Origin of the sequence: Rhodococcus sp. C-2 (assembly GCF_027854095.1) — a bacterium.
Classification (GTDB): Bacteria; Actinomycetota; Actinomycetes; order Mycobacteriales; family Mycobacteriaceae; genus Rhodococcus_F; species Rhodococcus_F qingshengii.
Map to the genome: position 1 here is coordinate 455,916 of NZ_JAQGFI010000004.1, position 57,671 is coordinate 513,586.

Genomic DNA, 57,671 nt, shown 5'->3' on the forward strand with positions numbered 1-57,671 from the left:
CACCGTGATCTGCCTGCGCGCACCCGGTATGACCATGTTCCGCATGCCGATCTTCACCTGGAACATCTTCATCACCAGCATCCTGATCCTGCTGGCGTTCCCGCTGCTGACCGCTGCATTCATGGGCTTGTTCGTCGACCGCCATCTCGGTGGGCACATCTTCGACCCGGCAACGGGCGGTGTGCTCCTGTGGCAGCACCTGTTCTGGTTCTTCGGTCACCCCGAGGTGTACATCATCGCGCTGCCGTTCTTCGGCATCGTCTCGGAGATCTTCCCGGTCTTCAGCCGTAAGCCGATCTTCGGCTACAGCGGCCTGGTGTACGCAACGTTGGCCATCGCCGCTCTGTCGATCGCAGTGTGGGCCCACCACATGTACGCAACCGGCGCTGTTCTCCTGCCGTACTTCTCGTTCATGACGTTCCTGATCGCCGTGCCGACAGGTGTGAAGATCTTCAACTGGATCGGCACGATGTGGAAGGGGCAGTTGACCTTCGAATCGCCGATGCTGTTCTCGATCGGCTTCCTGATCACCTTCCTCTTCGGTGGTCTGTCGGGTGTCATCCTCGCGAGCCCGCCGCTCGACTTCCACGTCACGGACAGCTACTTCGTCGTCGCCCACTTCCACTACGTGGTCTTCGGCACGGTCGTGTTCGCCACGTACGCCGGTATCTACTTCTGGTTCCCGAAGATGACCGGTCGCATGATGGACGAGCGTCTCGGCAAGTGGCACTTCTGGACCACGTTCGTCGGTTTCCACGGCACGTTCCTCGTTCAGCACTGGCTCGGTGCCGAAGGTATGCCGCGTCGTTACGCCGACTACCTACCCTCGGACGGGTTCACGGTTCTGAACTCGGTGTCCACGATCTTTGCCTTCGTACTCGGTGCCTCGACGCTTCCGTTCATCTGGAACGTCTTCAAGAGCTACCGCTACGGCGAAGTTGTCACCGTCGACGATCCGTGGGGTTACGGAAACTCGCTGGAGTGGGCAACCACCTGCCCGCCGCCGCGTCACAACTTCACCGAGTTGCCGCGCATCCGTAGCGAGCGTCCGGCGTTCGAGCTGCACTACCCGCACATGGTGGAGCGGATGCGCGCGGAAGCGCACGTCGGCCCCGGCCACGGTGGGAAGAACGCCAGCACCGTGCTCGAAGATGCTCGTCACGAGCCGCTCACGGTCGGGGACGAAGGCGACCCCGGAACCGACAGCCGCTCCTGAGCGAAGTAACACACTGAAGTAATCAGCGAAGGCCCCGCCCGAGTAACGGGTGGGGCCTTTCGCTTGGCACAATAGTGACGATCAAGACGCGAACGAAGAAACGATCGGAGTTTTCGGTGGGTGCCTCTGACACCACTGTTCTGGTGACTGTGACCGGGCCGGACCGCCCTGGCGTCACCTCGGTACTGTTCGCGGCGCTGTCGCGGCACGATGTGCGTCTACTCGACGTGGAGCAGGTGGTGATTCGAGGTCGACTGACACTCGGTGTCATGGTTGCCTGCCCGAACGATCCCGAGGCGCTTCAGGAAGAACTCGAACAGGCGATGGCGACGGTCGGAATGAACGTCGACATCGAAATCGGTGCCGATCCCGGACGGCCCGCGGTGTCCACCCACGCGGTCGTTGTTCTCGGTAGCCCGGTCAATGCTCGCGCAATGCGATCGGTTGCACGCGAACTCGCGAAGCAGGGCGCAAACATCGATTCCATCCGTGGTGTCGCCGACTATCCGGTCACCGGTCTGGAACTCAGCGTCAGCGCGGCCGATACGGCCGACGGCGACGCGAAGCTGCGCACCGGACTCGCCGAGGTCGCCGCACTCGAAAACGTCGACATCGCGGTCGAGCGCGCAGGTCTCGCTCGCCGGGCCAAGCGTCTGATCGTGTTCGACGTGGACTCGACGCTCGTCCAGGGCGAGGTCATCGAGATGCTCGCCGCGAAGGCCGGCGTCGAGGACGAGGTCCGCGCCGTCACTGAAGCTGCGATGCGCGGCGAGATCGACTTCACCGAATCACTGCACCAGCGTGTGGCGACACTCGCCGGTCTCGACGCCTCCGTCATCGACGAGGTGGCAGAGAGCATCGAACTGACGCCGGGTGCGCGAACCACGATTCGCACCCTGCGCCGTCTCGGATTCCACTGCGGCGTAGTGTCGGGTGGCTTCCGGCAGGTCATCGAAGGTCTCGCACACGAACTCGAACTGGACTTCGTGCACGCCAACACCCTCGAAATCGTCGACGGCAAGCTGACCGGACGTGTGATCGGTGAAATCGTCGACCGCGCCGCGAAGGCCGTTGCGCTGCGCAAGTTCGCCGATCAGGTCGGTGTGCCGATGGAACAGACCGTCGCCGTCGGCGACGGTGCCAACGACATCGACATGCTCAACGCCGCGGGCCTGGGCGTGGCGTTCAACGCCAAGCCTGCGTTGCGGGAGGTCGCAGATGCTGCGTTGTCGCATCCCTTCCTCGACGCTGTGCTGTTCATTCTCGGTGTGACCCGCGACGAGGTCGAGGCTGCGGACGCCGTCGACGGTGGCGTGCGACGCGTACCGATTCCATGAGTTCCGATCCAGCATTCAGTTCCGATCCAGCTGTGATGTCCGGCCCCGATTCGCGCTGGCGCGAGCGCCACGCGGTGCTGGCTGCTGGGTACGGAGGGCGAGACGATCCCGCGGATCCGGCGCTGGTGTTGGCGATGCCGATCGTTCTGCACATTCCGAAGGCAGACCCGCCCAAGCGCACCGCACTGCTCGAGGCTGCGGCAACGGCGGCTGTGGCGCTGTGTCTGGACGAACGCGTCGGGTTCACCGAAGACGGGGAACCCGGCCCCTGGCACGAGGACTATTCGGCGTGGGTGGGTGCCCGGATTCGGAAGGTGTCTCGTCGAGCGCGAGGAGCGCAGTGGCTCGCCGCGCAGGAGGTACCGGGAATCACCGTCGATGTGGATGGCGCGCAGGCGCGGGCTCTGGTTCCCGGGCCGGTCGGAGAACTGGACCCGCGAATCAAGAAGTTGCAGATCGGTGGGACCGATCTCGAGCACGACGAGCCTGGCCCGCCGGAGCCTGGTCTTCCGGTGCTGTGGATCGACTCGGCGCTCGAGATGACGGTTGGCAAGGCTTCGGCACAGGTCGGGCATGCCTCGATGTTGTTGGCGGCGGCCATGTCCGAGAAACAGTGCTGGGCCTGGGCGCAGAACGACTTTCGCTGCTCAGTGCGCGACGCGAGCCCGGAACAGTGGGCCGAAGCAGTAGTTCGGCTGAAGAAGTCGGAGGCCGTCGCGGTTCGTGACGCTGGTTTCACGGAAGTGGCACCAGGCTCCATGACAGTCATCGCGGTTCCGTAGAGACGTAACCGACCAGTCCAGTATCGGTAACTTGGCTATGGATGAACAGTCCAGTGGCCTTCAAGATGGTCGAGTGTTGATACGGAGATTCGCCTCGCTGTTCGTCGGTCTGTGGTTGTACGGCTTCTCGATGGCCATGATGATCACGGCCGGTCTTGGTCTGGATCCCTGGGACGTGTTTCATCAGGGTGTGGCCGAGCACGTTTCGCTCAGTTTCGGCGTGATCACTGCGATTACCGGTGCGGTGGTACTGCTGCTCTGGATTCCGATCCGTCAGCGGCCGGGATTCGGAACGGTCGCCAATGTCGTTGTAATTGCCATCTCGGTGGATACCTCACTGGCCTTCTTGCCGGTCTTTGATTCCATGCCAGTTCGAGCCGTGATCATGGTCGCGGGAATCCTCCTCAACGGACTGGCCAGCGTTCTCTACATCGGCGCGGGCATGGGGCCGGGCCCCCGCGACGGATTGATGACCGGACTGGTCGCTCGCACAGGTCTGTCGGTCAGGCTCGTGCGTACCAGCATCGAGATCGCGGTCCTCGCTACCGGATGGCTCCTCGGTGGAACGGTTGGCATCGGAACCGTGTTGTACGCCTTCGGGATCGGGCCGACCATTCAATTCCTGATCAAGTTGCTGCCGGATTCCATGACAGCAGCGGTTACCGGAGGCCGTGTCACGGAACGTAAGGCCAAGACCGTGGGTCCGGTCAGCGAAATCTCGGTGCCGACGGGAACTTCGGCCGTGGAGGCAGGTTCGCCGGTCGGTGACGCCGAATCGAACGATGCAGTCAAGGTGCCGTCGAACCATTCCGGAGTGCCGACGGTGACCTGAACCGGTCCACCGGAATGCAGGATCAGGAGCCAACTGTCGTCACCGAGTGGGCGCCCGGTTCGAGTGTGAGACCGAACGTCGGCTCCGTCGATCCAGGCCTGCAGCGTTCGGTGACTCTCGTCGTGCCATGCGGTGTCGTCGAACTCGACGCCGGCAGCGTCGAACCAGACGAGGTCCGGGTGCTCCAGTCTTCTTCTGCCTTCGAAGAATTCGGGCTGACGCAACGCCGGTGCTGCTCGGCGTAATCCGAACGCTCGGGAGACGAACTGCACCAACGACTGATCGGCCGCCGTCCAGCCCAGGGCCCACGAATCGGCGGGGGAGGCAAGTGTGGGAACACAATACGCGTTGTTGTTTCCGCCGAGACTGTGGCCGAACTCGTCTCCGGCGGTGAGCATCGGTGTGCCTGTCGACAGCACGAGCGTGGCCAGTAGCGCCCGTACATGACGTGCCCTGGCGTCCTGAATCTCGGGATCGCTGCTCGGGCCTTCGATTCCGTGGTTGAACGAATCGTTGTGATCGGCGCCGTCACGATTGTCTTCACCGTTGGCTTCGTTGTGCTTGTGGTTGTACGCGACCAGATCGGCGGCGGTGAACCCGTCGTGCGCTGTGACGAAGTTGATCGACGCCCAGGGGCGACGGCCGCTGCCGGCAAAGATGTCCTCGGAACCGGCGAGGCGCGACGCGACCTTCCGGACGCTGGATCCTCCGTTCCAGAACTGGCGAATGGTGCTGCGGTACTTGTCGTTCCATTCGGACCACTGGAGTCCGAAGTTTCCGACCTGGTAACCGTCGGCCGTCGCATCCCACGGTTCGGCGATCAGCTTGCACCGAGTCAGTACCGGATCGGAGGAGATGGCGGACAGGATGGACGCCCGCTGGTCGAAGCCTCCGCCGCGCGGCCTACCCAACGCGCTCGCGAGATCGAATCGGAAGCCGTCGACACCCATTTCGGTGGCCCAGTAACGGAGGCTGTCGGTGATCATGCGGACGGCGATGGGGGAGCAGGCGTCGACCGTGTTGCCGCACCCGGTCAGGTCGATGTCGCGGCCGTCGCCGTCGAGAAGGTAATAGCCGGGGCCGTCCAAACCTCGCCAGCTGACACTGATTCCGTCGACACTCTGCTCGCAGGTGTGGTTGTAGACGACGTCGAGGACGACCTCGATGCCTGCCGCGTGTAGTGCGTCGACCATGATCCGGAACTCGGTGACTTCGCCGCCCGGAGTTGCCGCGTATCCGGGATGCGGGGCGAAGTACGACGCCGTCGAGTATCCCCAGTGGTTGCGCATCCCTCGCTCGCGGACGCTCTGTTCGGTCAGAAACGCCTGTACGGGAAGCAGTTCCACGGCAGTGACGCCGAGTGAGACGAGGTGATCGATCACGGCCGGTGCCGTCAGGCCGAGGTACGTTCCGCGGTGGGCGGCGGGTACTCCTGGATGACTGGCGGTGTACGCGCCCACATGCAGTTCGTAGATGACGCTTTCCTCCCACGGCGTCTCGAGGCGGGCTCCGGCGGGCGCGAGGCCGGGAGTCACCACGGACAGCGGCACGTGGCCGAGCGAGTCGACCGTCGACGGGTCGCCGAAGGGATCGTCGGCGTACGACAGGAGGGCACGGTGATCACCGAGATCCCCCTCGATGCGGCGCGCCCACGGATCGACGAGCAGCTTGTGTGGATTAAGTCTCAGCCCGGCGCGCGGATTCCACGGGCCGGACGCCCGAATTCCGTAACGCTGCCCCGCACCGATCCCGGAGATGATTCCGTGCCAGATTCCGTACGTGTGTTGCCGAAGTTCGACGCGATCTTCGTTTCCGTCCTGGTCGATCAGGCAGATGTGGACGCTCGACGCGGCCGGGGCGTGGACCGCGAACTGGGTTCCGGAGTCCACGATGTTGGCGCCGAGTGGGAACGGAGACCCGGGCGTCGGGGGGTGAGTTTCGATGAGAGGCGACACGCAAGATGATCCTGCCGTGAACGGCCGGAGAATGTGCGGGAAGATGTTCGGGTGCCGCTACCTGATCCAGATCTGCTCATCGATTTCGACAACGTACTCATCCGTCGGGGAGGGTCCACTCTCGTGGGGCCCGTCACCTGGAAAGTGGAGCTGGACGAGCGATGGGTGGTGCTCGGACCCAACGGTGCCGGCAAGACCTCGCTGCTGCGCATCGCGGCCGGTGAGACTTTCCCGACCAGTGGTTCTGCCCACCTCCTTGGCGAAGTGCTCGGCAAGGTCGACGTCAACGAGTTGCGCCCGCGAATCGGTTTGTCCTCGTCGTCGTTGGCGAACCGCGTGCCCGGCGACGAGAAGGTCAGCGACCTCGTCGTGTCGGCGGGCTACGCCGTTCTCGGTCGGTGGCGCGAGGAGTACGAATCCATGGACACCTCGCGCGCTGTGGAGATGCTCGAAAGCCTCGGCGCCGAGCACCTGGCGGATCGGACGTACGGGACGCTTTCCGAAGGCGAGCGCAAGCGCGTCCTCATCGCGCGAGCCTTGATGACCGATCCCGAACTTCTTCTCCTGGACGAGCCCGCCGCCGGGCTCGATCTCGGTGGACGTGAGGAACTTGTGGCCAGACTCGCCGAACTGGCTGCCGATCCGGACGCCCCGGCTACCGTTCTGATCACCCATCACGTCGAGGAAATCCCGCCGGGATTCACCCACGCACTCCTTCTCAAGGAAGGGGAGGTCGTCTCTCAGGGCCTTCTGGACGACGTCATCACCGCCGAAAATCTGAGCGCGGCATTCAGCCAGTCCATCAGCCTCGACAAGGCGGACGGCCGATACTTCGCGCGCCGCGCGAGACCGTCCGGAGCTCATCGCGCGTGAGCTTCAGTGGGACCTGAAATGCGGCCCAGATCACAGATCGCGTAGGTTCGCGAAGCATGGCTAACGAGAATGCAAACGCTGTCCCCGAGCCCAAGGATGCGTCGACCGTCATCTTGGTGCGCGATGCCGAATCCGGTATCGAGATCTTCCTGCTTCAACGAGTACAGGGGATGGCGTTTGCCGGGGGCATGACGGTATTCCCCGGCGGCGGCGTCGACAAGTCCGATGCGACGGCCGAGGTCGAGTGGGCCGGACCGTCGGTCGAGTGGTGGGCCGAGCGGTTCAGCACGGATGTTGCTCGGGCGAAGGCTCTCGTCTTGGCTGCGGTGCGGGAAACTTTCGAGGAGTGCGGTGTCCTGCTGGCCGGCCCCACGGCTGACACGGTCGTCGCGGACACGGCCGGCTATGCACAGGACCGAGTAGCTCTCGAAAAGCACGAGCTGTCGTTCAGCGATTTCCTGAAGAAGGAGAACCTGGTCCTGCGCACGGATCTGCTGCGGCCGTGGGCGAACTGGATCACGCCGGTGGGCGAGACCCGCCGCTACGACACGCGCTTCTTCGTCGCAGCGTCACCGACCGGACAGATCGCGGACGGGGTCACCTCCGAGGCCGCCGAGGTGCGTTGGCAGAGCCCGCAGGACGCGCTCGCGCATTGGCGGGAGGGTGGCAGCATCCTGTTGCCGCCGACGTGGAGTCAGCTGACCGAATTGGCCAAGTTCAGTTCGGTGGCGGAGATACTCGCAGCCGAGCCGGAGATTCCCGTCATCCTGCCTACGTTGATCACCGACGAGGAAACGCTGCGCGTCGAGTTCCCGAACCAGGACGGTTACTACGTCGCCGGGCCGCATCCGTGGTCGGTCAAGGCGGCAAAGTAACCTCTCGACCATGGCTGAATTTGTGACTCTCGAGGTTTCCGAAGGCATCGGCACCATCCGTCTGGCGCGTCCGCCCATGAACGCTCTGAACCGTCAGGTTCAGGACGAGTTGGCTGCTGCCGCACACGCTGCGACCGTCGACAAGGCAGTCAAGGCCGTCATCGTCTACGGCGGCGAGAAAGTCTTCGCAGCCGGTGCCGACGTCAAGGAAATGGCCGAGATGGATTACGGCCAGATCCGTGACGCGATCGGCGGCATGCAGGCCGGACTCGGTGCCGTGGCGTCCATCCCGAAGCCGACCGTTGCCGCGATCACCGGATACGCACTCGGCGGTGGACTCGAAGTTGCACTCTCGGCCGATCGCCGGATCGTCGGAGACAATGCCAAGCTCGGAGTTCCGGAGATTCTGCTCGGAATCATTCCCGGTGGCGGCGGAACGCAGCGTCTGGCTCGTCTGATCGGTCCGGCCAAGGCCAAGGATCTGGTCTTCACCGGCCGTTTCGTCGGGGCTGACGAGGCGTTGGCCATCGGTTTGGTCGACGAGGTCGTCGCTCCCGACGACGTGTACACCGCGGCCCGGACATGGGCCTCGCAGTTCGTCGGGGGAGCGTCACGTGCGTTGGCTGCTGCCAAGGCGGCCATCGACGAGGGTCTGAACACCGACCTGGAATCCGGGCTCAAGATCGAGCAGCATCTGTTCGCCGGATTGTTCGCGACCAAGGATCAGGCGATCGGCATGGAGTCGTTCATCGCCAACGGTCCGGGCAAGGCCGAGTTCACGGGCGAGTAGGCTCCCCTAAACTAGAACTTGTTCATCTCTTACCAGCGAGTAGGATAGCCGCCATGACAGCCAGCCCGAATGACGACGCAACCGTCACGCCGCCCGCCGCTACCGACACCTCGGTAGTCGACCCCGCGCCGCGGCCGCACGCCACGGCCGAAGAGGTCGAGGCCGCTCGTAAGGACACCAAGCTCGCCCAGGTGCTCTACCACGACTGGGAAGCCGAAACCTACGACGACAAGTGGTCCATCTCGTACGACGAGCGCTGCATCGACTACGCACGTGGTCGTTTCGACGCCGTCGCGGGCGATCAGCCGCTCCCGTACGAGCGCGCGCTCGAACTCGGTTGTGGCACCGGATTCTTCCTCCTGAACCTGATGCAGGGTGGAGTCGCCAAGACCGGTTCGGTCACCGACCTCTCGCCCGGCATGGTCAAGGTCGCACTGCGCAATGCCGAAAGCCTCGGCCTTCCGGTCGACGGCCGTGTTGCCGATGCCGAGACCATTCCGTACGAGGACAACACCTTCGACCTGGTGGTCGGCCACGCCGTGCTGCACCACATTCCGGACGTCGAGAAGTCGCTGCGTGAGGTCCTTCGTGTCCTCAAGCCCGGCGGACGTTTCGTCTTCGCCGGTGAGCCCACCACTGTCGGCAACTTCTACGCTCGCTGGCTCGGCCGCGCGACGTGGGAAGCAACCACGCGCGTGACCAAGCTGCCGTTCCTCGCAGACTGGCGTCGCCCGCAAGAGGAACTCGACGAGTCTTCTCGTGCAGCAGCTCTCGAGGCTGTCGTCGACATCCACACGTTCGACCCCACCGACCTCGAGAACATGGCGAAGTCTGCGGGCGCCGATCAGGTCCACGCTGCCACCGAGGAATTCGCCGCGGCGCTTCTCGGCTGGCCTGTCCGTACTTTCGAAGCGGCTGTTCCGCCGGAGAAGCTCGGTTGGGGCTGGGGGCGTTTCGCTTTCGGTGGTTGGAAGACACTCAGCTGGGTCGACGAGAAGGTGCTCCGCCACGTCGTTCCTCGCGGATTCTTCTACAACGTCATGATCACCGGCGTGAAGCCCGGCAACTGAATTGGGTTATGACTTCACCCTCGGCGACGTCGACTATCTCGGAAGTGATTCCGGCGTAGCTGCCTTGGCCGAGGTGGATCAGCTCGAACTGTCCACGCGTACGCGTCTGGCCGACATCGGCCGGGCGCGTACGCGTTTCGGTGATCACATGCCTGCGCTCGTGGACACCGTCCTGCTTCGACGAAAGGCCGCTACGAAACTGCCCGGCACTGATCAGTGGTTGTTCACGGACGACGCGATGCAGCAGGCCACTCCCGGTGTTGTGGCGGCGCACCGCGCGCAGCGTCTGATCGGGCGCGACGTCCACGACGTGACGTGCTCCATCGGCGCCGAACTGCATGCCTTGACCGGAGTTGCGCATCGCGTGATCGGCAGCGACATCGATTCCGTTCGCCTGGCGATGGCGCAGCGCAATGTGCCGAGCGCAGCGTTGCTGCGGGCCGACGCGCTCCGCCCGACGACACGCGAGACCGTCGTGCTGGCAGACCCCGCACGGCGATCGGGCGGTCGCCGCACTCACGATCCGGCAGCGTTGATGCCACCGTTGCCGGACCTCATCGAGGCGTACTCCGGCCGTGATCTCGCGGTGAAGTGCGCTCCGGGACTCGATTTCGACAAGCTGGGCTGGGACGGGGAAGTCGAGGTCGTCTCGCTCGACGGCGGCGTCAAGGAAGCCTGCCTGTGGTCGACGGGGCTGGCCGAGTCCGGCGTCACGCGTCGAGCTTCGGTGCTTCGCTCCGACGGGAGCGGGTGGGCGATCACCGACGCCGAGGACGACGTGATTCCGGAGCAAGCGCCGGGGGAGTGGATCATCGACCCGGACGGAGCGGTAGTGCGCGCGGGCCTCGTGCGCCACTACGCGGCCAGACACGGCCTCTGGCAGCTCGATCCACGCATCGCTTATCTGACCGGTGACAGCGTCCCTGAGGGAGTTCGCGGATTCCGGATCCTCGAGCAGATCAAGTACTCCGAGAAACTGCTCAAACAGACACTGTCCAAGCGGGACTGCGGTGTGGCCGAAATCCTGGTGCGAGGAGTCGACGTGGACCCGGCAGTGCTGCGTCCACGGCTCAAGCTCAAGGGCTCGCGTGCTCTGAGCGTCGTGATCGTGCGGATCGGACGATCGGCGTCGGCCTTCATCTGTGAGGCGTCCCGCTAGCTCACTTGAAGACGAACAGCTCACCGATTGCGCTGGGCGTCAACACTTCGCCCTTGGGGCCGATCGAGGTGCCGACGGTGAAGCCGACTGCTCCCGGCAACGTGTCCTGATCCACCGTCTCACCGGTTTCGGTGTCGAAGGTGATCAGGCTCAGTCCGTTCTCACCCTCGCGGACGACGGTGTATCCGGTGTCGCCGGCGGTCTGCGCCGGAACGCCCAGTTGCAGAAGGTCTTTACGTTCCCAGGCCAGTTCGGCGTGATCTCCCTCGTCGCGCACGGCAAGGAGGTGGCCCTTGTCGCCGCCGGCGGGAATGATCAAACCGTCGTCGGACGTCGAGGCACTACCGGCCGAGTTGAAGCCGATGTCGTAACTCCACCTGGTGTCACCGGTTTCGGCGTTCACTGCCCAGAGAGATCCGTTGTTGTCGGTGGCGTAGACGGTCTTGCCGTCCTTCGACAGGTCCGGGCTCGACGCCGTTCCACCGGGAAGCGCGTCGGTGGACCACTCGCGGGTGATGGACGGATTGTCGCCGCCCGTGTACTTCATGGCGACCAGATCGGCTGCCTGAGAACTGGGTCCGTAGAAGGTGAAGTAGAACTTGCCGGTGCCCAGGTCCACTGCCGGGGTATTGGCCACCGGGCAGCCGGACGTGCCGAGGAAGCACTCGTTCAAACCCTTGTTGTCGGGAATGAGTTCTGCATTCGCGCCCTGGTCGATCGACGGCGGCGGGATCAGGTCGAACGACGGAACCACTTTTGCGCCGGTCTGCGGGTTGAGCACGTTGATCTGACCCAATTGGGTGATGAACAACAGGTTTCCGTCGCCGGTGAACTGTGACGAGAGAGGAGTGCCCACAACGAGCGTGCGCCAACGCAATTGACCAGTCTCGGTGAAGGACATCATCGCGCCGCTCTCGCCGACGTAGACATTGGTGGCCGTGTCGACGATGGGTGTGGACGCGACTACTCCGTCGTTGAGTCGAGCGCACCACTTCTTGCGACCCGTATCCATCTGGAACGAGAAGAGATTGCAGCCGTTCTCGGTGCGGGCGGTGACGAAGCTCTGGCCGTTCGCGGCCACCGAGGCGTACGCGGCAACCGGACCGCCGAGAGGGCGTGACCATGCGAACTCGACATCGCGTGATCCGGTGACCGGGCTCGTGTCGCTGTTGCGGGCGTCGGCATGCATGGCCGGCCAACCCGCCGACGCGTACCGGTCCACCCGTCCGTCGTCGCTGCCGCAACCGGCGATCAGGGCCGCAGCGATCGCCGTCGACACCATCACGGACGACCGTAGGACCCGCCGCATCACAATCTCCCTGCCTTCACTTGATCAAGAGCCCTCGGTAACTGCACAAGCCCGGACCAGAGACTATCCCGACCGGGGCAACGTGACGGGGCACACCCCGAGGGTCGGTGAGTCGGCCCCACGTAGGCTGAACACTCATGACGAGCATGTGGGGCGCACCGTTGCGCACTCGATGGCGGGGATCACGCCGAGGCGACAGCGATCAGGCCAAGTTCTTGACGGTCGATTCCCTCAAATGGGTTCTGGCGAACAAGGCGTACACACCCTGGTATCTGGTGCGGTACTACCGTCTCGCCAAGTTCAAGATGGCCAACCCGCACGTGATCCTGCGCGGCATGGTGTTCCTCGGCAAGAACGTCGAAATCCATTCCACCCCCGACCTGTCCCGCCTCGAGATCGGGCGCTGGGTGCACATCGGTGACGGCAACGCGATCCGCTGCCACGAAGGCTCGCTGCGCATCGGCGACAAGGTCGTCTTCGGCAAGGACAACGTCGTCAACACGTACCTCGACATCGAAATCGGTGCGTCGACGCTCGTAGCCGACTGGTGCTACATCTGCGACTTCGACCACCGCATGGACGACATCAACACACCGATCAAGGACCAGGGCATCGTCAAGGGCCCCGTCCGTATCGGCCCGGACACGTGGGTGGCAGCGAAGGTCACCGTGCTGCGAAATACCCGCGTCGGACGCGGTTGTGTCCTCGGTGCGCACGCCGTCGTCAAGGGAGACATCCCGGACTACAGCATCGCGGTCGGCTCGCCCGCGAAGGCGGTCAAGAACCGCAAGTCCGATTGGGAAGCCGGCGCTGCCGATCGCGCGAAGTACATCGCGGCGCTCGAGGACATCGCACGCAAGAAGGCTGCTGCGGACGCTGCCGACGCGTCGTCGACGTCGTAGCTCACTTTTTGGCAGAACCAGCGATTACTTTCGGCGCCGCCACCGGTCTGTATCGGTATCGGCGCCGAAAGTCTGCGCCGGTGAAAGGAGTGCCGACATGAGCGAACAGACACCCGAATGGGTCGTGGCGCAGCGCCGCGAACTGGTGGGATTTCTCGAAGGCCTGAGCACGGAGCAGTGGAACGCGCCGACCCTGTGCGAGGGGTGGCGGGTCCGCGAAGTGATCGCGCACATCACCATGCCCTACCGATACTCGGCGCCGCGATTCGTCGTGGAAATGGTCAAGTCACGCGGAAACTTCAACAAGATGTCGAACCGGCGAGCGCTCGCCGATGCGTCCGAAGTCGGTGAGCGACAACTGCTTGCCTCGCTTCGCGACAACGTTGCACACCCGTGGAAGCCACCAGGCGGCGGCTTCGAGGGTGCGCTCTCGCACGACGTGATCCACGGTCAGGACATTCGCGTGGCACTCGGCGACGATTACGTGGTGCCCGAAGACCGGCTCACTCGTGTGCTCAGCGGACTCTCGCCCAAAACCGTGAAGTATTTCGGAACTGACCTCGACGGCGCTCGGCTGCGCGCCGACGACCGAGACTGGACGTACGGTGCCGGCGCCGAGGTTCACGGGGCGGCGCAGGATCTCCTGCTCGTGCTGTGCGGCCGGATGCTGCCACCAGGCCATCTGCTCGGGGATGCGAGTTCTCGTTTCACCGCGCCCCTCCCGACCCGCTGAGGTCAGCGCGTCAGCGACCAGGGAGCGGCCGCTCGGGAATCTGTGGCCGTGCCAACGGCTGCCGCACCCGACGCTTTGCGCCCGCGTAGACGTGAGCAGTCTCCTCGGCGACCTGATGCCAGTCGAAGTCCGATGTCAGGCGTGCGCGGGCGGCCACTGCCCGTTCCTGCGCCCCGGCGGGATCGTCGAGTACCTCGCGGACAGCCGAGGTGAGCCCGGCGATGTCGCCCGGTTGGAAGGACATCCCCGTCACCCCGTCGACGACGGCTTCGCCCAGTCCGCCTGCGGTGGACGTGATCAGCGGAGTGCCGGCCGCCGCCGCTTCGAGGGCGATGATTCCGAACGGCTCGTAGCGCGACGGCAGGACGATGGCGTCCGCTCCGTGCAGCCAGCTGAGCAGTTCCGTGTGATCGAGGTTGCCGAGAAAGTCCACCGCCCGCGCGACGCGATGCGTGCGTGCCTGTTGGTAGAGCCAGGTGAACTGGGTGCCTTCGCCCGCGATCGCGAGGGTCGTGCCGGGGTGGCTACGACGGATTCGGGGGAGTGCTGCGATGGCGTCCTGCACGCCCTTCTCGTATTCCAGGCGGCCGACGAAGAGGAGTTTCGGTGGTCCGGATCGCGGTCCACGTTCGCGAAAGTTCCACGTGGTCACGTCGATTCCGTTGCGGATGACGGTGATCGGCGGCAGCGTCGGGCCGTAGAGCTCGGTCACTTCTTCCTGCATGGACGCCGAACAAGTTATGAGAGAGTCGGATTCGTTTGCCAGCCACCACTCGACGGAGTGGACCTGGCGGTTGATGCGTCCGGAGATCCAGCCGCTGTGGCGACCCGCCTCGGTGGCGTGAAGTGTGGAAACCAGTGGGACATCATAGAATTCGGCCAGGGCGATCGCCGGATGTGCGACCAGCCAGTCGTGCGCGTGCACGACGTCGGGCTGCCAGCCCTCGCCCACTCCTGGCTTGTGCAGCGCCATCCCGGCACGGACCATCGCGTGACCCATCGCGAGGGTCCACGCGAGCATGTCCTCGCCGAAGACGAAGTGCGCGGGGTCCTCGGCCACTGCGACGACAAGGACGCCCTCGGAAATGTGCGTGATCGTCGGGTGCGTCGACGCATCCGTTCCGGAGGGGCGACGCGAGAGAACCACGACCTCGTGGCCTGCAGCAGCCAACTCGGTGGCGAGATGGTGGACGTGTCGACCGAGCCCGCCGACGACGACCGGTGGGTACTCCCACGAGACGATGAGAATTTTCACGACGGACTCAGTTCTGTGTCAGGTAGACGGCGAGCATCCAGTCCCGGGAACAACCCGTCGGCGCGATTCCAGCCTTCGGCGAGTCGCACGGCGACGGCATCGCGGCCGGAAACGAGCGCTTCGGAGATTTCCCTGGTCGCATGGGCGTGCTTGTGCGCACGTTCGCGGGCGTACCCCGCGGCCGAATCCTTGCTCACCATGAATGCCCAATCGCTCGAAACTGTCATCAGTGTCTCGCGAAGTATCTGATCGTTGACGCGGTTTCGCAGTTCCGGTCGTCCGGGTGCGTTGTCGCGTCCGCGAGACTTGTCCACGGTGCCGAGCGCGGTTTCCACCACTTCGGAGTTCAGTTGCACCAGGTCGGACACCTGATCGCCGGCCCAGACACGCCAGTCCTTACCCGATCCCCAGGACGAATCCTCGAGTTGAACGGGTTCGCCGACGTATCCCGATTCCTTGGCGTCGGCGAGGGTGCCGACGCGAATTCCGGCTTCCGGAAGCGCGCGCAGGAGCTTCTCGAGCCACTGCGGGCCTTCGTGCCACCAGTGCCCGAACAGTTCGGTGTCGAAAGCTGCGACCACCAGGGCGTCGCGGCCGATGCGGGTGGATTCACTGCGCAGACGCGCCCGAACGGTTTCGACGAAGTCGGCAACATGCTTGTCGACGGCGGCCGCAGCGAGTTCGGGGTCGTACGGCAACTTGTCGGCGGAGTCGACGGTCCGTCCGGTGACCCGCGACGGCTTGAGACCCGTCTCGTGGTCGTAGGTGTGGAAGTCGCGGTAGGCGGCGTGACCCGGATATCCGGACTTGGGGGACCAGACGCGGTAGCTGACCTGCAGGTCGCGGCCGAATGCAACCACGTCGGATTCTCGAACCGGGCGGCCGAGGGACGTGTCGCCGCGCAAGGCGGGGCCGTCGACCATGAAGTGGGTGACGCCCGCTTCGGCGTACCCGCGCTCCATGCCCGGGGTGTACCCGCACTCGGGTCCCCAGATCCCGGTCGGAGTGTGACTCCACCGGGCATGCGCGTCGGCGAGACCTTCGCGGAGGGAGAACGCCCGCAATCGAGGATCGAGCAGCGGTTGGAACGGGTGGGCCAGCGGCCCGCCGAGAAGCTCGAAGGCCTCGCGATCGATGAGGTCGCGGAACACCGGTGAGGCGCCGTGCTGCCAGTGAGTCTCGAAATCTGCGAGAGCGGCAGCTGACGCCCGGTGTTCGCGCGCGCCGAGTTCGCGGTGCGCCGCGTCCGGCATGCCGGCAGCCTCGTGGGCGCGGATCTGCCAGTTGCCGAGCCAGTGATGCATCCCGGCGAGGCAGTGGGGATCGTCCAACTGGGCCGCGAGTACGGGCGTGATTCCCAGCGTCAGCAGGTGCGATCGGCCCTCGTCGGCCAGGCGTCGTAGCGCGGCGGCGAGCGGAATGTACGACGCAGCCCAGGACTGGTAGATCCATTCCTCGCCGACTGGCCATCTGCCGTGGTTGGCGAGCCACGGCAGATGGGAGTGCAGAACCAGGGCGAACATCCCCGGTTCGGTGACGGGTGTTGCGTTACTCACTCGCCGGTTTCCTTCACGGCAATAGCGACGAGGTCGAGGCTGTCGTCGATGTCGGGTTCGCTGATGCTGAAGTCGTCGACGGTGATGCCCTCGACGTCGCGGGTGAGATCTTCCGGCCAGGGCTCGCCGGCCAACGCGCGGTCGATCTGCGCATTGATGAACGATCCGCCGTGCTTGGCGTCGAGTTCCTTCAGGCGCGAACCGTGATGGACGCCGGTCATCAACTGAACGCGGAATCCGGCGTCTTCGAGCAATTCGGTCATTTCGGAGGCGTTGAGCTCACGAGTGTGGAAAGGGTTGAGCGGCGTGTCGCGGCCGGGGGAGAAGGTGATCCGGTTGGGGGTGCTGATCAGAAGTTCACCGCCGGGAGCGAGAACTCGGAAGCATTCGCGTAGGAACTGACCCTGATCCCACAGGTGCTCGATCACCTGGAAATTGACGACGACGTCAACCGAGTTGTCCGCCAGTGGAAGCTCGGCGAGGTTGCCGTGGAGCATCTCGACGCGGGGGTAGCGGGCACGGACGTGCTCGACCGCGGAGATGTCGTAGTCGAGGCCGGTAACCTTTGTTGCGACGTCCGCAATCATGTTGGCGCCGTAGCCTTCTCCGGAACCGGCCTCGAGGACTCGGCGGTCCGTGCAGCGCTCCAGAAGTGCGCGGTACACCACTTCGTGGCGTCGGAACCAGTAGTTCTCCTCGGGGATTCCTGGCACGGTTCGTTCGCCCGTCAAGGGCAGGGGTGCGTCCTCGTGGTTGCTGACACTCGTTTCACTCACCCGTGCGAGATTAGTGCCATCCGAGTAGAACGTGTTCGCCGTGGTCCAGATCACTGCTGTCAATTCCTGTTCGTGCCGTTATGGTGGACGAGGTTCCACGTTAAGTTACCCACCGGTAACTTAACGTGGGGTAATCTAACGCACAGCCGACGTGAACCGAGAAATTCGCCCGTAGGGAGACCTGTCGGACTCTCTTTTCGGACGCTCGGACTGCGCGAGCACCACAGACGATTTATCAGGTGAATTACACACAGGAGGTCGACGAAGACCCATGACGAATATCGTTGTTTTGATCAAGCAGGTCCCCGACACATGGTCCGAGCGCAAGCTGACCGACGGCGACTACACGCTTGACCGTGAAGCCGCCGACGCAGTCCTCGACGAGATCAACGAGCGCTCCGTCGAAGAAGCACTCCTCATCAAGGAAGCTCAGGGCGGTGAGGTAACGGTGCTGTCCGCAGGTCCCGACCGCGCCACCGACGCGATCCGCAAGGCTCTCTCGATGGGCGCCGACAAGGCCGTCCACATCAACGACCCGGCACTGCACGGCTCCGACGCGATCCAGACCGCATGGACGCTCGCTGCTGCTCTCGGCCAGATCACCTTCGAGAACGACGAGCCTGCCGACCTGATCATCGCCGGCAACGAGGCCACCGACGGCCGCGTCGGCGCTGTTCCGGCCATCATCGCCGAGTACCTGGGCATCCCGCAGCTCACGCAGCTGCGCAAGGTCGTCGTCGCCGACGGCAAGATCACCGGTGAGCGCGAGACCGACGAGGGCGTCTTCGGCCTCGAGGCTTCGCTGCCCGCGATCGTCTCGGTCACCGAGAAGATCAACGAGCCGCGCTTCCCGTCCTTCAAGGGCATCATGGCCGCGAAGAAGAAGGAAGTTCTCGTCTACACGCTGGCCGACCTCGGAGTCGACCCGGAGACCGTCGGAGTTGCCAACGCCGGCACCACCGTGACGTCCTCCACCCCCAAGCCCCCCCGTACCGCTGGTGAGCGCATCGTCGACGAGGGAGACGGTGGCACCAAGATTGCCGCGTACCTCGTCAGCAACAAGGTCATCTGATCGCGCCCTTCTAGACATCCAGCAGAAGAACTCAGGGAGAGTTAAGTCATGGCAGAAGTACTTGTGCTCGTAGAGCACGCAGAGGGTGCGCTGAAGAAGGTCAGCACCGAACTCATCACCGCTGCACGCGCACTCGGTGAGCCGTCGGCAGTTGTCGCCGGCCCCGCGGGCACCGCAGCAAAGCTCGCCGACGCTCTGGCAGCAGCCGGCGCCGAGAAGATCTACGTCGCCGAGTCCGACGACATCGACGGCTACCTCGTCACCCCCAAGGTCGACGTTCTCGCCGCTCTGGTCGAGTCCACCAGCCCGGCAGCAGTCATCACCGCAGCCGGCACCGAGGGCAAAGAGGTTGCCGGTCGTCTGGCCGCACGTCTGGGCTCCGGATTGCTGACCGACGTCATCGAGATCAAGGCTGACGGCACCGGCGTCCACTCCATCTTCGGTGGCGCGTTCACTGTCGAGGCCAAGGCCAACGGCGACGTTCCGGTCTACTCGGTTCGTCCGGGCGCAGTCGAGGCTGCTCCGCAGGCCGGCGCAGGCGAGCAGATCACCGTCGAGGTTCCGGCCCAGGACGAGAGTGCCGTCAAGGTCACCTCGCGTGAGCCCATCGTCGGCGGCGACCGCCCGGAGCTCACCGAGGCGTCGGTTGTCGTCTCCGGTGGACGTGGTGTCGGCAGCGCGGACAAGTTCTCCGTCGTCGAAGAGCTGGCCGACTCCCTCGGCGCTGCAGTCGGTGCTTCGCGTGCCGCTGTGGACTCGGGTTACTACCCCGGACAGTTCCAGGTCGGTCAGACCGGTAAGACGGTCTCGCCGCAGCTGTACATCGCGCTCGGCATTTCCGGTGCCATCCAGCACCGTGCCGGCATGCAGACGTCCAAGACCATCGTCGCGGTCAACAAGGACGAAGAGGCACCCATCTTCGAGATCGCCGACTTCGGCATCGTGGGCGACCTGTTCAACGTCGCACCGCAGCTCACCGAAGCTGTGAAGTCCCACAAGGGCTGAAAAGCACAAACTGCTGTGCGCCTTTATCAACCCCCCGCGGTTGATAAAGGCGCACAGTGCTTTATTCACCCGGCCTGCATCGGCATGTCACTTCGTCGATACCGAGACGCCGTTCGCGCTCGATAAACCTTGCGCATGACAATTACGTCAGTCCTTCGCTCCGCGAGTGACAATCTCGGCCGTGAGGTCGCCCAGCCGAGATATTCCCTGATCGTCTCCTCCGACCGCGAGCATCGTGTCGCTGCGCAGCGCCTTCGATACCGAGTGTTCGCCTCCGAGCCAGGCTTCTCCCTCCCCGCTTCGGCCGGGGTGTTCGAACTCGACGCCGACGCCTTCGACGAATTCTGTGATCATCTTCTCGTTCGCGACAACATCACCGAGGAGTACGTCGGCTGCTACCGAATGCTGCCGCCGGATTCCGCTGCGGCGGCCGGTGGGTATTACACCGCAACGGAATTCGACATCTCCGCGCTCGATCCGGTGGCGAACAGGATCGTCGAAATGGGTCGCGCGTGCGTCGATCCCGCTCACCGCACCGGATCCGTCCTGAGCCTGATGTGGTCGGGCATCCTGCACTATCTCGAATTGACCGGATACGAGTGGGTGATGGGCTGCGTCTCCGTGCCCGTCTTGCCGAGCCCCGATTCAATTGCCGGCGCCGATGTCCGCGGCGTCCGTGACTTCGTGATGAACAAGCACGCCAGTCCGGGGTCGCGGCGGGTGATCCCACGAAACCCGGTGGTCCTCGGGGGTCTGACGCTCGACGAGATCGCCGCACCGGAACGCGTGACGATGCCACCGTTGCTCCGTGGTTACTTGCGGATGGGCGCGATGATCTGCGGGGAACCTGCTCACGATCCCGAGTTCGGTGTGGCCGATTTTGTTGCGCTGCAAGGCCTTCACTCCGCCAACAAGCGGTACCTCGAACGGCTGCGATCGGCGGCCGCCGCACACGAGTCGGGGATCGGCTGATGACCGCGGCGGTGCCGTACTGGGTGCCGACGAGCCCCTGCGGCGACGGGTGCCTACCCGCGGACGCACCCGGTGTGTCGAGTATCACCGTGATGGCCCGCGGGGTCATGGTCGGTGCCGCACTGTTGACTGCGCCTGTGCTTTCGGCCGGCTGGCTCCTCCCGCGCACCTGGCGTACTGAGATGCAACGCGGATACTCGCGCGCGTTGCTTCGTTGTCTGGGGATGAAGCTGACGGTCGACGACCAGCGGTTGGGGCGCGCGGAACCTGACGGGGTCATGGTTGTCGCCGGTCACGTGTCCTGGACCGACGTCCTCGTCGCGAGCGCCGTTGCTCCGGCCAACTTCGTCGCCCGCGCCGACCTGCTCGACTGGGCAGTGCTCGGCGGTCTCGCGCGCCGGATGCGCGTCGTCCCCATCGACCGCGCTCGCCTGCGTGAACTCCCCGGAACCGTCGACGTCGTTCGCGAACGCCTGCAGCGAGGTGTCCGGGTGATGGTGTTCCCCGAGGGAACGACCTGGTGCGGGCGGGCGTACGGCGGTTTTCGTCCGGCGATGTTCCAAGCAGCCGTCGACGCCGAATGCCCGGTTCAGCCGATGGCGATCCGCTACGAGAACGCCGACGGTTCCCTGTGCACCGGACCCTGCTTTGTCGGCACCGAAACGATCGGTCAGTCCATCCGTCGGATCCTGCGTCAGAAGAACGTCGAGGTGAAGGTCAGGCTGGCTCCGCTCGAGGAGGCAGGGGAGTGTCGAGCCGATCTCGCGCAGCGATGCGAGAGCGCCGTACGCGGCGTCGACATCATCGATCTGGCAGCTCACGACATCTTCGACCCCGCACCGGAACTCGTGACACAAGCCATGGGACAAATCGATCCTTCCCCGGCGATGAGCGCTTAGCCTGCTGAGCGAGGCTGGTCGAACTCTCGTGCTGGGCTATCCTTGTCAAGCCATGACTCTGCCTGCACACAGTGCCCACGCCGGATTTCCGGTGTACCTCGATCATGCCGCCACGACTCCGATGTCGGCAGCCGCTATCGAGGCGATGACCGATACCTTCAAAACCGTGGGCAACGCGTCCTCGCTGCACGGCTCCGGCCGTGCGGCCCGGCGCCGCGTCGAGGAATCGCGCGAATCGATCGCCGCCAGCCTGGGTGCGCGGCCGTCGGAGGTCATCTTCACCTCCGGAGGCACCGAGAGCGATAATCTCGCGGTCAAGGGCATCTACTGGGCTCGCCGTGACGCAGACCCGCGACGCACTCGCATCCTGGCCAGCTCCGTCGAGCATCATGCTGTGCTCGACGCCGTCGAGTGGCTCGAGCAGCACGAGGGCGCGCGCGTGACGTGGTTGCCGGTCGACGAGAACGGTGTCGTCGACCCGCAGACCTTGCGTGACGAGCTTTCCGTCCACGCCGACGAGGTAGCACTCGTGACGGTGATGTGGGCCAACAACGAGGTCGGCTCGATCATGCCGATCGTGGAGTTGGCGGAGATTTCGGCTGAGTTCGAGATTCCGATGCACAGCGACGCGGTTCAGGCAGTTGCACAATTGCCGGTCGATTTCGCGGCGAGCAAGTTGTCCGCGCTGAGCATCGCGGCACACAAGTTCGGTGGTCCGCACGGCGTCGGCGCACTGCTGCTCGGACGCCAGGTTCCGTGTGTGCCGCTCCTCCACGGCGGCGGACACGAACGTGATCTGCGTTCGGGCACTCCGGATACTGCGGGCGTTGTCGGGATGGCTGCGGCGCTGCGCGCAAACGTCGAGAACTTCGATTCCAGCACAAGGGAATTGGCGCAGTTGCGTGACCGTTTGATCGACGGAGTCCTGGAGATCCTTCCCGAGTCGGTGCTCAACGGCCCGACCGGTTCCGATCGGCTTCCCGGTAACGCGCACTTCACCTTCCCCGGTTGCGAGGGCGATTCGTTGCTGATGCTGCTCGACGCTGCCGGTATCGAATGTTCCACCGGTTCGGCCTGCACCGCCGGTGTGGCCAGGGCCAGCCACGTCTTGATCGCGATGGGCGTCGAATCGCCCGTCGCGCGTGGCTCACTGAGATTTTCGCTCGGACATACGTCGAGTGTCACCGATGTGGACGCGCTCATCGCTGCGCTTCCACAAGTAGTAGAGCGCGCTCGGGCCGCCGGTCTTGCCGGTGCCGGTTCGCGTGGAGGGGATCGCTGATGCGAGTACTCGCAGCCATGAGCGGAGGTGTCGACTCCGCTGTCGCCGCCGCCCGCGCTGTCGCCGCCGGACACGACGTCGTCGGCGTTCATCTTGCTTTGTCCACGGCGCCGGGCGCATTGCGGACGGGTTCGCGTGGATGCTGCTCGAAGGAAGATGCCGGCGACGCCAGGCGCGCCGCCGACGTTCTCGGAATACCCTTCTACGTCTGGGATTTCGCCGATCGCTTCAAGGAAGACGTGATCGACGACTTCGTGGCGTCGTACGCAGCGGGTGAGACCCCCAATCCGTGCCTGCGCTGCAACGAGAAGATCAAGTTCACCGCACTCGCCGACCGTGCAGTCGCTCTCGGCTTCGACGCCGTGGCGACCGGTCACTACGCGCGCCTCGAAGACGGCGTCCTGCGCCGGGCAGTCGACGCTGACAAGGACCAGTCGTATGTCCTCGGTGTGCTGACGGCTGAGCAGCTTTCGCGAGCGATGTTCCCGATCGGTGACACACCGAAAGAACAGATCCGCGAGGAAGCCGCCGAGCGCGGTCTGGCTGTGGCGAACAAGCCTGACAGTCACGACATCTGCTTCATCCCGACCGGCGACACACGAGCATTCCTGGGTGCGCGCATCGGCGTTCGTCCGGGAAGCGTCGTCGACGCCGATTCGGGTGAAGTCCTCGCTGCACACGACGGCGTACACGGCTTCACGATCGGACAGCGCAAGGGTCTCGGCGTCGAAGGTCCGGCGGGTGACGGCCGTCCGCGGTACGTGACCGCGATCGAGCCCGAAACCGGAACGGTCCGAGTGGGTTCGGCCAAGAATCTCGACGTCTGGGCCATCTCGGCGCAGCGTGCGATCTGGACCTCGGGCCAGGCGCCGGAGGGCCCCGTCGAATGCATGGTGCAGGTTCGTGCGCACGGTGGACTGGCGCAGGCCGTTGCGGAGGCCGTCGACGACGGTACTTCAAGCGGCGGTATCTCGATCTCGTTGCGCGAACCACTGACCGGCGTCGCAAAGGGACAGGCCGTCGTGTTGTATCGCCCCGACCGCGAACTGGGCGACCAGGTTCTCGGCAGTGGCACCATCTCGGGTACCGAATCCGAGCCGAACACACTGTGACGCAGCAGGTTTCCATCGGTGGTCTCGTCACCGGAATCGGATCCTGGCCGGGCACGGATGCCCGCGAAAGTGCCGCAACCATCCTCGGCGAGCTGGGTGGTTTCCCGCATCTGGTGGAGTTGCCGAGCCGCGGACTCGGCGCTGACATGGTCGGCCGGGCGGGGGCAATTCTGGTCGATATCAACCTCGACGCCTCGACCCGTGCCTATCGAGTCGTGCCTCGGAGGGGCAATGTCGCGAAGCGAGCCGAGGACTTTCTGAATCAGGATCTCGACGCGCTCGAGGAAGCCTGGGAGTCAGCGCGCTTGGTCGGCGAAGACCACGTCGTCAAGCTCCAAGTCGCCGGCCCGCTGACACTCGGCGCCGAGATCGAAGTCGCAAACGGTTCGCGAGTTCTCGTCGACCGCGGTGCGCTCCGCGACGTCGCAGAATCACTCGGTGAGGGTCTCGCGCGTCATGCGGCCGAGGTCACTCGCCGCACCGGCGCCGCAGTGGTGATCCAGTTGGACGAGCCGCAGATCGCGGCAGTTCTGGCCGGTTCGCTGCCTGGGCGCACCAAGATGGAGAGCGTTCCGGCACTGCCGGAACCCGAGGCACTCGCCGTACTCGACTCGACGATCAGCGGTTGCGGACAGCCCACAATCGTCCACAGCTGCGGCACAGACATGCCGTGGGATCTACTGAGGCGAAGCCAGGCGTTCGGCGTGAGCTTCGACATGTCGCTCATCGGCTCACGCGATCTCGACGGTATCGGCCAGTTGTTCGACGCCGGCAAGGAATTGGCGCTCGGTCTGGTTCCGTCCGTGGAGCCGGAAAAGCCGGTGACGTGGAAAGAGTGTGCGATGCCCGCCGTCACACTGGTAGATCGTCTCGGCTTCTCGCGTGAACTCCTGCAGACCCAGGTCGCGATCACTCCGCGTTGCGGTCTTTCGGGTGCGAACCTCGACTGGGCTCGTGCCGCCCTTCGGCTGTGTACAGACGTCGGCAAGGCATTGGTGGACGATCCGTCGGCGTTCTAGTGTGTGCGTTCCGATGTGAGTCGTGTGGTGTGTCGGTGTGAACCGATAATCTTCTAGCTGTGACTGAAACCGCGGATGCAATGCAGCCAGCGCCCAACGAGGCGCGCGAGCAGTGGACGGAGCTGGCCGAAGAGGTACGCCAGCATCAGTTCCGCTACTACGTTCGTGATGCGCCCGTCATTTCGGACGGTGCATTCGACACATTGCTCGGGCAGCTCAATGCTCTCGAAGAGCAGTACCCGGATCTGCGAACTCCCGACTCTCCGACGCAACTCGTCGGTGGCGGATTCGCGACGGACTTCACGTCCGTCGACCACCTCGAGCGGATGCTCAGCCTCGACAACGTCTTCGACGAGTCGGAGCTCCGAGCATGGATCGCCAAGGTAGAGCAGGAAACCGGGCCGGAACTGCACTATCTCTGTGAAGTGAAAATCGATGGTGTCGCCCTCAATCTCGTCTACGAGAACGGCAAACTCGTTCGTGCCGCAACCCGCGGTGACGGTCGTACGGGCGAGCTGGTCACGCTCAACGCTCTGACGATCAACGACATCCCGGAGCGCCTTACCGCCACGGACGAGTACCCGATTCCGAGCCTGCTCGAGGTGCGTGGCGAGGTGTTCTTCCGCCTCGAGGACTTCGCAGCACTCAATGCCTCCCTGGTGGAGGAGGGGAAGGCGCCGTTCGCCAATCCGCGCAACTCCGCGGCGGGCTCCCTGCGTCAGAAGAATCCTGCCGTCACCGCGCGTCGCCGCCTCGGAATGATCTGCCACGGGTTCGGGCGCATGGAAGGTTTCGAGCCGGCCTCGCAGTACGACGCCTACGTGGCCCTCGCCGCCTGGGGTCTGCCGGTGTCCACGCACACCTCACGGGTGGTCGGCGCCGACGCCGTGGTCGAGAAGATGAAGTACTGGGGAGAACACCGCCACGACGTCGAGCACGAGATCGACGGGTTGGTGGTCAAGGTCGACGAGATGTCGTTACATCGACGTCTGGGCACCACGTCGCGCGCACCACGGTGGGCTATCGCGTACAAGTACCCGCCGGAAGAGGTCACGACCAAGCTCCTCGACATCCGGGTCAGTGTCGGACGTACGGGTCGTGTGACGCCGTTCGCGTACATGGAACCCGTCACGGTGGCGGGTTCCACTGTGTCCTTGGCCACGCTGCACAACGGCTCGGAGGTCAAGCGCAAGGGTGTGCTGATCGGCGACACCGTGGTGTTGCGCAAGGCCGGAGACGTCATCCCCGAGGTTCTCGGTCCCGTGGCAGACGTTCGTGACGGTACCGAGCGCGAGTTCGTCATGCCGACACATTGTCCCGAGTGCGGCACGTTGTTGGCACCCGCGAAAGAGGGCGACGTCGACGTGCGATGCCCCAATCAGCAGTACTGCCCGGCGCAGTTGCGCGAGCGCGTGTTCCACGTCTCGGGGCGCGGTGCATTCGACATCGAGGTGCTCGGTTACGAGGCCGCGACCGGGCTGTTGGAGGCGAAGGTCATCGGCGACGAGGGCGATCTCTTCTCACTCGACGCCGAGAAACTGATCGAAGTTCCGATCTTCCGCACCAATGCGGGATCCCTGTCCGCCAACGGAAAACGCTTGCTGGCCAACCTGGATTCGGCCAAGGACAAGCCGCTGTGGAGAGTGCTTGTGGCACTGTCGATTCGGCACGTCGGCCCCACTGCCGCGAGGGCGTTGGCCGGCGAATTCGGCTCGCTGCAACGCATTCGGGAAGCCTCGGTCGACGAGTTGGCTGCAGTCGACGGCGTCGGATCGACTATCGCCGCCGCCGTCGTGGAGTGGTTCTCCGTCGACTGGCACCAGCAGATCGTCGACAAGTGGGCGTCGGCCGGAGTACGCATGGAGGACGAACGCGACGATTCGATTCCGCGCAATCTCGAGGGCCTCTCGATCGTCGTCACCGGTTCGCTCGAGACCTACTCGCGTGATCAGGCGAAGGAAGCGATTCTGGTGCGCGGCGGCAAGGCGGCAGGGTCGGTCTCGAAGAAGACTGCGTTTGTCGTCGTCGGTGAAGCGCCCGGTTCCAAGCACGACAAGGCGGTCGAATTGGGTGTGCCGGTGCTCGACGAAGACGGCTTCCGGCGGTTGCTCGAAGATGGCCCGGATGCGGTCGCTCCCACCGATTTGGACGAACCAGAGTGACTTTGTCCGATTTCTGAGATTGGTGTGCTGGGTGCGATAGTGACGCCATGATCGAGATTCGTGAAGTTCTACCGGCTGAGTTCGAGACCGTCGGGGAGCTGACTGTGCAGTCGTACGTGGGTGGCGGATTTGTCGCCGGCGGATCGCCGTACGCGGAGCGCCTGCGAGACACCGCAACTCGGGTGGAGCAGGGCCGGGTGCTGGTTGCGGTTCTCGGTGACGAAGTCGTGGGCTCGTTGACGATCGCAGAACCCGGCACGCCCTTCGCGGATGTTGCGCAGAAGGGCGAACTCGAGTTCCGCATGCTCGCAGTCTCGCCGCAAGCTCGGGGATCGGGCGCCGGAACCGCATTGGTTCGCGCAGTGATCGCCGAAGCCTACGACCGCGGCGATCACTCGGTGGTCATCTCGACGCAGCCCGAGATGGTCGATGCCCGTCGTATCTACGACCGCAACGGTTTCGTCCCCGATCCCGAGCGGGCGTGGGAGCCGATTCGCGGTATGGAACTGACCGTCATGGTTCGCGGCCTGGCCTGATCAGCCAGCCTGGTCAACCCAGTACCGTCGCCACGATTCCTGCGAGGTAGCCGAGGCGGGCTATCTCCGAAGGGCGGAATTCGGGCCCACCGGGACGACCGAGCATGAGGACTCGATTGCCGGAGCCGAGAGGTGCGGCAGCGAGGCTGGTGTTCATGTCGCGCCATACGTCCGGAACCCAGTCGGCCTCGCCGTCGAGGGCGGTGGGCTTGTCCAGTGGCATCCACGGAATGTCGGTGGCGTGGGTTTCCGGCGCGCCGGCGCTACCGACGACGCGGTACGCACCGTGCTTGCCGATGTCCGCGACGACGCACCAGCCGACTCGCAGTACACGCGGCGCGCCGTCGACGAGGACCTGTAGTCGATCGTTTCGGGCCGTCGCAACGGAATCTATGAGTTCGAGCTCGCGGTGAGTGTCGAGAATCCCGGCGTAGGGGCGGATCGAATCGACCAGCACGTCCGGTAGATGCTCGGCAGCGGTGATCAAGGTGTCGGGCAGCGCGCCCGGTTCGACGTCGACCACGAGGTCGTCGATGGCAAAACCGTCACCTCGTTCCACGACGTCGAGGGAGAGGATGTCTGCGCCCACGGATCCGAGAGCTACGGCGAGCGCGCCGAGGCTGCCTGGTCGATCGGGCAGTTGGACGCGAAGCAGGTACGACACGTGCGTGCCTTTCGCTGATCGGTTCTCGCCCGGATCACGTCGACCCGGGCCTGACTCATCTTTGCACTTGCCCAACCTGCGATGGTGGGCGCCGCGGCGGCGTCACGCCGGATGCACATGCTTGTCACACGAGCGAAACACACCGCGGGCATCCGGCGTGGCGATCGACACAGTGAGCGTGCTCGTCGTTCGATACAGCAGGCGTGCTTACAGGTCTGTCGCGGCGAGCAACTAGGCTGGACCGGCAATGTTCACGTCCTCTTCCGAAAGGGGCCCCGCGGTGCCTGCCATCTCCCGTGACGAGGTCGCGCACCTCGCGCGGCTGTCCAGACTCGCCCTGTCCGATGCCGAACTCGACGAGTTCGCCGGTCAGTTGGATTCGATTCTCAACCACGTCAAGGTGGTCACCGAGGTTGCGGCCGACGACGTCCCGCCCATGGCGAATCCCAATGCCGTCACCAACGTGACGCGCCCCGACGTGATCGTGCCCGGGTTGACCCCCGAGCAGGCATTGTCCGGAGCACCCGCAGTCGAACAGGATCGCTTTGCGGTTCCGCAGATCCTTGGAGAGGGCGAATGACCGATCTGACCACGCTGGACGCCGCTGAGCTGGCCGGCAAGATCCACTCGCGTGAGGTGTCCTCGGTAGAGGTCACGCAGGCGCATCTCGACCGCATCGCGGCCGTCGACACCGAGTACCACGCCTTCCTGCACGTTGCAGGCGAACAGGCTCTCGAAGCCGCCGCAGCAGTGGACAACTCGCTCGCAGGCGGAAACGAACCCGCCTCGGCACTCGCCGGCGTTCCGATCGCGTTGAAGGACATCTTCACCACGACGGACATGCCGACCACCTGTGCGTCGAAGATTCTCGAAGGCTGGGTCGCGCCGTACGACGCGACTCTGACCTCCAAGCTGCGCGCTGCCGGCATCCCGATCCTCGGCAAGACGAACCTCGACGAGTTCGCGATGGGCTCTTCGACCGAGAACTCGGCCTTCGGCCCGACGCGTAACCCGTGGGACGTCACCCGCATCCCCGGTGGCTCGGGCGGCGGTAGTGCAGCGGCGCTCGCGTCCCGTCAGGCCCCGCTGGCCATCGGCACTGACACCGGCGGTTCGATCCGTCAGCCCGCTGCGGTCACCGCAACGGTCGGCACCAAGCCGACGTACGGAACTGTCTCACGCTTCGGACTCGTCGCGTGCGCCTCCTCGCTCGATCAGGGCGGTCCCTGTGGCCGCACCGTGCTCGACACCGCTCTGCTGCACGAGGTCATCGCCGGGCACGATCCGCGTGACTCCACGTCCATCGACGCCCCCGTGCGTCCGGTGGTCGCTGCGGCACGTGAAGGTGCAGCCGGCGACCTGCGCGGCGTCAAAGTCGGTGTGGTCAAGGAACTTCACTCCGACAGCTACCAGCCAGGCGTCATCGCTTCCTTCGATGCTGCCGTCGAGCAGCTCAAGGCACTCGGTGCCGAGGTTGTCGAGGTCTCGTGCCCGAGCTTCGAGCACGCGCTCGCGTCGTACTATCTGGTGCTGCCCAGTGAGGTCTCGTCCAACCTGGCCCGCTTCGACGCGATGCGCTACGGACTGCGTGTCGACGACGGCAACATGAGTGCCGACCAGGTCATGGCGGCAACCCGCGCCGCCGGTTTCGGTCCGGAGGTCAAGCGCCGCATCATGATCGGTACCTACGCACTGTCCTCGGGCTACTACGACGCCTACTACGGTTCGGCGCTCAAGGTCCGTACGCTCATCGCGCGCGATTTCGACAAGGCCTACGAGAAGGTGGACGTACTGGTCTCGCCGACCAGCCCGTTCACGCCGTGGAAGTTGGGGGAGAAGGTCGGCGATCCGTTGGCCATGTACCTCTCCGACCTGTGCACGCTGCCGACCAACCTGGCCGGACACTGCGCGATGTCGGTCCCATCGGGTCTGTCCGCGGACGACAACCTGCCGGTGGGCTTGCAGATCATGGCGCCCGCCATGGCTGACGAGCGCCTCTACCGTGTCGGTGCGGCCTACGAAGCTGCACGCGGCCCGATCGCGACTGCAGTCTGACCTGTTTGCTGTGCGCCTTTATCAACCCCCCCGCGGTTAATAAAGGCGCACAGCAGTTTCAGGAGCAAGTTCTCAGGGCCGTCCCCTGATCGGTTCCGTAGCGATGGCCGTGACCGGCGGGGACACCGAGCGAACCGAGCATGTCGACGGTGGTCTGCAAGAACGTGACACCCGGGATCCACTGCGGGATCGGTGCATCTTGCACGGCACGGCTCAGATCCGGTTTCTGTGTCGCGAGGGCAGGTGACCACCACACCACCGGGTCGGAAGTGTTCGCGAGGACGGTTGCGCCGTCCGTTCGTGTCGCGCCCGCCGGGGGACCGGCCCACAACACGTCGCACGCGGTGGTGGGACTGCCCTCGGACAAAGCCTCGGTCAGTGCGGCGCTGCCGCCGACGGCGCCGAGGCTCTGTCCGTAGAGGAACAGGTCCGGTCGATCCTCGGCGGGCATAGCGGCAATGTGGCTGCCGACGGCGGTGAACAGAGCGGTTGCCGATTCTTCGGCGTCGTCGCGGCTGAACAGGAATGTCGCCCAACTGGGTGCGTCGGAGTATTGCTGCCCGACTATTGCGACGTCGCCGCCGAACCGTTGCTCGATACCGTCGACTGCATGCGTGTCGATCCACCCCGATCCGGTCGGAACGGCCACTACGACGCTGTTGCGGGCAAAGCCGCCGACGCGATCGAGTTCGCTCACCGCGAGAGCGGCACGTGATGCAGTGTCGGGTGCCGAATCCAAACCGGCGTAGACACGCACCGAGTCTTCGCCTGCTGCGACGAATTTGCGTCCCTCCGCCCCCATCGACGTCCACGAGATGAGAGATTCGGGGCTGCCTGACACAGAGGCCGAAAGTGGCTGTGTCAGAGCAGTGTCGATGTACGCGTTGGACTTGTCGAACGAATCGGCGAGGCCGTTCCACACGACGGGACCGACTATCAACTGCACCCCGAGAATACCCATGACCAGTGCGCCGACGCTCCGCGCGAAACCCATCCACCGCAGCGCCTTCGAAATTCCGATCCCGATGCCCCAGAGACCAAGTGCGGTCAGTGCTGAAATGCAACCCGCCTCCGCCCAGTGGAGAAGTCCGGCAGACGGTGCGCCCATCGCCGCTCGCAACGAGTTCTGCCAACCGGCGGCGGCGAACATCGCAACTGCGGTGCCGGCAGTCGACAACCCGAACGCGGTGATGCGCCAATGACGTTCGTCGAATCGGGCCTTGACCCGGTCGGGGACGAGCCGACGGGCTACCGCGGAGAACGCCCACATCGCCAGTAGTCCGGCCGCGACGAGCAGACCGCTGAACACCCCTTGTAGTACGGCTGATCGCGGCAGGAGTCCGGGAGCCAGCGAGATGGCGGACATCGCTGCCACGGCGACGCTCGTGGACACGCGGGGGAGTGCGAGCGCCCCGACTCGGGCGAGGACGGGGGTCCGTGACGCATTCAGAACGCTCATGCTGCAATCGCTTTCGGGGAGTAGGAGAACTCGTTCGACGGGTCGAGGCGCCGCGATCGCATCAGGGTGAAGCCGAAGGCGGAGACTGCCAGAACACCGGCCGTGCCGTAACCGAATCCCGATTCCGCGACCGGCGTCAGATAGCTTTGGCGCCAGGAGTTTCCGTTCACAGCCGTGACGGCTACATCGGCCATCGCGAAGCAATACCCTCGTGAGAGAAAGGACGTGCGGTCTTCACACGCGGCATGCATTCGCTGGTCGAGCTGACCGTCGAGGACCTGACGTGCCCACGGCCCCAGTTCCGTTCCGTGCGAATGCGCGTAGCGGAGTAGGTCGTAGCCGAGATCGTGCGCTTTGCAGGCCGAGTCGAATTCGTCGGGAAGTGGGACCGGCGACGAGCAGTCGCCGTGGGGATTGGCGAGGTATCCGTCGACGACGGCGGGGGTGTAACCGGCGAATGCCGCAAAGTCCGCCGGGATGGTGGTCGCAGCGTCAGAGGCATCCGCAGTAGTCACGGTGGCGATCGCCCTGGATGCGTTCGAATTCTCGGTGCGCGGCGACTGGGCTCCGCTCGCTCCGGCAGTGACCGTGATCGCTGCCGTTGCAGCCAGCGCCAGGGCAGCCCAGGTGCCGGCGCTTCGAGAGATGTCTTTCACCCGTGTGATCCGCATGCCGTTCACGCTATGAACGGACAATCCTGACGGTCATCGCTCTGTGGAGGGGTTCTCCGACGCGCATTCGGGTGAGAATTCCCTCCCCTGTGATACCTCGGAGGTAGGGGGATCTCACTCTGCAGTATGAGGACTTTCGGGGTTCGCCTTCATAGGCTTGACGAGTGATCAAGGTCCGTAGGAAGAACAAGGGTGCACCGGATGTGCCCACGCCGACATACGCCACCGCCGGGTCGATGCTGTCCGGCCTCGACGGGGCGGTCGTTCATTCGGAGAAAGTGCGCCGGGCAACCAGTTTCGTGGCCCGCGGTCAGTTCTGGAACATCGTCATCGTAGCGATCACTCTGATCCTCTATTCGATTGCCTGGCCGACACTGCAACTGACGCATCATGTTTCGCCGCCGATCATGCCCTTCGTCGCCGCGTTGGCTGCATTTCCGTTCGTCCTGATCCGGATCAACGCTCCGTTGGGGTGGGCGGTGTCGGCGGTCTCGGCGTTGATCATCCCGTTGGTGTTCGACAACACTCCCGGTTACGACTACCCGTGGCAGGTCGTCCACATCATCGTGCTGATGTCGTTGCTGGCCGCAGTGAGTCTGCGGGCGCCCATTCAGGTTGTCGGTGTCGCCTGGATCGCCACGGTGCTGCTCTTCCTCGGCAACGCCCCGGGAAGCGACGGCGCCGGTTGGGCTGTCGGGCTGAGTGCACTGGTCGTCTTCTGCCTGTTGATCCGCTGGTTGGTCCTCTCGCGCCGCCAGTTGGCCAAGCAGGAGGAAGTCAGTGAACTCGAACGCACTCGACGCACGATCCTCGAGGAGAAGGCGCGGATCGCCCGCGACTTGCACGACATCGTGGCCCACCACATGTCGATGGTGGTCGTGCAAGCTCAGAGTGCGCCGTACAGACTCGATGCAGTCACTCCGGAGATCCGAACCGAATTCGAATCGATAAGTGAGACAGGGCGAGCAGCGCTCAACGAGATCCGCGGCCTCCTCGGAGTCCTGCGCAGCGACGGGGACCACATGGTGACAGCTCCGCAACCGGGCGTCGACCAGTTGGACGAACTGTTGCTCGGCAGTACCCGTGCCGGTTTGCCGGTGTCGTGGCGAGTCGACGGTGATCGAGCGTCGGTCTCGGAATCCACGGGCCTTGCGCTCTACCGGATCATTCAGGAGTCGATCACCAACGCGGCCAGGCATTCGCCAGGCGGACCCATCGAGGTCGCCGTGGCCTTCGGTCCGCAATCGGTGAGCGCGCTCGTGAACAACGGACCTTCGCCATTGGGTGGCAATCAGCACTCGGCGTCGGAAACCACTGGTGGCAACGGAATCCGCGGAATGCGAGAGCGGGCTTCGGCGGTGGGCGGCATGCTGCTGGCAAACCGGCGACAGGACGGAGGATTCGAGGTCCGGGCCGAGTTGCCGTCGATGCCCGCCTAGGCTGTCCGAGTGCCCATCACAGTATTCATCGCAGACGACCAGGCGATGGTTCGACAAGGGTTCGGAGCCCTACTCTCCGCCCAGCCCGACATCAGCGTGATCGGCGATGCGCCGGACGGCAAGATCGCCGTCGCCGAGGTCGCGCGATTGCGTCCGGATGTGGTCTTGATGGATGTTCGCATGCCCGAGATGAACGGACTCGACGCTGCCCGCCAGATTCTGTCCGCCGGATGGGAACCACCGGTGCGAGTCCTCATGCTCACCACTTTCGACATCGACGACTACGTCTACGAGGCCCTGAGCGTCGGAGCGAGCGGTTTCATGCTCAAGGACGCACCGGCTGAGGAGCTGATTCGGGCGGTACGCGTCGTTGCCGAAGGGCAGGCTTTGCTGGCGCCGACGGTGACTCGGCGTCTGATTGCCGATGTGACCAGCCGGCGGGCGGCCCCGCGCGCACGGCCCGCAGCGCTGGACGCCCTGACCCCGCGTGAGCGCGAGGTACTCGAACTGATCGCCCGCGGATTGTCCAACGTCGAGATCGCCGAGCGGCTGTTCGTCGCCGAGCAGACCGTCAAGACCCATGTCGGTAAGGTGCTGTCGAAGCTCGATCTGCGCGATCGCGCCCAGGCAGTCGTGTTGGCGTACGAAAGCGGGCTCGTCACGCCAGGTTAGTGATCCCGTGCGGCTCGGCGTTGCGGCTCGGCAACGCCGCTATCCTGCGGCAATACGGTGACTGGGGGAAGATGGACACCAAGATCCACAATCCGGTCACGAGAGGTGCTGCACTATGCGAATCGGAATCCTCACGGGCGGCGGCGACTGCCCGGGCTTGAACGCGGTCATCCGCGCCGTCGTACGTACGTCGGCCGGTCGTTACGGCAGTACCGTGGTCGGATTCCGGGACGGCTGGCGAGGATTGCTCGAGGACCGCAAGGTCCCGCTCGACTCCGATGACCGCATCAACCGCATCCTCACCCGCGGCGGCACGATCCTCGGCACCGCTCGCGTGAACCCCGACAAACTCCGTGCGGGCCTCGATCAGATCAAGCAGACTCTCGACGACAACGGGATCGACGTCCTGATCCCGATCGGCGGCGAAGGCACTCTCACCGCGGCCAGTTGGCTTTCCGAGAGTGGCGTACCCGTGATCGGTGTGCCCAAGACGATCGACAACGACATCGACTGCACTGACGTGACTTTCGGTTTCGACACCGCCTTGGCTGTCGCCACCGACGCCATTGACAGGCTCCACACCACGGCCGAATCGCACCAGCGCGTCATGCTCGTCGAGGTCATGGGCCGGCATGCGGGCTGGATCGCGCTGCAGGCCGGACTGGCGTCGGGGGCACACCTGACTCTGGTTCCGGAACAGCCGTTCGACGTCGACGAGGTGTGCGCGATGGTCAAGAAGCGCTTCCAGCGTGGCGACTCCCACTTCATCTGCGTCGTGGCTGAAGGTGCGATGCCCGATCCCGCGTCGATGACCCTGCGCGAAGGTGGCATAGACGAGTTCGGCCACAAGATCTTCACCGGTGTCGCGCAGCAGCTCGGAAACGAGATCGAGCGCCGGATCGGCAAGGAAGTTCGCACCACCGTCCTCGGGCACATTCAGCGCGGTGGCACCCCGACGCCGCACGACCGCATCCTCGCCACTCGCTTCGGCGTTCATGCCACCGATGCAGCTCACCGCGGAGATTTCGGTCAGATGGTCGCGTTGCACGGAACGTCCATCGACCTCGTTCCGCTCGCCGAGGCGACCCGCAAACTCAAGACGGTGCCCAAGGAGCGCTACGAGGAGGCAGCCGCATTCTTCGGCTGAGCCGCAGACGCATAAACTGATCACCATGACTGCTGTCGATGCGCCCGACATCCTCGATTACGACGAAGTACTGACCAAGTACGAGCCTGTGATGGGTATGGAGGTGCACGTAGAACTCGGCACCGCGACCAAGATGTTCTGCCCGTGCCCCACCGAGTTCGGTGCCGAACCCAATACCCAGGTGTGCCCGGTCTGTCTGGGCATGCCCGGTTCGTTGCCGGTGGTGAACGCAGCCGCTGTCGAGTCCGCGATCCGGATCGGCCTTGCGCTCAACTGCTCCATCACGCCGTGGGGCCGATTCGCACGCAAGAACTACTTCTACCCGGATCAGCCGAAGAACTACCAGATCTCCCAGTACGACGAGCCGATCGCAACCGAGGGATACCTCGACGTGATCCTCGACGACGGCACGACGTGGCGCGTCGAGATCGAGCGCGCCCACATGGAGGAGGACACCGGTAAGTCCCTCCACGTGGGTGGCGCTACCGGTCGTATTCACGGTGCCAGCCATTCGCTGCTCGACTACAACCGTGCGGGCGTTCCCTTGGTGGAGATCGTCACCAAGACCATCCACGGTGCCGGTGAGCGCGCCCCCGAGGTTGCTCGCGCGTACGTCACGGCGCTTCGTGATCTGCTGAAGTCCCTCGACGTCTCCGACGTCCGCATGGACCAGGGATCGATGCGCTGCGACGCCAACATCTCCCTCATGCCGATCGGTTCCACCGAACTGGGGACCCGCACCGAGACCAAGAACGTCAACTCCCTCAAGAGCGTCGAGGTCGCAGTTCGCTACGAAATGCGCCGTCAGGCAGCAGTTCTCGACGCCGGCGGTGAGGTCATCCAGGAGACCCGCCATTTCCAGGAAGGCGACGGCACCACCGCAGCGGGACGCCGGAAGGAAACGGCCGAGGACTACCGCTACTTCCCGGAACCGGATCTCGAGCCCGTCGCTCCGAGCGCCGAGTGGGTCGAAGAACTGCGCGGTACCTTGCCGGAGCTTCCCTGGATTCGCCGTGCGCGGATCCAGAAGGACTGGGGAATCTCCGACGAGGTCATGCGCGACCTCGTCAACGCCGGTGCCATCGATCTGGTGATCGCGACCACCGAGGCCGGTGCTTCGCCCGAGGCAGCGCGCTCCTGGTGGCTGTCCTACCTGTCACAGCAGGCGAACACCCGTGGCGTCGAACTCGGCGCTCTGCCGATCACCCCGGCGCAGGTTGCCCAGGTCGTAGCTCTCATCGACAGCGGCAAGCTCAACAACAAAGTGGCTCGCCAGGTCGTCGATCACGTCCTCGACGGCGAGGGTGACCCGGAGCAGGTTGTCGCGGCCCACCCGGAGTTGGTCGTCGAACGTGACGAAACCAAGCTCAAGGCAGCCGTCGACGAAGCGCTCGCAGCGAACCCCGACATCGCGGACAAGATTCGCAGTGGCAAGGTGCAGGCCGCCGGAAAGATCGTCGGCGACGTCATGAAGGCCACTCGTGGACAGGCAGACGCGGCTCGTGTGAAGGAACTTGTCATCGAGGCGTGCAGCTAGCGCACACTGAATTTCTGACACTGATGCCCGGCCGAATCGAATTCGGCCGGGCATCAGTGTTTTTCGCTGTCGTTTTGCCGCTGTCGGTCTACAGACCAGGGACCACAACCGCGCGGCCGCTGAGCGTTCCGGCGGCCAGTCGTCGATACGCTTCGGCGCCGTTGTCGAGACTGAAGGTCTCCACCGCGATGTCGAAGATGCCGGCGTGCGCCAGGTCGATCAATTCGATCAGCTCGTTGCGGGCACCCCAGTACGGAACAGTCACAGAAGCCTCGTAAGGACTTTGGAAGAACCCGACTTTGGCATGGGCCTGCCCGTCGCCGATCCCGACGATAGTGACGTCCGATCCGACGCCGGCGACAGCCATCGCGGTGTCGATGGTGGGCTGATAGCCGACGAAGTCGAGAACCAGTGCGGCGCCCTGACTTCCGGTGATACTGCGGACGTTCTCGGCCGCGTCCTTGTCGGACAGAACCACTTCGTGAGCGCCTACCTTGGTTGCCAGTTCGAGCTTGTCCGCGCTCACGTCGAGTGCGATGACGGTTGCTGCCGAGAGGTGGCGGAGGAGTTGGATGGCGACATGGCCGAGACCGCCGGTACCGATGACGACGGCGTACGAGCCACCGCGAAGTTTCGGCAGTGAACGCTTGATCGCGTGATACGGAGTCAGACCGGCGTCGGTCAGCGGCACCGTCTTGACCGGATCGAGGTCGCCGATCGGGACGAGGTGGCGAGGTGAATCGACGATCATGAATTCGGCCAACGCGCCGGGTGCACCGAGACCAGGAGGATTGATGCCGAGTTCTTTTGCTCGAGAACAGTAGTTTTCGAGTCCTTGCGAGCAGTGCCAACAGCTGCCACAGCCCCAGGGTCCGTAGACGACGACATTGGTTCCGATGTCGAGCCCTTCGACGCCCTCGCCGACGGCGGCGACCCGGCCGGCGCCCTCGTGGCCGAGCGTGAGAGGAAGGCCGTAGGTGTACTGCTCCTCGGGCAGGCTCATGATGAAGTCGTCCGAGTGGCAGACGCCGGCAGCGGTGACTTCCAGGAGCACTTCACCTGGACCGGGCTCGGGTTTGGGAATCTCCGTGAGTTCGGGTTCTGCGCCGATTCTCGTGTACTGGATTGCCTTCATACCGACTCCTTTGTCGTGGTTGGGCCAACCGGTCCTGGCAAATGCGTGGTGTTTAGCCCCGCTAACAAAAGAGTACGCATCTGTGCATGTTCGGTCACGGGATCCGTGACCGAACAGACATGGCGGCTCAGTCGATCCCGCCGCTGCCACTCGGCATCTGGATCTTGACCACCTTGTCGTCGTTCGGACCCGGCTCGCCCGCGGTTTTGTTTATCGTGCTCGCCCACATCAAACCGTCGGATCCGAGTGCCAAACCGCCCAGCTGGCCGTACGTGTCTTTCGCCACTGCCGACGGCGCGGTCGTGACGGCACCTGTTCCTGGATCTGCGGCCAGCGCCGAGATCGCTTTGCCGGCCCCCAGCGCGACAGCTACCACTCCCTGCGCCGCGATGCACCCGCCGACTCCGGGTCGGTCGGGCCACGTCCACGCGGGGGATGTCACCGTGCCGTCGGCGCCGACGCGTTGGAGGCGATCCTCGAGAGTGGTTCGGTCCGTGACCCACGTCGCGATTCCCGGATCGACGCACACGCCGCCGCCGTTTCCGATTCCGGACAGAACAACTTCCGGGCGAGGCGGCGCAGCGTTGGGTGTCAGCGATCGGACCCGCAAGAGTTTCCCCGCCAACGAGGCGGGATCCTGAGCAACCGCGGGGTTTCCGGTATCGCCTGTCAGAACCATGAGCTGGTCCGGGGCCGCGAACTCCAGTGACCCGCCGTTGCCGCTCGCGCCGCGCGGGATTCCACCGAGTACTTCCTTGGCGGTGTCACCCGGAGCGATGCGGACCACCCGGTTGTCCGTTCCGGTGGTGACGTAGGCATAGATCAGGTTGTCTTCGACAAACGTGGGGGAGAGTGCGATGTCGAGCAGGCCGCCGTCACCGCTGCCGTCGACGTCGATCTTGGCTACCTCGACCGGTGTCGTGTTGGGAGCTACCTGCATGATCCGGCCGGTCCGCCGTTCGGCAACCAGTCCGGAGTTCCCGTCCGGGAGTGTGACGAGCCCACCCGTGGTGTCGAGACAGGTTGCGATCACGGCGGTGTCGGCATCCTGACACGGTCCGAGGGGGCCGGTCCGCGGCGCCGGCGGCGTGGTCGACGGCGGCGGGTTCTCCGGCTGTACTTCCGCGCTGGCCTGGTTGGTCGGTTCGGGTGTGAACGGCGAGGCAGTCGATTCGTCGAAGTCGGCGCAACCTGCGAGCAACGATGTCCCGAGCACCAGCGCCAGTGCGCCCAGCGCTGCATGCCTACCCGTAGTCATGCCCAAGACGTTACGCAATGCACGGCAGATGCCGCCACGCCGGACCAAGGTTCCCCGTCGAGTTCGTGAATCGGTCATAGGCTCACCTACGTGACTGACGAGCGAAAAGATCCCAGCGAGTTGTCGGATGCGGACAAGCCGACGGGCAATGTGTCCAGTCCGTATGATTCGCCCACCGAAAAATTTCCGACGGTGAGCGCCAAGAATCCGTTGCCGCGGACCGACGACGATCTCGATTTCGGTTCCACGAACGCCAACTCCCTGACCGAACAGATACCGACATACCGAGCACCTGGCGCGGATCAGCCGACCGTGGCTCTCGAGCGTGAGACGGCGTACGACGCTCCGATCGCCGCCGTCCCCACCGCCGAAGCCGTGGCAGGTACAACTGAGTCTCCGCGGGGCCGAGGCACTCTCGACCTCGGGTTGCTTGCACTGCGATTGGCCGTCGGTGGAACTGCGTTGGTGCACGGTCTGCAGAAGTTGACCGGTATCTGGAACGGGCCGGGGCTGAACGGGTTCGAGTCGATGCTGGCGGACGCCGGGTTCCATCAGGCGAAGTGGATGGCGATACTCGGCGCCGTCGGTGAAGTCGCAGGTGGCGCACTCCTGATCCTCGGGTTGCTGACTCCCGTTGCGGCAGCGTCGGTTCTGGCGGTGATGATCAATGCGTGGGCGCTGCGTCAGGCGAGCGCACCCGGCCTGGAGTACTTCGCCCCGGCCGGGACCGAGTACGAGATGCTGCTCGGAATCTGTGCGGGCGTCATCATTTTGACGGGACCAGGTCGTATTGCGCTCGACGGTCGTCGTGGCTGGGCAACTCGTCCGTTTATCGGATCGCTCGTGGTTTTGATCCTCGGTATCGCTGCCGGCGTCTGCACCTGGATCTTCCTGAACGGTGCCAATCCGCTCATCTGATACTCGCGCCGTCGAACAAAACGAACCGCCGCTCTCCTAATCGGAGAGCGGCGGTTTGTTTATGAAGGATCAGTCCTTGACGAGTACCGGGTCGGCGTTCGCGGACGGGATGGCGGTTCCGTCCTTGAGTTTGCGACCGAGGACCGACTTGCGGTGACCGTAGGCGAAGTACACGAGCACACCGATGGCCATCCATACGAGGAACCGGATCCAGGTCTCGACCGAGAGGTTGAGCATCAGCCAACCGCAGGCGAGCACGGCGACGATCGGAACGAACGGCACCAGCGGGACGCGGAATCCGCGCGGCAGGTCGGGGCGGGTGCGGCGAAGGACGATGACACCGACACAAACCAGGACGAAGGCGAACAGCGTTCCGATGTTGACCATCTCTTCGAGCGTGCCCATCGGGAAGAAGGCTGCCAGGACGGCGACGATGCCACCGACGATCAACGTGATGCGCATCGGGATGCCCTTGGCGTTGGTCTTGGCCAGGCTGCGCGGCATGAGTCCGTCACGGGACATGGCGAAGAGGACGCGGGTCTGGCCGAGCATCATGACCATGACAACTGTCGTGAGGCCGGCCAGGCCACCGAAGTTGATGGCGGTTTGTGCCCAACCGATTCCGTTGGCCTCGAATGCGGTTGCGAGGGTGGCGCTGGAATCGCCGACCAGCGGACTGCCGTCCTTGAGTTCGGTGTACTTGACCATGCCGGTCAGTACGAGCGTGACGGCAACGTAGAGAACCGTGACGATGGCGAGCGAGCCGAAGATTCCTCGCGGCAACGACTTCTGCGGGTTCTTGGTTTCCTCGGCGGTGGTGGCGACGACGTCGAAACCGATGAAGGCAAAGAACACGAGGCTGGCGGCTGCGAGCAATCCGTAAGCGCCGTAGCTGCTTCCGCCTGCGCCGGTCAGCCAGGAGAACAAGGTCTGATGGATTCCGCTTGCAGAACTCTCGGTTCCTTCGGACGGCGGGATGAAGGGGGAGTAGTTCTCCTTCTTGATGTAGAACGCGCCCACGACGATGACGAGCAGGACTACTGCGATCTTGATCGCGGTGATGATTGCGGAGACTCGCGAGGAAACCTTGGTGCCGATCGCGAGGATCAGCGTGATCGCGCCGATGATGAGCAGAGCGCCCCAGTCGAAGCTGATCGAACCGATGTGGGCGGTGGTGCTTCCGCTGGCCCCGATGACGTTGCCGAGGTACAGCGACCAGCCCTTGCCGACGACGGCGGACGCGAGAGCGAACTCGAGAATGAGGTCCCAGCCGATGATCCAGGCGGCGAACTCCCCGAACGTGGCGTAGGAGAACGTGTATGCGCTGCCTGCGACGGGGACGGTGGAGGCGAACTCCGCGTAACACAGCGCGGCGAGGCCACAGGCGATGGCAGCGAGAACGAATGCCAGTGAAATGGAGGGTCCTGCGACATTGCCTGCGGTTCGAGCAGTCAGCGTGAAGATGCCTGCGCCGATGACGACGGCGACTCCGAATACCGTGAGGTCCTTCGCGGTCAGTTCCTTCTTGAGCTTTGTCTCAGGCTCGTCGGTGTCCGCGATCGATTGCTCGACGGATTTGGTGCGCCATATGCCGACTCCGGGCATGTATTGCTCCTTGGTTGTTTCCCGTCGACCTTGTGGGTGACGGGCGGTGGCTGACTGTCGTCGTTGTGATGTGCGTCTCAGCGACCTGATGAGGGAACCACTGGTGAGCGCCGTGTGCAAGTCGGCTCGCTCGAACTGACCGAAATGATCACCTGACTGAAAGTCATCCCCCCTCATGTATCTGAATTGATCAGCTGGTGTCTGAAACCCTACGTCCAAGTGAATTCGCTCACGAGCCGGACGCGCGATTCGGTCTGAAATGTCTGATAGCTCATATCGTTCCGTTGGTGCTCCGCGTGTCGCCCGACTATTCGGTACCTGTCGGTCGGTCTTGCTGTCGATGAGTTGCACTGTCGCTGTACCAGCACGTCCCATTTCACCCGTATCGGGGCGACAGGCGAGAGGACCACCGCGTACCTGGATCCGGTCGAGCGTCCATCACGCGTCGTGGCAGAGTGTGTCGGCGACGGGATGATCGGATTGGGTTGTGGTTCAAGCTCATACAACACCGGAGGAAGTACGGCGTGTTCGGACGCAGTCGGTCCCGCGTTCTTCTCCAAAGTGACATGAACCCGACTCTGTCGACCCTCTGCCGTGGCCCGTTGGCGAGCATTCTCGTGGAGCTGAGTTGGTTGCCGCACGTCCGACTGCCCGAAAACCTTGTGTGACTGTCACATCGGCTACGCGCGTCTCGAGCCGCACGCACGCTTACAGAAAAGATCCCCGGCCGAAAGGCGGCCGGGGATCTTTTTCGATTCGTGGCAGAACTTACGGAACGTAGCGAACCGCGCCCTTGTCGGCGGACGTTGCCAGAGCGGCGTAGGCGCGCAGTGCTGTCGTCACGGTGCGCTGACGATCGACCGGCTGCCACGGGCGCTCCGAGGCCTCCATCTTCGCGCGTCGCTCGGCGAGGACGTCGTCGTCGACCAGGATCTCGAGCGTGCGCGAGGCGACGTCGATGCGAACCTGATCGCCGTTCTGGACGAGACCGATGATTCCGCCTGCGGCAGCCTCGGGGGAGATGTGACCGATGGACAGCCCGGAAGTTCCGCCCGAGAAACGACCGTCGGTGATCAGTGCGCATTCCTTACCGAGGCCTGCGCCCTTGAGGAAGGCAGTGGGGTGCAGCATTTCCTGCATGCCGGGGCCGCCCTTGGGGCCTTCGTAACGCACGACGAGAACGTCGCCGGCCTTGATCTTCTTCTGCAAGATGACCGAGACGGCTTCTTCTTGGGATTCGACGACGAGCGCCGGGCCCTGGAAGGAAAACAGTTCCTCGTCGATGCCGGCCGTCTTGAGGATTGCGCCGTCGAGTGCGATGTTGCCACGCAGGACAACCAAGCCGCCTTCGACGGTGTAGGCGTTCTCGACGTCGCGGATACAGCCGCCGGCCGCATCGGTGTCGAGGGCAGACCAACGGTTGTCCGTGGAGAACGGTTCGATGGTGCGCACGCCGCCGGGAGCCGCGTGGAAGAGTTCGATTGCCTCGTCGGTTGCCTTGCCGGAGCGGATGTCCCAGTCGTCGAGCCACTGGTCGAAGCTCTTGGTGTGCACGGTGGACACGTCGGTTTCGAGGAGTCCGCCGCGGCGAAGCTCACCGAGCAGGGCGGGGATTCCGCCGGCGCGGTGGACGTCTTCCATGTGGTAGTCCGAGTTGGGAGAGACCTTGGACAGGCACGGAACCTTTCGGCTGATCGCGTCGATGGTGTCGAGGTCGAAGTCGACCTCGCCTTCCTGCGCCGCAGCCAGCGTGTGCAAGACGGTGTTGGTGGAACCGCCCATGGCGACGTCGAGAGCCATCGCGTTGCGGAACGCTGCCGGGGTCGCGATGTTGCGTGGCAGCACCGACTCGTCGCCGTCGCGGTAGTACTTGAGGGCAGCCTCGACCACGGTGGTGCCCGCACGAGAGAAGAGTGCGTGACGAGCCTTGTGAGTTGCCAGCGTGGAGCCGTTGCCCGGCAATGCGAGGCCGAGGGCCTCCGTCAGGCAGTTCATGGAATTGGCGGTGAACATTCCGGAGCAGGACCCGCATGTCGGGCACGCGCTGCGCTCGACCTCGTCGAGGCCCTCGTCGGACACGGCATCGTTGGCAGAGGCGGAGATCGCGGTGATGAGGTCGGTGGGGGCTTGGGCCACGCCGCCGACGACCACTGCCTTACCGGCCTCCATCGGACCACCGGAGACGAAGACGGTCGGGATGTTGAGACGCATTGCAGCGTTGAGCATGCCGGGAGTGATCTTGTCGCAGTTGGAGATACACACCAGTGCGTCGGCTGTGTGGGCGTTTGCCATGTACTCGACCGAGTCGGCGATGATCTCGCGGCTCGGGAGCGAGTAGAGCATTCCGCCGTGGCCCATTGCGATGCCGTCGTCGACTGCGATGGTGTGGAACTCACGAGCGACGCCGCCGGCCGCACTGATGGCCTCGGCAACGATCTCGCCCACGTTCTTGAGATGCACGTGGCCGGGTACGAACTGGGTGTACGAGTTCGCTACGGCGACGATCGGCTTTCCGAAGTCGGAATCCGTCATTCCTGTGGCGCGCCACAGGGATCGGGCTCCGGCAGCATTACGTCCGATGGTGGTGGTGCGTGACCTCAACGGGGGCATGGGCGTGTTCCTTATGTGATCGTTGCTGGTCCACTCAAATAGAAGCGAGGGCCTTTCAACGCTACTCGCGTGCTACGGGCGCTTCTCTTCGGGCTGGTCCTGTGTGTTCTCGGCGAGCTCGGATTCTGCTTCTGCTTCTGCAGCTGCTTCTTCCTCTTCGGCTTCCTTGGCGGCGAAGGCTTCTGCGGCAGATGCATAGGGATCGGTGATGCGGCCGCCGCTGGCGATCGCGATCTCGGGAAGCCTGACGAAGCTGACCGCAGGCAGGGTCACCTCGGTTCCGTCGGTGAGTTCCGCGCGCGCCCAACTCCGCTTCGGGAAGCGGAAGCCCTTGACGTCGTCCCAGGCGAGGGTGCGCTTGGAGAACGTCGAGCGGACCTCGAGGCCGTCAGGGCTGACGGTGGTGCGCAGTCGCGCGACGAGATAGACGGCGATGATCGGAAGGATCAGCAACCAGCTGAAGGCGACGGGCCACCCGAAGATCGGGAAGCTGACCGCGAACAGAAGGAACGCGCACGCCATGTAAGCGAGCTGCGAAATGCGGATGACGTGCCGAAGTGGTTTCGGCGTGTGGGATGATTGAGCCGGTGGCACGGGCTGCTGCGAAGTTGACACCTCTACATCTTCGCATTGCAGCCGATGTATCTCAGATTCTGGGACGGTCGACTCACCAAGTTTGCCGTTCGCGACTAGCGCCTCTACTGTCGAGTGCGTGAAACAGAATGAGTTGCTCGTAATCGGCCGGCGCGTCGTCGCCTGAGTCGATTTTTCAACTCACCAGATAACGACGCGCCACCCTCGCTCAGCAGATGCTGACGGGGGTTTTTTGTTGCCCGGAGCCAGAATCAGAGGATTTCCCAGTGAGCGCACCAACAGCACGGCCTCAACCCACGCCGCGCAAGTCAGGGACACCGAGCCCGACAACCGCGGCTGCCGCAACCCAGACGGCCAACCGTCGCCAGCTCCCGCCTGAGCGGGTAACCGGCGCGCAGTCTGTGGTTCGAGCCCTCGAAGAGCTCGAGGTCGACACGGTATTCGGCATTCCCGGCGGTGCCGTGCTCCCGGTTTACGACCCACTCTTCGATTCGGTCAAGGTTCGCCACGTGCTCGTGCGCCACGAGCAGGGTGCAGGCCACGCTGCCACCGGTTACGCCCAGGCGACCGGCAAGGTCGGCGTCTGCATGGCTACCTCGGGTCCCGGTGCGACCAACCTGGTCACGCCGCTGGCCGACGCGCAGATGGACTCCGTTCCGATCGTGGCGATCACCGGACAGGTGGCGCGCTCGCTGATCGGTACCGACGGCTTCCAGGAAGCCGACATCTCAGGCATCACCATGCCGGTCACCAAGCACAACTTCCTGATCACCGACGCGATCGACATCCCGCGCATCATGGCCGAGGCCTTCTACCTCGCGGCCAGCGGTCGCCCCGGCGCCGTCCTGGTCGATATCCCCAAGGACATCCTGCAGTCGCAGACCACGTTCTCGTGGCCGCCGGAGATGCGTCTGCCGGGCTACCGCCCGGTGACCAAGCCGCACGGCAAGCAGGTTCGTGAAGCTGCACGTCTGATCGCCGACGCCAAGTCGCCGGTTCTGTACGTCGGTGGCGGCGTCATCAAGTCCGACTCCTCGCCGGAGCTGCTCGAATTGGCCGAGCTGACCGGTATCCCCGTCGTCACCACGCTGATGGCCCGCGGCGCGTTCCCGGACAGCCACGACCTCAACTGCGGTATGCCGGGAATGCACGGCACCGTTGCCGCAGTCGCCGCTCTGCAGCGTAGCGATCTACTGATCACCCTCGGTGCGCGTTTCGACGACCGCGTCACCGGTCAGTTGAATTCCTTCGCGCCCGACGCCAAGGTCATCCATGCCGACATCGACCCGGCCGAGATCGGCAAGAACCGCTACGCGGACGTCCCGATCGTGGGCGACTGCAAAGAGGTCATCACCGAACTCATCGAGGCGATCCGTGCCGACATGGCCACGGGCACCACGTTCGACCTCACCGAGTGGTGGGCGTACCTGAATGACATCCGTCGTACGTACCCGCTGAGCTACGACCGTCCCACCGACGGTCAGCTGAGCCCGGAGTACGTCATCCAGACCGTCGGCAAGCTCGCCGGACCGGATGCCATCTACTGCGCCGGCGTCGGTCAGCACCAGATGTGGGCCGCGCAGTTCGTCGGCTACGAGAAGCCGCGCACGTGGCTCAACTCGGGCGGGCTCGGCACCATGGGGTACGCGGTTCCCGCAGCCATGGGCGCCAAGATGGGTATGCCCGACACCGAGGTGTGGGCGATCGACGGCGACGGCTGCTTCCAGATGACCAATCAGGAACTCGCAACCTGTGCCCTCGAAGGTATCCCGATCAAGGTTGCCCTCATCAACAACGGCAACCTCGGCATGGTGCGTCAGTGGCAGACACTCTTCTACGAAGAGCGCTACTCCAACACCAACCTCGGAACGCACGGCGCCATCCGCATCCCGGACTTTGTGAAGCTCGCAGAAGCATTGGGCTGCCACGGAATTCGTGTCGAGCGTGAAGAAGATGTCGAGGCTGCGATCCGTGAGGCGCAGTCCATCAACGACAAGCCTGTCGTGATCGACTTCATCGTCACCGCCGACGCACAGGTGTGGCCGATGGTCGCTGCCGGAACGAGCAACGACGAAATCATGGCGGCCCGGGGCATCCGGCCGCTGTTCGACGACGACGAGGCAGTTGCCGAGCCCGCCGTCATCCACGAAGCCATGTCACGCGAGCAAGCCGGACCCGCCGCGGGCACAGGGGAGGATCAGAAGTGAGCACCAGTCACACCCTCAGTGTTCTCGTCGAGGACAAGCCAGGCGTGCTGGCTCGCGTCTCCGCACTTTTCTCCCGCCGCGGATTCAACATCGAATCCCTTGCGGTGGGCGGAACCGAGATCCCCGAGATCTCACGTATGACCATCGTCGTCACGGTCGACGAGTTCCCTCTCGAGCAGGTGACGAAGCAGCTCAACAAGCTGATCAACGTCATCAAGATCGTCGAGCAGGACGGTGAAGCATCCGTCGCTCGCGAGCTCGTGCTCATCAAGGTGCGCGCTGATGCAAGCGTGCGCACGCAGGTCATCGAAACGGTGAACCTGTTCCGCGCCAAGGTGATCGACGTCTCTCCGGAGTCCGTCACCATCGAGGCGACCGGTACTCGGTCCAAGCTGGATGCACTGCTGCGGATGCTTGATCCGTACGGTATCCGGGAGATCGTTCAGTCCGGGGTCGTGGCAGTCGGTCGAGGGCCGAAGTCGATCACGGCCACCCGCTAGTACTTTTAGACACGTAAAAATCCAAGGAGAGGTTGAGAACTGTGGCAGTCGAGATGTTCTACGACGACGATGCCGATCTGTCGATCATTCAGGGCCGCAAGGTTGCTGTGATCGGCTACGGAAGCCAGGGCCACGCCCATTCGCTGAGCCTGCGTGACTCGGGCGTCGATGTGCGCATCGGCCTCAAGGAAGGCTCGAAGTCGCGTGAGAAGGCTGAAGAGCAGGGGCTGACGGTCGGTACGCCGGCAGAGGTTTCCGAGTGGGCCGACGTCATCATGGTGCTCGCACCTGACACCGCGCAGGCGAGCATTTTCACCAATGACATCGAGCCGAACCTCAAGGACGGCGACGCGCTGTTCTTCGGTCACGGCCTGAACATTCACTTCGACCTGATCAAGGCTCCGGAGTTCGTCACCGTTGGCATGGTCGCCCCCAAGGGCCCCGGCCACCTGGTGCGTCGTCAGTTCGTCGACGGCAAGGGCGTTCCCGCGCTCATCGCCATCGACCAGGATCCCAAGGGTGAAGGACAGGCTCTCGCTCTGTCCTACGCCAAGGGCATCGGCGGAACCCGCGCAGGCGTCATCAAGACCACGTTCAAGGAAGAGACCGAGACGGACCTCTTCGGCGAGCAGGCCGTGCTCTGCGGCGGCACCGAGGAACTGGTCAAGACCGGTTTCGAGGTCATGGTCGAGGCCGGCTACGCACCCGAGATGGCGTACTTCGAGGTTCTGCACGAGCTCAAGCTCATCGTCGACCTCATGTACGAGGGTGGCATCGCCCGCATGAACTACTCGGTGTCCGACACCGCTGAGTTCGGTGGATACCTCTCCGGCCCGCGCGTCATCGACGCCGACACCAAGGAGCGCATGAAGGCGATCCTGGCCGACATCCAGTCCGGCGAGTTCACCCGTCGTCTGGTTGCCAACGTCGAGAACGGCAACACCGAGCTCGAGGGCCTGCGCAAGGCCAACGCCGAGCACCCCATCGAGGTCACCGGCAAGAAGCTGCGCGACCTGATGAGCTGGGTCGATCGTCCGATCACCGAAACCGCGTAATTCGCAGTTTCACGCTCCACGTCTCCACTGGCCTGATGCCGCGCCGGTTCAATTACGTTGAACCAGCGCGGCATTGGGCCGGAGTCGTTTTCCGGGTCGTCTGAGTCCGGATTCATATTCCGTCGAGAATTTGCCCGCGAAAGTGTCCACTATGTGGTATTGCCTACCGCGTTGTGGATTCCAAGTGAGCGCGCACTAAACTATCGGTGGTTAAACCACCTTCACACCCACCTAATCAGGGAGTTTGCACGTGAGCCAGCCTGGCCGTCCCGTTGTTCTGATCGCCGACAAGCTCGCGCCGTCCACAGTCGAGGCGCTCGGTGACGGTGTGGAGGTGCGTTGGGTCGACGGACCCGACCGCCCGGCGCTGCTCGCCGCGGTACCCGAGGCCGACGCGATTCTCGTCCGTTCCGCCACTACCGTCGACGCCGAGGTTCTGGCTGCCGGCACCAAGCTGAAGATCATCGGCCGCGCCGGTGTCGGCCTGGACAACGTCGAGATCCCCGCGGCCACCGAGCGCGGCGTGATGGTCGTCAACGCACCGACCTCCAACATTCACTCCGCTGCCGAGCACGCTGTCGCGCTCCTCATGTCGACCGCTCGCCAGATTCCCGCAGCAGACAAGACCCTGCGTGAGAACACCTGGAAGCGAAGCAAGTTCAACGGTGTCGAGATCCTCGGCAAGACCGTCGGTGTCGTCGGACTCGGCCGCATCGGCCAGCTCTTCGCGCAGCGTCTCGCTGCGTTCGAGACCACGATCATCGCGTACGACCCCTACCTGCCCGCAGCGCGCGCAGCGCAGCTCGGCATCGAACTGGTCACCATCGACGAGCTCGTCGAGCGCGCCGACTTCATCTCCGTGCACCTGCCCAAGACCAAGGAAACGGCCGGCCTGATCAACGCCGAGCGCCTCGCCAAGGCCAAGGACGGCGTCATCATCGTCAACGCCGCTCGCGGTGGTCTGATCGACGAAGATGCGCTCTACGACGCACTCGTCTCCGGCAAGGTCCGAGGCGCCGGTCTCGACGTGTTCAGCACCGAGCCGTGCACCGATTCCAAGCTTTTCGAGCTCGACAACGTCGTTGTCACCCCGCACCTCGGAGCATCGACGTCCGAGGCTCAGGACCGCGCAGGTATCGACGTGGCCAAGAGTGTTCTCCTCGCTCTGGCAGGCGAATTCGTTCCCGAGGCTGTCAACGTCTCCGGCGGCCCCGTGGGCGAAGAAGTTGCTCCGTGGCTCGAGCTCGTCCGCAAGCTCGGTCTCCTCGCTGCGACGTTGTCGCCCGAAGCTGTGCAGACCGTGCAGGTTGTCGCCACCGGCGAGCTGTCTGCCGAAACCGTCGACATCCTCGGCCTGGCTGCACTGCGCGGCGTGTTCTCCGCCAGCAGCGATGAGGCTGTCACGTTCGTCAATGCTCCGGCACTGGCCGAGCAGCGCGGCGTGACCGTGTCGGTCGAGAAGCACTCCGAGGCTCTTGCTCACCGCAGCGCGGTCGAGGTGCGTGCAGTTGCCGCCGACGGCACGGTCACGTCGGTCACGGGCGCACTCACCGGTCTGCAGCAGGTCGAGAAGATCGTCAACATCAACGGACGCAGCTTCGACCTGCGCGCCGAGGGCCACAACATCGTCGTTCACTACAGCGATCGCCCGGGCGTTCTCGGTGTCCTCGGCACCGTCCTCGGAAACGCGGGCGTCGACATCCTCGCAGCAGCACTGAGCCAGGATGCCGAAGGCGAAGGCGCAACTGTCATCTTGCGCGTCGATCGCGTCGTCGGTGACGCCGAGGTCGAGGCAATCGTCTCGCAGCTCGACGCTCGCGTCGCCCAGGTCGACCTTTCCTGATTGTTTTTGCTGTGCGCCTTTATCAACCGCCCGCGGTTGATAAAGGCGCACAGTTCTACTGAGATGAGGACTCCATGAAGCTTGCGGTCATTCCGGGTGACGGAATCGGCGTCGAGGTCACTGCCGAGGCGCTCAAGGTGCTCGGCAAGTTGGTTCCGGATCTGGAAACCACCGAATACGATCTCGGTGCCCGTCGCTACAACGCCACCGGCGAGTTGCTCCCGGCGGACGAGCTGGACCAGATTCGTCAGCACGACGCAATCCTGTTGGGCGCCATCGGTGATCCGCGGATCGTCGCACCCGGCATCCTCGAGCGTGGTCTGCTGCTGAACATGCGCTTCCAGCTCGATCATCACGTGAATCTTCGCCCCGCACAGCTGTATCCGGGTGCGCTGTCGCCGTTGGCGGCCCAGCCGGAGATCGACTTCGTCGTGGTTCGTGAAGGCACCGAGGGTCCGTACACCGGAAACGGTGGAGCGATCCGCGTCGGCACCGATCACGAGATCGCAACCGAGGTGTCGATCAACACCTGGTTCGGGGCCGAGCGCGTGGTGCGTTACGCATTTGCCTTGGCGCAGACCCGGTCCAAGCACCTCACCTTGATTCACAAGACCAACGTGCTCTCCAACGCGGGCGCAATCTGGACGCGTGCAATCGAGACCGTCGGTGCCGAGTTCCCGGACGTCGAAACCGCGTACTGCCACATCGACGCGGCCACGATCTACATGGTCACCGACCCGTCGCGCTTCGACGTGATCGTCACGGACAACCTCTTCGGTGACATCATCACCGACCTCGCCGGCGCCGTAACCGGTGGCATCGGTTTGGCCGCAAGCGGAAACATCGATGCCTCGGGTACCAACCCGTCGATGTTCGAGCCCGTTCACGGCAGTGCTCCGGACATCGCCGGCAAGGGAATCGCTGATCCCACCGCCGCGATCCTCTCGGCCGCACTGCTTCTTCGCCATCTCGGACGCGAGGACGACGCCGCTCGGGTCGAGGCTGTGGTCGCTGCCGACCTGGCTACCCGCGGCGAAGGTCCCATCTCCACAACGGAGATCGGCGACCGGATCACTGCAGCGCTGTAAGGAATTCTTTCACGAGACTGACGCGCGTGAGCCTTTCGGCTTGCGCGCGTCAGTCGTTTCCGGCACCCCGATAGACTGGCCGGCATGCGTCTTGGTCGAATTGCCAGTCCCGATGGTGTTGCGTTCGTCAGTATCGAAGGTGAAGAGGATGCCCTCGTCGCCAAGGAAATTGCGGAGCACCCGTTCGGGAACCCCACATTTACCGGCCGAAGTTGGCCGCTCGCCGATGTTCGTCTGCTGGCTCCGATTCTCGCCAGCAAGGTGATCTGCATCGGCAAGAATTATGCAGATCACATCGCGGAGATGGGCGGAGAGGCTCCCGCGGACCCCGTGATCTTCCTCAAGCCAAACACGTCCATAGTTGGCCCGGGTGCCCCGATCGTCTTGCCTCCCACCTCGAACGAGGTGCACTTCGAGGGTGAACTCGCGGTCGTCATCGGTCAACCGTGCAAGGACGTTCCGGCGGCGAAGGCGTTGAGCGTGGTCCTCGGTTACACGATCGCCAACGACGTGTCGGCGCGAGATCATCAGCGTCACGACGGGCAGTGGACGCGCGCGAAGGGCCACGACACTTTCTGCCCACTCGGCCCCTGGATCGAAACCAGTCTGGATTCGTCCGACGTCGACATCAAGACCGAGGTGAACGGCCAGGTCAAGCAGGACAGCAGCACGGCTTTTCTCCTCCACGACATTCCGAAGATCATCGAGTGGATCTCGGCGGTGATGACTCTCTTGCCTGGCGACGTCATCCTCACCGGCACCCCCGCCGGAGTAGGCCCGATCGTCGACGGCGATTCCGTGTCGGTCACGGTCTCGGGGATCGGCACGCTCACGAACCCGGTGACCGCCAAGAGCTGATCCTGACCCGGTTCGTTCAGTCACGCGACTACGGAGGCCCCATCCAACCGGATGGGGCCTCCGTCGTGGTGTGAGGTCGAGAGGTGTCTGTCGCAGAAAAGTTGCAAGATGGTAACTATCGCCAGTGGATTGATCGGGATTGCCAACCGACTCGAAGAAATCAGGCTCCGGGACTGACCTGCGGGTTTTATGACCCAGGCGAAGCTTCGCCTCTGATTCTCCTGGCGTTATGTCGGATTTGGCCAGTTTGGGAGAGTTCGCCATACGGTTTGCTGTCGCGGCCCGTAACAGACCAAATTCCCTGAAATGTAACGCTGAGCAGTAGGGTGACCGATAACTGGATAGAAGCCGATGGGGCAATCGAGTGGATTGCGCAGAAACGTGGTGATACATGACGACCTTCGCGGAAGCCTCCCGGACAGCGGCAGGGCAAGCGCGGAACGGGCAGCGGCCGGTGTGGCGAGACAAGAAGCGCTACCTGTGGCCACTGGGTTTGCTGGTTCCTCTCAGCCCGTTCGCTGCGTGGTTCCTGGTCGACAAATTCAGTCTCGGGCTCTTCTGGGCCATCGGGGCGTGGCTGATCGTCATCGTCATTCCCCTGATCGATCTCCTGGCGGGCGAGGACGGCAACAGCCCACCGGACGAAGCGATCCCTGAATTGCAAGAGGATCGTTTCTACCGCTGGTGCACGTACTTGTTCCTGCCCCTCCAATACGTCGGGCTGGTGTTCGTCGCGTGGTGCTGGGTGAACGCGCCGATGGCGGCGGGGGAGAAGTTCGCGCTCGCGATGACTGCCGGCGTGGTTGCCGGTGTGGGGATCAACGCGGCGCATGAATTGGGGCACAAGAGTGAGAAGCTCGAGAAGTGGCTCGCGAAAGTAGCGCTCGCGCAGTCCTTCTACGGCCATTTCTACGTCGAACACAACCATGGTCACCACGTCCGCGTCGCGACGCCGGAGGATCCGGCCAGCTCACGGTACAAGGAAAACTTCTGGTTCTTCTTGCCTCGCAGCGTCATCGGCGGCCTGCGCTCGGGTTGGCGGATCGAAAGCGCTCGTCTGAGGCGTCAGCGGAGACGGACGTGGAGTTATCGCAACAACATCCTGAACGCGTGGGCGATGAGTGTGGTTCTGTTCGGCAGTCTGATCGCCGCGTTCGGCTGGGAAATTGCGCCGTGGCTCGCCGTTCAGGCAATTGCAGGCTTCACGTTCCTCGAGACCGCCAACTATCTCGAGCACTACGGCTTGCTACGTGCGAAGCGGCCTGACGGCTCGTACGTCCGGTGCTCGCCCGAGGACAGCTGGAACAGCGACCACGTCGTCAGCAATCTGTTCCTCTATCAACTTCAGCGTCACAGCGACCATCACGCGAATCCGCGTCTGCGGTACCAGAGCCTGCGAAGTGCGGCCGAAGCGCCGCAACTTCCAGCGGGTTACGCAGTCATGATCGTCTGCGCGTGGGTGCCGCCGCTGTGGCGAAAGGTCATGGACAAGCGACTGCTGGCCTACTACGACGGCGACATGACACGCATCAACGTCCTGCCGGGTAAGTGATCGGCCGGATGGAGGAAGCGCTGCCGGACTAACCTGTAGTACGACCATCCATCATCGCCGAGCCAAGTGAGCCATGACCAACAGCGAAGTACGCGTCCGTTTCTGTCCGTCACCCACCGGAACCCCGCACGTGGGTTTGGTGCGCACCGCCTTGTTCAACTGGGCATTCGCACGACACCACGGCGGCACATTCGTGTTCCGTATCGAAGACACCGATGCGCAGCGCGACAGTGAAGAGTCCTACCAGGCCATCCTCGACGCCCTCCGCTGGTTGGGGCTCAATTGGGACGAAGGCCCGGAGGTCGGTGGGCCGCACGCACCGTATCGCCAGTCCGAGCGTCGCGACCTGCATCTCGACGTTGTTGCCAAGTTGCTGGCCGCGGGCGAGGCCTACGAGTCCTACTCGACCAACGAGGAGATCGAAGCGCGACACAAGGCGGCCGGACGCGATCCGAAGCTCGGATACGACAACTTCGATCGCGAGCTCAGCGACGAGCAGCGCGCTGCCTACATCGCCGAGGGGCGCAAGCCCGTCGTCCGCCTCCGGATGCCCGATCACGATCTGACCTGGAACGACCTGGTGCGGGGCGAGACCACGTTCAAGGCAGGCACCGTTCCGGACTTCGCGCTGACTCGCGGCAACGGCATTCCGCTGTACACGTTGGTCAACCCGGTCGACGACGCGTTGATGAAGATCACCCATGTACTGCGCGGCGAAGATCTGCTGTCCTCGACTCCGCGTCAGCTCGCGTTGTACGAGGCATTGATTCGTATCGGTGTCGCCGATTTCACACCGTCGTTCGGGCACTTGCCTTTCGTGATGGGTCAGGGCAACAAGAAGCTTTCCAAGCGCGATCCCGAGTCCAACCTCTTCATCCACCGCGATCGGGGCTTCATTCCCGAGGGATTGCTGAACTACTTGGCTCTGCTCGGGTGGAGCATCGCCGACGATCACGATGTCTTCTCGCTCGACGAGATGGTTGCGGCCTTCGACGTCTCCAAGGTCAACTCCAATCCTGCCCGCTTCGACCAGAAGAAGGCCGACGCGATCAATGCCGAGCACATTCGTCTGCTCGAGCCGGCCGACTTCGCCGGTCGTCTGAAGTCGTTCCTGGTGGAGCACGGACACATCGGCGCCGACGTCGACGAAGCGACGTTCACTGTTGCGGCGGACCTCGTGCAGACGCGCATCGTCGTCCTGTCCGACGCGTGGGATCTGCTGAAATTCCTGTTCGTCGACGAGGCGTCGTTTGCTCTCGATCCGGCCGCGGCGGCAAAGAACCTGAAGGAAGATGCCGGTCCGGTTCTGGACGCGTCTCTTGCGGCGCTCGATGCCATCTCAGAGTGGTCGGCGGCCAGTATCGAGGAAGCACTCAAGAAGGCCCTCATCGAGGATCTGGAGCTCAAACCGCGTAAGGCCTTCGCTCCGGTTCGGGTCGCGATCACGGGCTCTCACATCAGCCCTCCGCTGTACGAGTCGATGGAATTGCTCGGTCGTGAGGTCTCGCTCGCTCGGTTGCGCGCCGGTAGGGCAGCGGTAACCGCCTAGATCGGACGGTCTTCCGGCCGAAAATGAAGCAAAAACCTCCTGTGACCATACGATTTGGTATTTGGGGCAGGGGTACTGGTAATCTTCTTTTCGGCCGGAGACGAGCCGCCGAGCACAACAGCGAAGCGGATCGGGCAAGGCTGGTGAGCAAGACCTTGGGGTATGGTGTAATTGGCAACACAGCGGTTTCTGGTACCGCCATTCTAGGTTCGAGTCCTGGTACCCCAGCGGAAATCCGGTCGATTTTGTGGCCGGACTCAGACAAGCTAAGCTTGCTGAGCATCCAAGAGCAAGGCTGAAATACCACGTTTAAAAGCGTGTCCTGGCCCCGTCGTCTAGCGGCCTAGGACGCCGCCCTCTCAAGGCGGTAGCGCGGGTTCGAATCCCGTCGGGGCTACAAAGAAAAGACCCTTCGATCATTGATCGGGGGGTCTTTTCGTATGTGCGGAAAATGTTTCCGGCGATGCGAAAAACGATCACCCCCAGGCGAATTCGACTGGGGGTGATCGTCATCTCACTCTGTTGTCCGCGATCGGCTATCCGCTCTTACGGCGGAACTCTCGCTTGTGATCGGCCGGGCCATGCGTGTTGTGGACCTTGGACTGTCCGTCGCGATGGTCGGTCGATTTGGCGTTCTGATGATTCTTCCGTTCGAGGGCCTCACGGAACTTTCGTTTGGTTTCCTCCGATTGGGATTCGGGTTCGGACGGGGTGTTGCTGTCGAGATCGCTCATATGCTCACTCCTTGTTGTTGGGCCTGTTGGTGAAACTACGCCGGCCCGAATTCGATTGCTCGTGATTTTTCCGCTCACGAATCTCAGGGCTGCGGCGGCGGTGCGGTAGAGCCGGAAAGAGGCATCGCAGGCATCCCGAGCTTGCGGTGATCCCACGAACGAGTTCGATCGGGAACGAACCGTACCGCGACGCGCTTGTGGAGCATCGCGTCGACGGCCGGGCGGAGATCGTCGGTGTACGGGCCCGTGTACCGCTCCCAGACGCTGATTCCCACAGCGAAGAGGGCTTCCGGATCTTCGACGATGACCCCGGTACCCTCCATCGAGACTCCTCGGAGCGTGTCGTACGTCTGACCGTCTTCGATCAGGACGGACATTCGGGCGTCCCGGCGAAGATTGACGGCCTTCTGCGACTTGGCTTTGGTCTCGAACCAGATTTCGCCGTCGACTATCGCGAACCACATCGCGATCAGGTGAGGCATTCCGTCGGCGCTCAACGTCGCCATCGTTGCCGTACGGCTCTTTTCGACGAAGCTCGAGATTTCGGCCTCGGTCATCGTGATCTGACTACGCTGCTTTCCTGCCATGGTCGCGTCGTACTCCTACGTGCTCGAGGATCTGAAGGCCTTACTGTGTCACGAATTACAGACGCTTGTGGAGCGCTTCGGCAGCTGCGAGAAGGTCCGCCGCCCAGCGGGCTCCCGGTCGTCTACCCATCCGATCGATGGGGCCGGAGACCGAAATCGCGGCAATGACAGCGCCTGCCGAGTCTCGGACGGGAGCCGCGACGCTGGCGACACCGGGCTCACGTTCGGCCGCGCTCTGTGCCCAGCCGCGCCGGCGAACCTCGAGGAGCACTCGTTCGCCGAACGACGCATCGGCGAGGACGGTCCGTTGGGTTTGTGGATCTGCCCATGCGAGAAGGACCTTGGCGCCGGATCCGGCGTTCATCGGCAGTCGGGCTCCGACGAGCACCGTGTCACGCAGGCCGGTCGGTGGTTCCATCGACGCGACGCAGATGCGTTGTGTGCCTTCGCGACGG

General features: G+C 64.0%; 50 protein-coding genes, 2 tRNA genes and 1 pseudogene (2 of these 53 cut by a window edge). 37 read left to right on the plus strand and 16 right to left on the minus strand.

Annotation, left to right across the window (positions count from 1 at the left end):
* The 4 genes from ctaD to yczE all read left to right on the plus strand — a co-directional run.
* Positions 1–1,216: the 3' portion of an aa3-type cytochrome oxidase subunit I gene (ctaD, locus tag PCS43_RS11295; RefSeq protein WP_020907234.1), read on the plus strand. Its footprint begins 575 nt before the window's first position; 1,216 of the gene's 1,791 nt are visible here — the last part of the coding sequence; its start codon lies off the left edge, out of view; the stop codon is at positions 1,214–1,216.
* Between the two features lie 116 nt (positions 1,217–1,332).
* On the plus strand, positions 1,333–2,553 hold the full coding sequence (gene serB / locus PCS43_RS11300) for a phosphoserine phosphatase SerB (protein ID WP_003944761.1): 1,221 nt from the start codon (positions 1,333–1,335) through the stop codon (positions 2,551–2,553).
* Complete coding sequence (locus PCS43_RS11305; RefSeq protein WP_063836273.1) at positions 2,550–3,335, plus strand: peptidyl-tRNA hydrolase; 786 nt, start codon at positions 2,550–2,552, stop codon at positions 3,333–3,335. Before serB ends, PCS43_RS11305 begins: the two co-directional genes overlap by 4 nt.
* 37 nt (positions 3,336–3,372) lie before the next feature.
* Positions 3,373–4,167: a membrane protein YczE gene (gene yczE, locus PCS43_RS11310; protein WP_245219253.1), complete on the plus strand. Its 795-nt coding sequence runs from the start codon at positions 3,373–3,375 to the stop codon at positions 4,165–4,167.
* On the opposite strand, the pseudogene glgX reads toward yczE, so the two are convergent.
* Positions 4,080–6,122, minus strand: a pseudogene (gene glgX / locus PCS43_RS11315) (glycogen debranching protein GlgX); the annotation flags it as partial. The gene yczE and the pseudogene glgX overlap by 88 nt on opposite strands.
* A gap of 51 nt (positions 6,123–6,173) precedes the next feature.
* Between glgX and PCS43_RS11320 the strand changes: the two are divergent.
* From PCS43_RS11320 to PCS43_RS11340, 5 genes are read left to right on the plus strand one after another with little or no spacing between them, the layout of a single operon-like run.
* Positions 6,174–6,995, plus strand: coding sequence for an ABC transporter ATP-binding protein (locus PCS43_RS11320; RefSeq protein WP_003944728.1), 822 nt, complete (start codon positions 6,174–6,176; stop codon positions 6,993–6,995).
* 56 nt (positions 6,996–7,051) lie between these two features.
* Positions 7,052–7,870 carry an NUDIX hydrolase gene (locus PCS43_RS11325; RefSeq protein ID WP_003944751.1) on the plus strand — a complete coding sequence of 273 codons (819 nt, stop codon included), beginning with the start codon at positions 7,052–7,054 and terminating at the stop codon, positions 7,868–7,870.
* Between the two features lie 10 nt (positions 7,871–7,880).
* Complete coding sequence (locus PCS43_RS11330) at positions 7,881–8,660, plus strand: enoyl-CoA hydratase/isomerase family protein (RefSeq protein WP_003944701.1); 780 nt, start codon at positions 7,881–7,883, stop codon at positions 8,658–8,660.
* Between the two features lie 53 nt (positions 8,661–8,713).
* Positions 8,714–9,730 carry a class I SAM-dependent methyltransferase gene (locus PCS43_RS11335; RefSeq protein ID WP_003944733.1) on the plus strand — a complete coding sequence of 339 codons (1,017 nt, stop codon included), beginning with the start codon at positions 8,714–8,716 and terminating at the stop codon, positions 9,728–9,730.
* 1 nt (position 9,731) lies between these two features.
* Entirely contained in the window at positions 9,732–10,889 is a 1,158-nt protein-coding gene (locus PCS43_RS11340) for a THUMP-like domain-containing protein (protein WP_209908311.1), read from the plus strand.
* Between the two features lies 1 nt (position 10,890).
* Here PCS43_RS11340 and PCS43_RS11345 read toward each other — a convergent pair whose 3' ends face one another.
* Positions 10,891–12,198, minus strand: a complete 1,308-nt coding sequence (locus tag PCS43_RS11345) for an outer membrane protein assembly factor BamB family protein (protein WP_054827839.1) — start codon at positions 12,196–12,198, stop codon at positions 10,891–10,893.
* A gap of 137 nt (positions 12,199–12,335) precedes the next feature.
* Between PCS43_RS11345 and PCS43_RS11350 the strand changes: the two genes are divergently transcribed.
* Entirely contained in the window at positions 12,336–13,100 is a 765-nt protein-coding gene (locus PCS43_RS11350) for an acyltransferase (RefSeq protein ID WP_003944741.1), read from the plus strand.
* Between the two features lie 97 nt (positions 13,101–13,197).
* The gene (locus PCS43_RS11355; RefSeq protein WP_042451128.1) at positions 13,198–13,833 is read left to right on the plus strand and encodes a maleylpyruvate isomerase family mycothiol-dependent enzyme; all 636 of its coding nucleotides are present in this window, start codon (positions 13,198–13,200) and stop codon (positions 13,831–13,833) included.
* Between the two features lie 10 nt (positions 13,834–13,843).
* Here the strand turns inward: PCS43_RS11355 and PCS43_RS11360 are convergent, their stop codons facing one another.
* Genes PCS43_RS11360 through PCS43_RS11370 form a run of 3 tightly spaced genes read right to left on the minus strand, consistent with a single transcriptional unit; the run spans position 13,844 to position 17,420 of the window.
* On the minus strand, positions 13,844–15,088 hold the full coding sequence (locus PCS43_RS11360; protein ID WP_003944732.1) for a glycosyltransferase family 4 protein: 1,245 nt from the start codon (positions 15,086–15,088) through the stop codon (positions 13,844–13,846).
* The gene (locus tag PCS43_RS11365; protein WP_209911574.1) at positions 15,085–16,611 is read right to left on the minus strand and encodes a 1,4-alpha-glucan branching protein domain-containing protein; all 1,527 of its coding nucleotides are present in this window, start codon (positions 16,609–16,611) and stop codon (positions 15,085–15,087) included. The genes PCS43_RS11360 and PCS43_RS11365 overlap by 4 nt, the downstream gene beginning before the upstream one ends.
* A 29-nt stretch (positions 16,612–16,640) precedes the next feature.
* Positions 16,641–17,420 (minus strand): class I SAM-dependent methyltransferase, encoded by a 780-nt coding sequence (locus PCS43_RS11370; RefSeq protein WP_042451468.1) that lies wholly within the window; start codon positions 17,418–17,420, stop codon positions 16,641–16,643.
* Between the two features lie 271 nt (positions 17,421–17,691).
* Between PCS43_RS11370 and PCS43_RS11375 the strand changes: the two genes are divergently transcribed.
* From PCS43_RS11375 to PCS43_RS11415, 9 genes are all read left to right on the plus strand, one after another.
* Positions 17,692–18,492: an electron transfer flavoprotein subunit beta/FixA family protein gene (locus PCS43_RS11375; RefSeq protein ID WP_003944754.1), complete on the plus strand. Its 801-nt coding sequence runs from the start codon at positions 17,692–17,694 to the stop codon at positions 18,490–18,492.
* Between the two features lie 48 nt (positions 18,493–18,540).
* Positions 18,541–19,497, plus strand: a complete 957-nt coding sequence (locus PCS43_RS11380; RefSeq protein ID WP_003944698.1) for an electron transfer flavoprotein subunit alpha/FixB family protein — start codon at positions 18,541–18,543, stop codon at positions 19,495–19,497.
* A gap of 135 nt (positions 19,498–19,632) precedes the next feature.
* Positions 19,633–20,469, plus strand: a complete 837-nt coding sequence (locus PCS43_RS11385; protein ID WP_003944707.1) for a GNAT family N-acetyltransferase — start codon at positions 19,633–19,635, stop codon at positions 20,467–20,469.
* A complete protein-coding gene (locus PCS43_RS11390; protein ID WP_054827837.1) occupies positions 20,469–21,368 on the plus strand; it encodes a lysophospholipid acyltransferase family protein in 900 nt (299 codons plus the stop codon). The genes PCS43_RS11385 and PCS43_RS11390 overlap by 1 nt, the downstream gene beginning before the upstream one ends.
* Positions 21,369–21,420: 52 nt before the next feature.
* Complete coding sequence (locus tag PCS43_RS11395) at positions 21,421–22,650, plus strand: cysteine desulfurase family protein (protein WP_019747909.1); 1,230 nt, start codon at positions 21,421–21,423, stop codon at positions 22,648–22,650.
* A complete protein-coding gene (gene mnmA / locus PCS43_RS11400; protein ID WP_042447455.1) occupies positions 22,650–23,762 on the plus strand; it encodes a tRNA 2-thiouridine(34) synthase MnmA in 1,113 nt (370 codons plus the stop codon). Before PCS43_RS11395 ends, mnmA begins: the two co-directional genes overlap by 1 nt.
* On the plus strand, positions 23,759–24,781 hold the full coding sequence (locus PCS43_RS11405) for a methionine synthase (RefSeq protein WP_209448589.1): 1,023 nt from the start codon (positions 23,759–23,761) through the stop codon (positions 24,779–24,781). Before mnmA ends, PCS43_RS11405 begins: the two co-directional genes overlap by 4 nt.
* Positions 24,782–24,861: 80 nt before the next feature.
* Complete coding sequence (ligA, locus tag PCS43_RS11410; protein WP_007729389.1) at positions 24,862–26,943, plus strand: NAD-dependent DNA ligase LigA; 2,082 nt, start codon at positions 24,862–24,864, stop codon at positions 26,941–26,943.
* A gap of 47 nt (positions 26,944–26,990) precedes the next feature.
* On the plus strand, positions 26,991–27,479 hold the full coding sequence (locus PCS43_RS11415) for a GNAT family N-acetyltransferase (RefSeq protein ID WP_003944764.1): 489 nt from the start codon (positions 26,991–26,993) through the stop codon (positions 27,477–27,479).
* A 13-nt stretch (positions 27,480–27,492) separates the two neighbouring features.
* On the opposite strand, the gene PCS43_RS11420 is transcribed toward PCS43_RS11415, so the two are convergent.
* On the minus strand, positions 27,493–28,143 hold the full coding sequence (locus PCS43_RS11420; protein ID WP_003944719.1) for an amino acid-binding protein: 651 nt from the start codon (positions 28,141–28,143) through the stop codon (positions 27,493–27,495).
* A 280-nt stretch (positions 28,144–28,423) separates the two neighbouring features.
* Between PCS43_RS11420 and gatC the strand changes: the two genes are divergently transcribed.
* The gene (gene gatC, locus PCS43_RS11425) at positions 28,424–28,723 is read left to right on the plus strand and encodes an Asp-tRNA(Asn)/Glu-tRNA(Gln) amidotransferase subunit GatC (protein ID WP_003944747.1); all 300 of its coding nucleotides are present in this window, start codon (positions 28,424–28,426) and stop codon (positions 28,721–28,723) included.
* The gene (gene gatA / locus PCS43_RS11430) at positions 28,720–30,198 is read left to right on the plus strand and encodes an Asp-tRNA(Asn)/Glu-tRNA(Gln) amidotransferase subunit GatA (RefSeq protein ID WP_007729384.1); all 1,479 of its coding nucleotides are present in this window, start codon (positions 28,720–28,722) and stop codon (positions 30,196–30,198) included. The genes gatC and gatA overlap by 4 nt, the downstream gene beginning before the upstream one ends.
* Positions 30,199–30,256: 58 nt before the next feature.
* Here gatA and PCS43_RS11435 read toward each other — a convergent pair whose 3' ends face one another.
* Positions 30,257–31,657, minus strand: a complete 1,401-nt coding sequence (locus PCS43_RS11435) for an alpha/beta-hydrolase family protein (RefSeq protein WP_209908313.1) — start codon at positions 31,655–31,657, stop codon at positions 30,257–30,259.
* Positions 31,654–32,328 carry a hypothetical protein gene (locus PCS43_RS11440; RefSeq protein WP_083057481.1) on the minus strand — a complete coding sequence of 225 codons (675 nt, stop codon included), beginning with the start codon at positions 32,326–32,328 and terminating at the stop codon, positions 31,654–31,656. The genes PCS43_RS11435 and PCS43_RS11440 overlap by 4 nt, the downstream gene beginning before the upstream one ends.
* A 164-nt stretch (positions 32,329–32,492) precedes the next feature.
* Here PCS43_RS11440 and PCS43_RS11445 point away from each other — a divergent pair, with 164 nt between their 5' ends.
* From PCS43_RS11445 to gatB, 4 genes are all read left to right on the plus strand, one after another.
* Positions 32,493–33,767, plus strand: coding sequence for a sensor histidine kinase (locus PCS43_RS11445; protein WP_083057479.1), 1,275 nt, complete (start codon positions 32,493–32,495; stop codon positions 33,765–33,767).
* A 9-nt stretch (positions 33,768–33,776) separates the two neighbouring features.
* Positions 33,777–34,439, plus strand: coding sequence for a response regulator (locus tag PCS43_RS11450; RefSeq protein ID WP_007729374.1), 663 nt, complete (start codon positions 33,777–33,779; stop codon positions 34,437–34,439).
* Positions 34,440–34,554: 115 nt separating this feature from the next.
* A complete protein-coding gene (locus PCS43_RS11455) occupies positions 34,555–35,586 on the plus strand; it encodes an ATP-dependent 6-phosphofructokinase (RefSeq protein ID WP_019747919.1) in 1,032 nt (343 codons plus the stop codon).
* Between the two features lie 25 nt (positions 35,587–35,611).
* Entirely contained in the window at positions 35,612–37,123 is a 1,512-nt protein-coding gene (gene gatB / locus PCS43_RS11460; protein ID WP_007729370.1) for an Asp-tRNA(Asn)/Glu-tRNA(Gln) amidotransferase subunit GatB, read from the plus strand.
* Between the two features lie 88 nt (positions 37,124–37,211).
* Here the strand turns inward: gatB and PCS43_RS11465 are convergent, their stop codons facing one another.
* Positions 37,212–38,258: an NAD(P)-dependent alcohol dehydrogenase gene (locus PCS43_RS11465; RefSeq protein WP_030535408.1), complete on the minus strand. Its 1,047-nt coding sequence runs from the start codon at positions 38,256–38,258 to the stop codon at positions 37,212–37,214.
* 127 nt (positions 38,259–38,385) lie between these two features.
* On the minus strand, positions 38,386–39,516 hold the full coding sequence (locus PCS43_RS11470; protein ID WP_209448592.1) for a PQQ-dependent sugar dehydrogenase: 1,131 nt from the start codon (positions 39,514–39,516) through the stop codon (positions 38,386–38,388).
* Between the two features lie 90 nt (positions 39,517–39,606).
* On the opposite strand from PCS43_RS11470, the gene PCS43_RS11475 reads away from it, so the two are divergent.
* Positions 39,607–40,434, plus strand: coding sequence for a DoxX family protein (locus PCS43_RS11475; RefSeq protein WP_209448593.1), 828 nt, complete (start codon positions 39,607–39,609; stop codon positions 40,432–40,434).
* 69 nt (positions 40,435–40,503) lie between these two features.
* On the opposite strand, the gene PCS43_RS11480 is transcribed toward PCS43_RS11475, so the two are convergent.
* The 3 genes from PCS43_RS11480 to PCS43_RS11490 form a co-directional block, all read right to left on the minus strand.
* Positions 40,504–42,039: an amino acid permease gene (locus PCS43_RS11480; RefSeq protein ID WP_003944693.1), complete on the minus strand. Its 1,536-nt coding sequence runs from the start codon at positions 42,037–42,039 to the stop codon at positions 40,504–40,506.
* 768 nt (positions 42,040–42,807) lie between these two features.
* Positions 42,808–44,649: a dihydroxy-acid dehydratase gene (gene ilvD / locus PCS43_RS11485; protein WP_007729361.1), complete on the minus strand. Its 1,842-nt coding sequence runs from the start codon at positions 44,647–44,649 to the stop codon at positions 42,808–42,810.
* Positions 44,650–44,721: 72 nt separating this feature from the next.
* The gene (locus tag PCS43_RS11490) at positions 44,722–45,243 is read right to left on the minus strand and encodes a PH domain-containing protein (RefSeq protein ID WP_037131685.1); all 522 of its coding nucleotides are present in this window, start codon (positions 45,241–45,243) and stop codon (positions 44,722–44,724) included.
* A 266-nt stretch (positions 45,244–45,509) separates the two neighbouring features.
* Here PCS43_RS11490 and PCS43_RS11495 point away from each other — a divergent pair, with 266 nt between their 5' ends.
* The 10 genes from PCS43_RS11495 (at position 45,510) to PCS43_RS11540 (ending at position 56,292) form a co-directional block, all read left to right on the plus strand.
* Entirely contained in the window at positions 45,510–47,450 is a 1,941-nt protein-coding gene (locus PCS43_RS11495) for an acetolactate synthase large subunit (RefSeq protein WP_030535411.1), read from the plus strand.
* Positions 47,447–47,950: an acetolactate synthase small subunit gene (ilvN, locus tag PCS43_RS11500; RefSeq protein ID WP_003944718.1), complete on the plus strand. Its 504-nt coding sequence runs from the start codon at positions 47,447–47,449 to the stop codon at positions 47,948–47,950. The genes PCS43_RS11495 and ilvN overlap by 4 nt, the downstream gene beginning before the upstream one ends.
* 53 nt (positions 47,951–48,003) lie before the next feature.
* The gene (gene ilvC, locus PCS43_RS11505; protein WP_030535412.1) at positions 48,004–49,005 is read left to right on the plus strand and encodes a ketol-acid reductoisomerase; all 1,002 of its coding nucleotides are present in this window, start codon (positions 48,004–48,006) and stop codon (positions 49,003–49,005) included.
* 250 nt (positions 49,006–49,255) lie between these two features.
* On the plus strand, positions 49,256–50,848 hold the full coding sequence (gene serA, locus PCS43_RS11510; RefSeq protein ID WP_003944758.1) for a phosphoglycerate dehydrogenase: 1,593 nt from the start codon (positions 49,256–49,258) through the stop codon (positions 50,846–50,848).
* A 74-nt stretch (positions 50,849–50,922) separates the two neighbouring features.
* A complete protein-coding gene (locus PCS43_RS11515; protein ID WP_003944691.1) occupies positions 50,923–51,936 on the plus strand; it encodes a 3-isopropylmalate dehydrogenase in 1,014 nt (337 codons plus the stop codon).
* 84 nt (positions 51,937–52,020) lie between these two features.
* Positions 52,021–52,794, plus strand: a complete 774-nt coding sequence (locus PCS43_RS11520) for a fumarylacetoacetate hydrolase family protein (RefSeq protein WP_204855698.1) — start codon at positions 52,021–52,023, stop codon at positions 52,792–52,794.
* A gap of 391 nt (positions 52,795–53,185) precedes the next feature.
* Positions 53,186–54,346 (plus strand): alkane 1-monooxygenase, encoded by a 1,161-nt coding sequence (locus tag PCS43_RS11525; RefSeq protein WP_050656958.1) that lies wholly within the window; start codon positions 53,186–53,188, stop codon positions 54,344–54,346.
* 73 nt (positions 54,347–54,419) lie between these two features.
* Positions 54,420–55,895: a glutamate--tRNA ligase gene (gene gltX, locus PCS43_RS11530; protein WP_209908315.1), complete on the plus strand. Its 1,476-nt coding sequence runs from the start codon at positions 54,420–54,422 to the stop codon at positions 55,893–55,895.
* A 156-nt stretch (positions 55,896–56,051) separates the two neighbouring features.
* A tRNA-Gln gene (locus tag PCS43_RS11535) sits at positions 56,052–56,123 on the plus strand.
* Between the two features lie 96 nt (positions 56,124–56,219).
* Positions 56,220–56,292 (plus strand) — tRNA-Glu (locus PCS43_RS11540).
* Between the two features lie 139 nt (positions 56,293–56,431).
* Here the strand turns inward: PCS43_RS11540 and PCS43_RS11545 are convergent.
* The 3 genes from PCS43_RS11545 to PCS43_RS11555 form a co-directional block, all read right to left on the minus strand.
* The gene (locus tag PCS43_RS11545; protein WP_007729345.1) at positions 56,432–56,629 is read right to left on the minus strand and encodes a DUF5302 domain-containing protein; all 198 of its coding nucleotides are present in this window, start codon (positions 56,627–56,629) and stop codon (positions 56,432–56,434) included.
* Between the two features lie 83 nt (positions 56,630–56,712).
* Positions 56,713–57,216 (minus strand): pyridoxamine 5'-phosphate oxidase family protein, encoded by a 504-nt coding sequence (locus tag PCS43_RS11550; protein WP_003944740.1) that lies wholly within the window; start codon positions 57,214–57,216, stop codon positions 56,713–56,715.
* A gap of 55 nt (positions 57,217–57,271) precedes the next feature.
* A protein-coding gene (locus tag PCS43_RS11555) for an IclR family transcriptional regulator (protein ID WP_007729342.1) crosses the window boundary here: on the minus strand, positions 57,272–57,671 show its 3' portion. The gene runs 302 nt beyond the window's last position; 400 of the gene's 702 nt are visible here — the last part of the coding sequence; its start codon lies beyond the right edge, outside the window; its stop codon occupies positions 57,272–57,274.

Coding starts and splice junctions, on each gene's coding strand:
- PCS43_RS11305 (WP_063836273.1), top strand. CDS start 2,550: ATGAGTTCCGATCCAGCATTCAGTTCCGATCCAGCTGTGATGTCCGGC.
- yczE (WP_245219253.1), top strand. CDS start 3,373: ATGGATGAACAGTCCAGTGGCCTTCAAGATGGTCGAGTGTTGATACGG.
- PCS43_RS11325 (WP_003944751.1), top strand. CDS start 7,052: ATGGCTAACGAGAATGCAAACGCTGTCCCCGAGCCCAAGGATGCGTCG.
- PCS43_RS11330 (WP_003944701.1), top strand. CDS start 7,881: ATGGCTGAATTTGTGACTCTCGAGGTTTCCGAAGGCATCGGCACCATC.
- PCS43_RS11335 (WP_003944733.1), top strand. CDS start 8,714: ATGACAGCCAGCCCGAATGACGACGCAACCGTCACGCCGCCCGCCGCT.
- PCS43_RS11345 (WP_054827839.1), bottom strand. CDS start 12,198: ATGCGGCGGGTCCTACGGTCGTCCGTGATGGTGTCGACGGCGATCGCT.
- PCS43_RS11350 (WP_003944741.1), top strand. CDS start 12,336: ATGACGAGCATGTGGGGCGCACCGTTGCGCACTCGATGGCGGGGATCA.
- PCS43_RS11355 (WP_042451128.1), top strand. CDS start 13,198: ATGAGCGAACAGACACCCGAATGGGTCGTGGCGCAGCGCCGCGAACTG.
- PCS43_RS11365 (WP_209911574.1), bottom strand. CDS start 16,611: ATGTTCGCCCTGGTTCTGCACTCCCATCTGCCGTGGCTCGCCAACCAC.
- PCS43_RS11375 (WP_003944754.1), top strand. CDS start 17,692: ATGACGAATATCGTTGTTTTGATCAAGCAGGTCCCCGACACATGGTCC.
- PCS43_RS11380 (WP_003944698.1), top strand. CDS start 18,541: ATGGCAGAAGTACTTGTGCTCGTAGAGCACGCAGAGGGTGCGCTGAAG.
- PCS43_RS11385 (WP_003944707.1), top strand. CDS start 19,633: ATGACAATTACGTCAGTCCTTCGCTCCGCGAGTGACAATCTCGGCCGT.
- PCS43_RS11390 (WP_054827837.1), top strand. CDS start 20,469: ATGACCGCGGCGGTGCCGTACTGGGTGCCGACGAGCCCCTGCGGCGAC.
- PCS43_RS11395 (WP_019747909.1), top strand. CDS start 21,421: ATGACTCTGCCTGCACACAGTGCCCACGCCGGATTTCCGGTGTACCTC.
- mnmA (WP_042447455.1), top strand. CDS start 22,650: ATGCGAGTACTCGCAGCCATGAGCGGAGGTGTCGACTCCGCTGTCGCC.
- ligA (WP_007729389.1), top strand. CDS start 24,862: ATGCAGCCAGCGCCCAACGAGGCGCGCGAGCAGTGGACGGAGCTGGCC.
- PCS43_RS11415 (WP_003944764.1), top strand. CDS start 26,991: ATGATCGAGATTCGTGAAGTTCTACCGGCTGAGTTCGAGACCGTCGGG.
- gatA (WP_007729384.1), top strand. CDS start 28,720: ATGACCGATCTGACCACGCTGGACGCCGCTGAGCTGGCCGGCAAGATC.
- PCS43_RS11435 (WP_209908313.1), bottom strand. CDS start 31,657: ATGAGCGTTCTGAATGCGTCACGGACCCCCGTCCTCGCCCGAGTCGGG.
- PCS43_RS11440 (WP_083057481.1), bottom strand. CDS start 32,328: ATGCGGATCACACGGGTGAAAGACATCTCTCGAAGCGCCGGCACCTGG.
- PCS43_RS11455 (WP_019747919.1), top strand. CDS start 34,555: ATGCGAATCGGAATCCTCACGGGCGGCGGCGACTGCCCGGGCTTGAAC.
- gatB (WP_007729370.1), top strand. CDS start 35,612: ATGACTGCTGTCGATGCGCCCGACATCCTCGATTACGACGAAGTACTG.
- PCS43_RS11465 (WP_030535408.1), bottom strand. CDS start 38,258: ATGAAGGCAATCCAGTACACGAGAATCGGCGCAGAACCCGAACTCACG.
- PCS43_RS11470 (WP_209448592.1), bottom strand. CDS start 39,516: ATGACTACGGGTAGGCATGCAGCGCTGGGCGCACTGGCGCTGGTGCTC.
- PCS43_RS11480 (WP_003944693.1), bottom strand. CDS start 42,039: ATGCCCGGAGTCGGCATATGGCGCACCAAATCCGTCGAGCAATCGATC.
- ilvD (WP_007729361.1), bottom strand. CDS start 44,649: ATGCCCCCGTTGAGGTCACGCACCACCACCATCGGACGTAATGCTGCC.
- ilvC (WP_030535412.1), top strand. CDS start 48,004: ATGTTCTACGACGACGATGCCGATCTGTCGATCATTCAGGGCCGCAAG.
- PCS43_RS11515 (WP_003944691.1), top strand. CDS start 50,923: ATGAAGCTTGCGGTCATTCCGGGTGACGGAATCGGCGTCGAGGTCACT.
- PCS43_RS11520 (WP_204855698.1), top strand. CDS start 52,021: ATGCGTCTTGGTCGAATTGCCAGTCCCGATGGTGTTGCGTTCGTCAGT.
- PCS43_RS11525 (WP_050656958.1), top strand. CDS start 53,186: ATGACGACCTTCGCGGAAGCCTCCCGGACAGCGGCAGGGCAAGCGCGG.
- gltX (WP_209908315.1), top strand. CDS start 54,420: ATGACCAACAGCGAAGTACGCGTCCGTTTCTGTCCGTCACCCACCGGA.
- PCS43_RS11545 (WP_007729345.1), bottom strand. CDS start 56,629: ATGAGCGATCTCGACAGCAACACCCCGTCCGAACCCGAATCCCAATCG.
- PCS43_RS11550 (WP_003944740.1), bottom strand. CDS start 57,216: ATGGCAGGAAAGCAGCGTAGTCAGATCACGATGACCGAGGCCGAAATC.